This is a genomic window from Flavobacterium procerum, from assembly GCF_042431625.1.
GTDB classification, from domain to species: Bacteria; Bacteroidota; Bacteroidia; order Flavobacteriales; family Flavobacteriaceae; genus Flavobacterium; species Flavobacterium procerum.
In genome coordinates, this window is the sequence record NZ_JBHLYW010000010.1 from 143,970 (window position 1) to 201,640 (window position 57,671).

General features: G+C 34.7%; 41 protein-coding genes (2 of these 41 cut by a window edge). 24 read left to right on the plus strand and 17 right to left on the minus strand.

The features are described from left to right. Positions 1 to 302, minus strand: partial view of a RagB/SusD family nutrient uptake outer membrane protein gene (locus ACFFLS_RS15045; RefSeq protein ID WP_379684674.1) — the 5' portion only. 1,210 nt of this gene lie to the left of the window's left edge; only the first 302 of its 1,512 coding nucleotides appear in the window; it begins with the start codon at positions 300 to 302; the stop codon falls past the left edge of the window. A gap of 13 nt (positions 303 to 315) precedes the next feature. Then, complete coding sequence (locus ACFFLS_RS15050; protein ID WP_379684673.1) at positions 316 to 3,426, minus strand: SusC/RagA family TonB-linked outer membrane protein; 3,111 nt, start codon at positions 3,424 to 3,426, stop codon at positions 316 to 318. Positions 3,427 to 3,771: 345 nt separating this feature from the next. Between ACFFLS_RS15050 and ACFFLS_RS15055 the strand changes: the two genes are divergently transcribed. After that, positions 3,772 to 6,642, plus strand: coding sequence for a helix-turn-helix and ligand-binding sensor domain-containing protein (locus tag ACFFLS_RS15055; protein WP_379684672.1), 2,871 nt, complete (start codon positions 3,772 to 3,774; stop codon positions 6,640 to 6,642). Positions 6,643 to 6,681: 39 nt separating this feature from the next. Here ACFFLS_RS15055 and ACFFLS_RS15060 read toward each other — a convergent pair whose 3' ends face one another. Together ACFFLS_RS15060 and gldJ are read right to left on the minus strand one after the other, a co-directional pair. After that, positions 6,682 to 7,968, minus strand: a complete 1,287-nt coding sequence (locus ACFFLS_RS15060) for a UDP-N-acetylmuramoyl-tripeptide--D-alanyl-D-alanine ligase (RefSeq protein WP_379684671.1) — start codon at positions 7,966 to 7,968, stop codon at positions 6,682 to 6,684. 117 nt (positions 7,969 to 8,085) lie between these two features. Further along, on the minus strand, positions 8,086 to 9,756 hold the full coding sequence (gene gldJ, locus ACFFLS_RS15065; RefSeq protein WP_379686355.1) for a gliding motility lipoprotein GldJ: 1,671 nt from the start codon (positions 9,754 to 9,756) through the stop codon (positions 8,086 to 8,088). Between the two features lie 213 nt (positions 9,757 to 9,969). Between gldJ and porU the strand changes: the two genes are divergently transcribed. The 8 genes from porU (at position 9,970) to ACFFLS_RS15105 (ending at position 22,409) form a co-directional block, all read left to right on the plus strand. Next, positions 9,970 to 13,806 (plus strand): type IX secretion system sortase PorU, encoded by a 3,837-nt coding sequence (gene porU, locus ACFFLS_RS15070; RefSeq protein WP_379684670.1) that lies wholly within the window; start codon positions 9,970 to 9,972, stop codon positions 13,804 to 13,806. Between the two features lie 41 nt (positions 13,807 to 13,847). Continuing rightward, positions 13,848 to 15,053: a type IX secretion system outer membrane channel protein PorV gene (gene porV / locus ACFFLS_RS15075; RefSeq protein ID WP_379684668.1), complete on the plus strand. Its 1,206-nt coding sequence runs from the start codon at positions 13,848 to 13,850 to the stop codon at positions 15,051 to 15,053. Between the two features lie 77 nt (positions 15,054 to 15,130). Beyond that, complete coding sequence (gene cdd, locus ACFFLS_RS15080; protein WP_379684667.1) at positions 15,131 to 15,613, plus strand: cytidine deaminase; 483 nt, start codon at positions 15,131 to 15,133, stop codon at positions 15,611 to 15,613. Positions 15,614 to 15,772: 159 nt separating this feature from the next. Continuing rightward, positions 15,773 to 16,771 (plus strand): pyruvate dehydrogenase (acetyl-transferring) E1 component subunit alpha, encoded by a 999-nt coding sequence (pdhA, locus tag ACFFLS_RS15085; protein WP_379684666.1) that lies wholly within the window; start codon positions 15,773 to 15,775, stop codon positions 16,769 to 16,771. Positions 16,772 to 16,776: 5 nt separating this feature from the next. Beyond that, entirely contained in the window at positions 16,777 to 18,417 is a 1,641-nt protein-coding gene (locus tag ACFFLS_RS15090; protein WP_379684665.1) for a dihydrolipoamide acetyltransferase family protein, read from the plus strand. A 91-nt stretch (positions 18,418 to 18,508) separates the two neighbouring features. Next, positions 18,509 to 20,356 carry a hydrolase/aminopeptidase gene (locus ACFFLS_RS15095; protein ID WP_379684664.1) on the plus strand — a complete coding sequence of 616 codons (1,848 nt, stop codon included), beginning with the start codon at positions 18,509 to 18,511 and terminating at the stop codon, positions 20,354 to 20,356. A 539-nt stretch (positions 20,357 to 20,895) separates the two neighbouring features. Further along, a complete protein-coding gene (locus tag ACFFLS_RS15100; RefSeq protein ID WP_379684663.1) occupies positions 20,896 to 21,447 on the plus strand; it encodes a carboxymuconolactone decarboxylase family protein in 552 nt (183 codons plus the stop codon). 71 nt (positions 21,448 to 21,518) lie between these two features. Then, positions 21,519 to 22,409: a helix-turn-helix domain-containing protein gene (locus ACFFLS_RS15105; protein ID WP_379684662.1), complete on the plus strand. Its 891-nt coding sequence runs from the start codon at positions 21,519 to 21,521 to the stop codon at positions 22,407 to 22,409. Here the strand turns inward: ACFFLS_RS15105 and ACFFLS_RS15110 are convergent. Then, positions 22,406 to 23,650, minus strand: a complete 1,245-nt coding sequence (locus ACFFLS_RS15110; RefSeq protein ID WP_379686353.1) for a glycosyltransferase family 4 protein — start codon at positions 23,648 to 23,650, stop codon at positions 22,406 to 22,408. The genes ACFFLS_RS15105 and ACFFLS_RS15110 overlap by 4 nt on opposite strands. 112 nt (positions 23,651 to 23,762) lie before the next feature. Between ACFFLS_RS15110 and ACFFLS_RS15115 the strand changes: the two genes are divergently transcribed. The 3 genes from ACFFLS_RS15115 to ACFFLS_RS15125 all read left to right on the plus strand — a co-directional run bounded on the left by ACFFLS_RS15115 (position 23,763) and on the right by ACFFLS_RS15125 (position 27,698). Continuing rightward, entirely contained in the window at positions 23,763 to 24,344 is a 582-nt protein-coding gene (locus tag ACFFLS_RS15115) for a MiaE family protein (RefSeq protein WP_379684661.1), read from the plus strand. Between the two features lie 61 nt (positions 24,345 to 24,405). Further along, entirely contained in the window at positions 24,406 to 27,135 is a 2,730-nt protein-coding gene (locus ACFFLS_RS15120; protein WP_379684660.1) for an AsmA family protein, read from the plus strand. A 98-nt stretch (positions 27,136 to 27,233) separates the two neighbouring features. Further along, entirely contained in the window at positions 27,234 to 27,698 is a 465-nt protein-coding gene (locus ACFFLS_RS15125; protein ID WP_379684659.1) for a hypothetical protein, read from the plus strand. Positions 27,699 to 27,701: 3 nt separating this feature from the next. On the opposite strand, the gene ACFFLS_RS15130 is transcribed toward ACFFLS_RS15125, so the two are convergent. The 3 genes from ACFFLS_RS15130 to rplU form a co-directional block, all read right to left on the minus strand. Beyond that, positions 27,702 to 28,997, minus strand: a complete 1,296-nt coding sequence (locus tag ACFFLS_RS15130; protein ID WP_379689504.1) for a hypothetical protein — start codon at positions 28,995 to 28,997, stop codon at positions 27,702 to 27,704. 120 nt (positions 28,998 to 29,117) lie between these two features. Beyond that, entirely contained in the window at positions 29,118 to 29,378 is a 261-nt protein-coding gene (rpmA, locus tag ACFFLS_RS15135) for a 50S ribosomal protein L27 (RefSeq protein ID WP_012023622.1), read from the minus strand. Between the two features lie 24 nt (positions 29,379 to 29,402). Then, positions 29,403 to 29,843 (minus strand): 50S ribosomal protein L21, encoded by a 441-nt coding sequence (rplU, locus tag ACFFLS_RS15140; RefSeq protein WP_379684655.1) that lies wholly within the window; start codon positions 29,841 to 29,843, stop codon positions 29,403 to 29,405. Positions 29,844 to 30,117: 274 nt separating this feature from the next. Here rplU and ACFFLS_RS15145 point away from each other — a divergent pair, with 274 nt between their 5' ends. Further along, entirely contained in the window at positions 30,118 to 31,440 is a 1,323-nt protein-coding gene (locus ACFFLS_RS15145; RefSeq protein WP_379684654.1) for a M16 family metallopeptidase, read from the plus strand. A gap of 12 nt (positions 31,441 to 31,452) precedes the next feature. Then, on the plus strand, positions 31,453 to 33,501 hold the full coding sequence (locus ACFFLS_RS15150) for an insulinase family protein (RefSeq protein WP_379684652.1): 2,049 nt from the start codon (positions 31,453 to 31,455) through the stop codon (positions 33,499 to 33,501). Positions 33,502 to 33,620: 119 nt separating this feature from the next. On the opposite strand, the gene ACFFLS_RS15155 is transcribed toward ACFFLS_RS15150, so the two are convergent. Next, positions 33,621 to 34,487, minus strand: coding sequence for a DMT family transporter (locus tag ACFFLS_RS15155; RefSeq protein WP_379684650.1), 867 nt, complete (start codon positions 34,485 to 34,487; stop codon positions 33,621 to 33,623). A 101-nt stretch (positions 34,488 to 34,588) separates the two neighbouring features. Between ACFFLS_RS15155 and ACFFLS_RS15160 the strand changes: the two genes are divergently transcribed. Then, positions 34,589 to 34,966 (plus strand): heavy-metal-associated domain-containing protein, encoded by a 378-nt coding sequence (locus ACFFLS_RS15160; protein ID WP_379684649.1) that lies wholly within the window; start codon positions 34,589 to 34,591, stop codon positions 34,964 to 34,966. 54 nt (positions 34,967 to 35,020) lie between these two features. Here the strand turns inward: ACFFLS_RS15160 and gldD are convergent, their stop codons facing one another. The 4 genes from gldD to mutY form a co-directional block, all read right to left on the minus strand. After that, positions 35,021 to 35,581 (minus strand): gliding motility lipoprotein GldD, encoded by a 561-nt coding sequence (gldD, locus tag ACFFLS_RS15165; RefSeq protein WP_379684648.1) that lies wholly within the window; start codon positions 35,579 to 35,581, stop codon positions 35,021 to 35,023. A 3-nt stretch (positions 35,582 to 35,584) separates the two neighbouring features. Then, the gene (locus ACFFLS_RS15170; RefSeq protein WP_379684646.1) at positions 35,585 to 36,880 is read right to left on the minus strand and encodes a gliding motility-associated protein GldE; all 1,296 of its coding nucleotides are present in this window, start codon (positions 36,878 to 36,880) and stop codon (positions 35,585 to 35,587) included. Between the two features lie 25 nt (positions 36,881 to 36,905). Beyond that, positions 36,906 to 37,346 (minus strand): single-stranded DNA-binding protein, encoded by a 441-nt coding sequence (locus tag ACFFLS_RS15175; protein WP_379684645.1) that lies wholly within the window; start codon positions 37,344 to 37,346, stop codon positions 36,906 to 36,908. Positions 37,347 to 37,806: 460 nt separating this feature from the next. Further along, a complete protein-coding gene (mutY, locus tag ACFFLS_RS15180; RefSeq protein ID WP_379684644.1) occupies positions 37,807 to 38,847 on the minus strand; it encodes an A/G-specific adenine glycosylase in 1,041 nt (346 codons plus the stop codon). Positions 38,848 to 38,988: 141 nt separating this feature from the next. Between mutY and ACFFLS_RS15185 the strand changes: the two genes are divergently transcribed. The 3 genes from ACFFLS_RS15185 to ACFFLS_RS15195 all read left to right on the plus strand — a co-directional run bounded on the left by ACFFLS_RS15185 (position 38,989) and on the right by ACFFLS_RS15195 (position 42,087). Continuing rightward, entirely contained in the window at positions 38,989 to 39,279 is a 291-nt protein-coding gene (locus ACFFLS_RS15185) for an HU family DNA-binding protein (protein ID WP_007805026.1), read from the plus strand. 413 nt (positions 39,280 to 39,692) lie between these two features. Beyond that, positions 39,693 to 41,237 (plus strand): Rne/Rng family ribonuclease, encoded by a 1,545-nt coding sequence (locus ACFFLS_RS15190; protein ID WP_379684643.1) that lies wholly within the window; start codon positions 39,693 to 39,695, stop codon positions 41,235 to 41,237. Between the two features lie 343 nt (positions 41,238 to 41,580). Continuing rightward, complete coding sequence (locus ACFFLS_RS15195; RefSeq protein ID WP_379684642.1) at positions 41,581 to 42,087, plus strand: hypothetical protein; 507 nt, start codon at positions 41,581 to 41,583, stop codon at positions 42,085 to 42,087. A gap of 2 nt (positions 42,088 to 42,089) precedes the next feature. On the opposite strand, the gene pbpC is transcribed toward ACFFLS_RS15195, so the two are convergent. The 3 genes from pbpC to ACFFLS_RS15210 all read right to left on the minus strand — a co-directional run bounded on the left by pbpC (position 42,090) and on the right by ACFFLS_RS15210 (position 51,758). Next, positions 42,090 to 44,465, minus strand: coding sequence for a penicillin-binding protein 1C (gene pbpC, locus ACFFLS_RS15200; RefSeq protein ID WP_379684641.1), 2,376 nt, complete (start codon positions 44,463 to 44,465; stop codon positions 42,090 to 42,092). Positions 44,466 to 44,661: 196 nt separating this feature from the next. Further along, positions 44,662 to 50,349, minus strand: a complete 5,688-nt coding sequence (locus ACFFLS_RS15205; protein WP_379689506.1) for an alpha-2-macroglobulin family protein — start codon at positions 50,347 to 50,349, stop codon at positions 44,662 to 44,664. Between the two features lie 776 nt (positions 50,350 to 51,125). Continuing rightward, complete coding sequence (locus ACFFLS_RS15210; RefSeq protein ID WP_379684640.1) at positions 51,126 to 51,758, minus strand: hypothetical protein; 633 nt, start codon at positions 51,756 to 51,758, stop codon at positions 51,126 to 51,128. A 465-nt stretch (positions 51,759 to 52,223) separates the two neighbouring features. Between ACFFLS_RS15210 and ACFFLS_RS15215 the strand changes: the two genes are divergently transcribed. Next, positions 52,224 to 53,270 carry a LacI family DNA-binding transcriptional regulator gene (locus tag ACFFLS_RS15215; protein ID WP_379684639.1) on the plus strand — a complete coding sequence of 349 codons (1,047 nt, stop codon included), beginning with the start codon at positions 52,224 to 52,226 and terminating at the stop codon, positions 53,268 to 53,270. 111 nt (positions 53,271 to 53,381) lie between these two features. On the opposite strand, the gene ACFFLS_RS15220 is transcribed toward ACFFLS_RS15215, so the two are convergent. Beyond that, on the minus strand, positions 53,382 to 53,825 hold the full coding sequence (locus ACFFLS_RS15220; RefSeq protein WP_379684638.1) for a nucleoside deaminase: 444 nt from the start codon (positions 53,823 to 53,825) through the stop codon (positions 53,382 to 53,384). A gap of 60 nt (positions 53,826 to 53,885) precedes the next feature. Here ACFFLS_RS15220 and ACFFLS_RS15225 point away from each other — a divergent pair, with 60 nt between their 5' ends. The 5 genes in view from ACFFLS_RS15225 to ACFFLS_RS15245 are tightly spaced (at most 51 nt apart) and all read left to right on the plus strand, a layout consistent with a single transcriptional unit that may run on beyond the window. Next, positions 53,886 to 54,812, plus strand: a complete 927-nt coding sequence (locus ACFFLS_RS15225; RefSeq protein ID WP_379684637.1) for an energy transducer TonB — start codon at positions 53,886 to 53,888, stop codon at positions 54,810 to 54,812. A 10-nt stretch (positions 54,813 to 54,822) separates the two neighbouring features. Beyond that, positions 54,823 to 55,761, plus strand: a complete 939-nt coding sequence (locus ACFFLS_RS15230) for a hypothetical protein (RefSeq protein WP_379684636.1) — start codon at positions 54,823 to 54,825, stop codon at positions 55,759 to 55,761. A 7-nt stretch (positions 55,762 to 55,768) separates the two neighbouring features. Further along, complete coding sequence (locus ACFFLS_RS15235) at positions 55,769 to 56,602, plus strand: energy transducer TonB (RefSeq protein ID WP_379684635.1); 834 nt, start codon at positions 55,769 to 55,771, stop codon at positions 56,600 to 56,602. Further along, the gene (locus ACFFLS_RS15240; protein ID WP_379684634.1) at positions 56,602 to 57,255 is read left to right on the plus strand and encodes a hypothetical protein; all 654 of its coding nucleotides are present in this window, start codon (positions 56,602 to 56,604) and stop codon (positions 57,253 to 57,255) included. Before ACFFLS_RS15235 ends, ACFFLS_RS15240 begins: the two co-directional genes overlap by 1 nt. 51 nt (positions 57,256 to 57,306) lie before the next feature. Then, positions 57,307 to 57,671, plus strand: partial view of a 1-deoxy-D-xylulose-5-phosphate synthase gene (locus tag ACFFLS_RS15245; RefSeq protein ID WP_379684633.1) — the 5' portion only. The gene runs 1,423 nt beyond the window's last position; only the first 365 of its 1,788 coding nucleotides appear in the window; the start codon lies at positions 57,307 to 57,309; its stop codon lies beyond the right edge, outside the window.

The following is a 57,671-nucleotide window of genomic DNA, read 5'->3' on the forward strand; positions in this document are numbered from 1 at the left end:
GAAAGAGAATGAGTAGAAAAATTCTGGATTCCGTTTCCGTCTGTAGCACTTCCTCCGCCAGCATAAAAATCATCTGAACCAGCGTTTAGCATCGCTACTAAATTTTCGAAACCGCCCGTATTTTTTCTCAATGGATCATAAACTCCAATCAAAGCGGCATAACATTGCTGTTCGTTAGAAAAATAAGTACTTGAATCAAATTGCCCTTGCGGATTTATAGTAACAAAATCTTCAGAACAAGATGTTGTTAAGGCTCCCAATGCTAAGGCAAAGCATATATATTTAAATTTTATAGTTTTCATAATTCTTTAATTTTTAAAATTGAACGTTAGCTCCTAACAGAATAGTTCTTGCTTGCGGATAAACACCTTTATCTACACCGAAAACCTGACCTCCAATTTCTGGATCATAACCCGTGTATTTGGTAAAAGTGAATAAGTTTTCTCCAGTTAAGTAAAAACGAACTTTATCTGCACCAATTTTAGATGACAAACCAGTTGGCATTGTATATCCAAGAGTAACAACTTTCAAGCGTAAGTAGTTGCCATTTTCAAGATAGAAATCAGACATATTGCTGAAGTTTTTGTTTGGATCGCTGTTTGTCAATCTAGGATAATCGTTTGAAGTTCCTTCTCCTGTCCAACGCTCTAAAGCTTTTGTCTGATAGTTTGCTGTCAGCATATCAAGTCTTCTTAAACCTTGGAAAATTTTGCTTCCTGCTGCACCTTGAGTAAACGCCATGAAGTCAAAGTTTTTATAATCCAGGTTTATAGTAAAACCAAACGTATATTTAGGGATATTTGTCCCTAAGTATTGTTTATCAGCTTCTGTAATCGTACCGTCTCCATTAGTATCTGTCCAACGGAAATCTCCAGGTTTTGCATTTGGCTGAATTAAACCTCCAGAAGCATTTTTATATGCCGCAACTTCTGCTTCATTTTGAAAAATACCCGCTGTTTTATAACCATAGAATTCATTAAATGAATGTCCTACTTGTGTTCTTGTTACTTGTCCCATAGATTGGAAACTAGCATCTCCAGCAATAAAGTTTGTAGACGAACCTACGTAAGTAACTTCATTTTTTAAGTAGGCAAAATTGGCATTAACTCCTAAATTAAAATCACCAAGTTTTTTCTTGTACCCAAGTTCAACCTCAAATCCACTATTGTCCATATCGGCAATGTTTGCCGCAGGTGCATCAACAACTCCAACGTAACCAGGAATAACAACGTCTCTTAAGATTCCAGTAGTTCTCTTTTTGAAATAATCTAAAGTAAGCGTAAAGTCACTTAAAAGTCTAGCGTCAAGGCCAATAGTTGTCTGAGATGTCTCTTCCCATCCTAAATCAGCATTTGGCAAAGTAGAGTTTCCGTAACCTGTAGTAATTGTTCCTTCATTTCCGACAGAGTAATTGTATCCTCCAACTACTAAACCTCTATATTTGAAATCCCAAATATTATCATTCCCTACAACTCCGTAGCCACCACGTATTTTTAAAGTATTAACTACGTTGTTTTCTTTCCAGAAGCCTTCTTTCGAAACTACCCATCCTAGAGAAAATGAAGGAAAAACTCCAAATTTCTTATTTTCTCCAAATCGTGTCGAACCATCGCGACGAACAATTCCAGTAAATAGATATTTCTCTTTGTAATCGTAGTTGAGACGGAAAAATAAAGATGATAATTTATGTTCTATTTTATCACTTGCTCTACTAACCATATCATCTTGTGGAAGATTAAAATTCCAAGAAGCGTCTTTATAGCTTGTAATTGGCAAACCATAGAATGTAGTACCAATTGTTTTTCCAATATTTTCAACATAAGCACCTTGTCCCGCTAAAGCATTAATTGAGTGATTCCCAAATTTATTAGAATAAGTAAGAATGTTTTCTATATTCCAAGCAAATGCTTTTTCGTTATCCTGACTATAATTGTTTCTATCTACCTTCATATTCGGATTCAGGTAGAAAACAGGAGTAAACATCTCTTTGCCCCAATAAGCTAATTTACCTCCAAGTGTAGTTCTGAATTTTAAATGACTTGTAATATTTGCCTCCAAATAGGCATTTCCAACAAAATCATCAGACCAGTTAAAACCTCCTAATCTAGTTTGCATAAAAGCTAACGGATTTGTCATTTCTTGTTGCACCACAGGAGAAATTCCGTAAGGATTACCGTTGGCATCTCTAACAACATTTGCAAATGTGTAATAACCTTGAGAAGCCAGAACAGGATCTGTTTCTACTAATGGAGTAAGAGGATCTAAATTAATTACCGAGCTTAACACTCCTCCAAACTCATTATTAACATTTCCAAAATCTGTTGATTTTTGGTGTGTGTAGCCAAAAGTTTGTCCAAAAGTAAAGTAGTTCGAAAGTTTGTGTGTAGAATTCAGACGGAAGTTTTTCTTTGAATAATTTGAAATATCAGTCGCAACAATACCTTCCTGATCTTGAATTCCGAAAGAAGCATAAAAGGTAGATTTGTCGTTTCCTCCACTAATACTCAATTCGTGAGTATATCTAAAAGCTGAATCGTTAAAAACTGCATCTTGCCAGTCTGTACCTTTTCCATAAGATCCTGGATTTGCATATTTTATTGAACCTCCATCAGCCAAAGACTTTTCATTCATAATTGCTGCATATTGAGACGCATTCAATAGATCTAATCTTTTTGCTGGACCAGCAATTCCTGCGAAACCATTGTAGTTTACAGAAAGTTTTCCTGATTTTCCTTTTTTAGTCGTAACCAAGATAACCCCAGTTGCAGCACGAGTACCATAAATGGCTGCAGAAGCTGCATCTTTCAGAACCTCGATAGATTCAATGTCAGATTGATTAATAAAACCAATTGCGCCGGCATCAACTGCAATTCCATCAATCACCCATAAAGGATCATTTCCTCCTTCTCTAAAAGTAGTTATACCTCTAATACGAACTTTAGAAGCTGCACCAGGTTGTCCAGAAGTAGCTGCAACAGTAACACCAGCAACTCTACCTTGTAATGATTGCTCAACACGCCCGTTTGGCACTTTTTCAAGATCCGCAGCTTTTACACTTGAAATTGCTCCTGTAACAACTGATTTCTTTTGTGTACCATATCCCACAACTACAACCTCATTTAAAGATTGTGATTCAGGTTTTAATTGAATAGTAATTTTTGTTCTTCCATTTACAGCTTCATTTACTGTAGCATAACCGATAAAAGTAACAGTCAACGTTCCATTAGAAGGTACAGTAATCTGAAATTTACCATCAAAATCAGATGCAGTAGATTTATTTGTACCCTTTAATAAAACTGTAGCGCCCGGAACAGGCATCCCACTTTCATCATTTATCATTCCGCTTACTGTGACATCCTGAGCCACTGCGACAATCGAGAATAACAAAGACGAAATACAAAAAACAAGTAATTTTGTTAATTTCATTTTTCTAAAAATTTTGGTTAATTAATTAGTAATTTGATGCAATAATAATGTTAATTTTTTAGTATCGGCAATTAAAATTCACTACAAAAACACATCAAATTTAATTTTTACATATTACAAAAACACATCATTTTTTTCATAAAAAACTCATTAACAATTAGTTGAAATAAAATTTAACAATGTTATTGAAATGTTAATTGATTAAATAAACACTACAATGTTCTTTTATTGTGTATTTTTATTAAAAAAAGCACAAACTATAACGAAATAGTACCGACAAACAACTCATAAAACACTATGAATAAAAGAATTAAACCTAAAAGCAACCAAATGTTTTAAAATATCATGAATTTGAAAAAATCATATTTTTACATTACTTTTTTTACATTATTCTCAATTACTTTTTTTGGACAAGTAAAAAACACAGGCCTTCCAGATGTAAGAAATTACAAACGAAACGAATACAAAGGAGGAACACAAAACTGGAATATCGGACAAGACAGCAATGGAAATCTCTACTTTGCAAACAACAATGGCTTGTTACAATTTGATGGATCTTCTTGGCGTAAATATCCACTTCCAAATTTGACCTCGGTACGATGCTTAAAAATTGAACAATCGGGAAAGGTTTATGTTGGAGGTTACAACGAATTCGGTTATTTCGAACCTAACGAAAAAGGAATACTTTCTTATACATCTCTTTCAAAATATGTCGACAAGAACAAAATCAAAATCATCGATTTTATTTGGAAAATTCACTCTATAGACAATCAGATTGTTTTTCAGTCTTTTGCGCGAGCTTATATCTTCAAAAATGGAAAATTAACTATCCTAAAAGCGCCAAAACGTTTTCAGTTTTCTTTCACCGTAAACAATAAGCTTTACTTTCAGGATATCGAAAAAGGAATTTTAGAGTACCATAACGGAAAATTGTATGCGCTTCCAAATACAACTTCCCTAAACAATACCGAAATCTGGGGAATGTATGCTTTAGCTCCAAACAAAACCTTAATCATTACACTCGAAAAAGGCTTGTTTATTTATGAAAATAACACGATTAAGCCTTGGAATACTGATGCCAATACTTTTGTCAAAAAAAACAATTCGCTTGGAGGCGTAATCATAAATAACAAATTCATCGTCTTAAATTCAGTTCTAGACGGTATTATCATCTGTGATTTTAACGGAAAAATAATCCAGCATATCAATCGCAAAAAAGGCCTTCAAAACAACACTGTTCTAACTTCTTTTATTGACAATAAAAACAATCTCTGGCTTGGCTTAGACAACGGAATCGCCTATGTAAATGAGAACTCTCCTTTTACATATTTCGGTTTTAGCTACAACCTCAGTACTGTTTATGCTTCTGTCGTTTACCAAGGAAATCTCTATGTCGCTACCAATCAAGGTGTTTTTTACCACGCATGGAACAACAGTTTCAAAGAAGATGTTTTTAAACTTGTCGAAGGAACAACAGCACAGTCTTGGAATGTACAGATAATCGGAAACGAACTAGTTTGTTCTAACAACCGCGGAGCTTTGGTCATAAACGGAGGACATGTAACCCGAATTATAGATTCAAAAGGTTATTTTGGATTTAAGAAAATACCAAATCATCCGGATTATTTTATTGGCTCTAACTATGATGGTTTCGCTATTTTTCAAAAAACAGCAAATGGTCTGGTTTTTAAAAATCAAGTCGCAGGTTTTGACAAATCATCTAACAGTTTTGAACTTGACAATTCTTATTTTTGGCTTAAAAAAGACGAGTCTATTTATAAAATGGCATTAAGTGATGATTTGAGTCATTTTTCATCAATTAAAAAAATCGACCAGCTCACTTCGAAGTTTAGATCAATAGGAAGCCTGCAGAAAATTAGGGGCAGAATTTATTTTCAGACACATAATCATTTTTATAAATATTCTGAAGAACAGGATTTATTTTACGAAGACAAAAACCTGACTTCACTTTTCAAAAGTATTCCTATCATAAATGCGTTAAATGAAGATTCTCAATCGAATCTTTGGTATGCTTATGATGAATCTCTTGGGGTTTTAATGAAACGAAACAACAAATACATCAATATAGTTGCTCCTTTCTCGAGTCTTACCGGAAATCTAGTAAGCAATTATCTATCTGTAAATACTATCGATTCAAAAAACATTTTTATCGGATTAACAGATGGTCTTGCTCATTACGATTCGGCTGTACAAAACAACTTTGTTACAAAACCGAAAGCTTTTATTCGTAGTTTTTCTTTTCCGGGCGATACCATAATTTTAGGCAACAATCAAAAAAAGACTGAAAAAATCAGCATCAGATATGCAGCAAATCATGTGCGATTCACCTTTTCATCACCGACTTATGAAAATCTTGAAAATGTTGAGTTTTCCTATCAGTTAAAACCTTTTGACGATAAATGGAGCAACTGGTCGAACATTTCGATAAAAGAATACACCAACCTTCGAGAGGGAGATTACACAATGAATGTAAAGGTACGAAACAGCTACGGAATTCAATCTGACCCATCAACCTTATCTTTTACAGTTTCTCCCCCTTGGTATCGTCATTTTTTAGCTTTTATATGCTATTTCGTCTTGATAATCATCGCGATATACGTTGTTTCAAATCGCATTAAAATGAAAATCAGAAAAAACAAATATTACGAAACTATCGAACAAAGAAGATTGTATCTGGAAAAAGAATCGAAAATCAGACAGGAACAATATGATTTAGAAAAAGAAATCGAAAAACTAAAAAACGACAAGCTTCAGATCAAAATTCTAGCCAAAGACAAAGAACTGGTTAACAATTCACTTCAAGTCGTGAAAAAGAACAAAATCCTGAATGGAATCATCCATAAACTAAAAGAAATAGACGTCGAAGCTCTTGATGATTCTACTAAATTTCAGGTCAGCAAACTAAATAAAAGCATTGTAAAAGAAGTAAACACCGATAAAAGCTGGAAGGATTTAGAAAAACACATCAAAAATGTGCATTTTGAATTCTTGAAACGCTTAAAAGAAAAATATCCAACTATTTCGCCCCGTGAACTCGATTTATCGACTTATCTTCTTATGAATATGTCTACAAAAGAAATCGCAGAAATCATGAATATTTCAACTGGAGGTGTTGAACTAGCACGTTACAGACTTCGTAAAAAACTTGGTTTAAACAAAAAAGAAAACCTAATCGGATTTTTGATGAGTATCTAAAAAAAGTAAGCCATTCTAAAAATAGAATGGCTTTAGCTTTTAAGAAATATATTCTAATGTACGTTCCAGCGCCATACCACGCGACCCTTTAATCAGGATGGTATTGTCATGAAACTGCTGTGTTTTAATATAATCTGCAAAGGAGTCGAAGGTTTCAAAAAAGAATACTTGTTTGCTTTCGGTTTTATTTTCATAGAAAAATTTCCCAATTAAATAGCAAACCGAATTGGTCTGTTCTTTTAATGAATCTGCGATGATTTTATGTTCAACAGCACTTTCGTCGCCCAGCTCAAACATATCGCCCAGTATCATAATTTTATTTGAACTTCCTAATTGCAAAAAGTTAGTTATTGCAACTGCCATACTGCTTGGATTTGCGTTATAAGCATCAAGAATAATCTCATTTGATCCTTTTTTCATCATTTGAGATCTGTTATTGGCCGGAATATAATTTTCTATGGCACTTTTGATATCTTCTTGTACAACTTCAAAATACAAACCTATTGCGGTGGCTGCATTTATATTATTAGCATTATAAAGGCCAATTAGATGCGATTGTATACTAAAATCATTATAACTGATAGCCACAAATGGATCTGCCTGAATGTTTTGAATATTCAGATCTGCATCGTCATTATTCAACCCAAAAGTAAACGCTTTTATATCTTTTGATTTTTCAACCTGAACAGCATCATCAAGATTTACAAAAACTGTTTTGTCATTTGCTCTCAAAAAATGATACATCTCGCTTTTCCCTGCAATTACACCTTGTACGCCTCCAAAACCTTCAAGATGTGCTTTTCCAAAATTGGTTATGTAGCCAAAATCGGGTTGGGCTATATTGCACAAAAAATCAATCTCTTTTTGATGATTGGCTCCCATTTCTACAATTCCGATTTGGGTTTCTTTGGTAAAAGACAATAAAGTCAAGGGAACTCCAATATGATTGTTTAGATTGCCAACAGTTGCCTTTGTATTGTATTTTTTAGACAATACAGCATTTATAAGCTCTTTTGTTGTAGTCTTTCCATTACTTCCCGTTAGAGCAACAATTGGCAGAGCAAGATAAGAACGATGGAATTTTGCAAGTTCCTGAAGCGTTTCTAGACTGTTTTGAACCAAAACGGTTCTTTCGTCAATAAAATACTTTTCGTTATCTATAACAACAAACAAAGCTCCAAGATCTAAAGCATCTTTTGCAAAAGTATTAGCATCAAAATTCTCGCCTTTTATAGCAAAAAACATAGAATCTTTTTCAATTTTACGTGTATCGATTGAAAGCGATTTACATTGTAAAAACAGGTTATGAATGCCTTGAATATTCATTTTTATCTTTTTTGTTCATTTTATAAAATTAGAAAAAAAACAATAAAAAAATTCCAAATTCCGAACTGAATATTCAGTTTTGGAATTTGGAATTTTATATGTTTAGAATTCTAAATCTTAATTCCTTGGTGATTTTCTTCTTTCAGTTTTAGAACCTACTCTAGACATAGCACATCTAAATCCTAAGTAATCTGTTGCCATATCCTGAGGGAAGTATCTTCTTTGAGCAGGGTCTAACCAATAAGCTCTGTCTCTCCAAGATCCACCTTTGTAAACTCTTACGTTATCATCGATTAATGTAGTACGTTTACTAGAGTTGTCATATTTTCTAACCATTTGACCTAAACTATCAACAGTTACATTGTGCTTAGGAGAGTTATACATTGCTTGGTCAGCTTTTGCACCAGACTCAGAATCTCCAAAGTCAAAATATTTTGAAGATTGTTTATCACCATCTCTATAGTTGATGTTATCACTTGTACTGAAGTTTTGTCTCAAATACGTTTCATTTTCATCAACCGGAACCTGAGCAATTTCTCCTGGTAAGTTAGTCGCAACTTTTTTACCGTTACTTAAAGTTTTATATTGAATATTATCTTTATTGATAATTTCAAGTTTACCATCTTTACCAATTTTATTTTTAGCGTATTGATTTCCTCTGAAATAGTTGAAATCGTTAGCTTCGTTATCAATAATAGGTCTGTAAACATCGGCAACCCATTCTGCTACGTTACCAGCCATATCGTATAATCCGAAGTCGTTTGGAGCATAGCTTTTTACAGCATTAGTAATATCTGCACCATCATCAGACCAACCTGCAATTCCACCGTAGTCACCGTTTCCTTGTTTAAAGTTAGCCAATTGATCACCTCTATTTTTACGTTTTGAAGAACGTGTATAATCTCCAGACCAAGGATATTTCTTTTGTCCTTTATAGATATTGTATTCTCTTTGTCCAACATCAGCTGCAGCTGCATATTCCCATTCTGCTTCAGTAGGAAGTCTGTACTCAGGCAAAATAATACCTGAAGAACGTTGTGCATAAACATTTTTTTGTTCTTCACCATTTTTAAGCCTTCTTCCTGTTGGGCTTTTCTTCAATACTAATTCTTCATTACCACCATAAGTTGTAGATGGAGATGCAAGATAAGCTTCTGTATTAAATAAACTTTCAGCGCTTACGTCTTGTGTTTTAGCACCTTTTTTAACGTATCCGTTTTTCTCTAAAACTGCCTCATTTACACGGTCAGTTCTCCATTTGCTAAATTCAACAGCCTGAATCCAGTTTACACCAACTACTGGATAATTAGCATAAGACGGATGTCTTAAGTAGTTGTTTGTCATCGTTTCGTTGTATCCTAAACGATTTCTCCAAACAAGAGTATCAGGAGATGCTCCTTCGTAAATATTCTTGTAATTTTCTTCTGTTGGAGGGAAAACCTTTTTCAACCATTCTAGGTATTCTAAGTACATACCATTAGTAACTTCGGTTTCATCCATATAGAATGATTGAACGTGCTGTTGAGTCGGAGTGTTATTCCAATCGTGCATAACATCGTCCTGTACTTTACCCATTGTAAATGTACCTCCTTCAACAAAAACCAAACCAGGGCCAGCCTGTTGTTTTTTACCTGCATTTCTAGCAGCAGTTCCATTCTGACTGTCTACATCCCAACCAGTCGCTCGTGAAGCGTGAGAGGAACTCGATTTTTTGCTACAACTAGCCGTGCCCAACATCAATACTACTGACATCATTAACTGCAAGACTACAATTTTGTTTACTTTCATACTCATTCTTAGGTGATAAATTTAGGTGCTGCAATATAATAATTAACATTTAATTAGCAACATCTGTTCTAATAATTTTATTTAGCTGTTTTTTACCAGAAAATAACCTATAGTTACGAACGCAAAAATATACTTTTTATTATTTACTATAACATGAAATAATATATTTTTACTAATCAAAATAATTTTAAATTAATCCCGTTTTTCTGAACTATGAAACAAGCTCTATTTGTGTACCTTTTCCTCTTCCCTATCTTGTCGTTTTCCCAGATAAATGGGAGCTTCACAATAGATTGGAAAGCAAAAAAAGAGATGAGTTTTGGCGATTACAAAACGATTATTCCTTATTTCACAGGCAACGGTTTTCGATACGATTTTACCAAAAAGAGTATCTCCCTCATGCTTAATCTGAGTCAATCGAACGCTGCAAACGGCGGATCAGTGCAAATTTCTAATGTATTATACGAAACTGTTTCGGTTGCAGATTTGGGAGATTTAAACCTTAACAACATCCCCGAAAAACCAAACGAAACGCTAAAAAGCGTTCTGTCTCGAGAAAACAGGCAACTTTTTTTACTACTTTCTCCTATTATAAAAGAAGGAAACAGCTTTAAAAGAATCAAGTCATTTTCATATCAGATTAGTGCTTCTTCAGCAAGAAGCGCTACCGCTTCTACTTTTCAAAAAACAGCTGCGGTTTACAACTCCGTTCTTGCTTCGGGAGATTGGTATCGTTTTTATGTTGAAAAATCGGGAGTGTATAGGATTTCGAGATCTTTTTTACAAAGTCTTGGCTTTGACCCTACCAAAACCGACCCTAGAAGAATCAAAATCTACGGAAACGGCGGACGAATGCTACCGCTGGCCAACAACACTTATTACCCAGAGGACCTTACCGAAAACGCTATTCAAGTTATAGGAGAAAACGACGGCACATTTAACAATGAAGACTACATCCTTTTCTACGCCGAAGGAGCTGAAAACTGGAGTACTGAAAGCCAGACAAACCTTAATTTATACGACACAAAATCGTATTATTACATCACTACAGCTGGTGGTGACGGAAAAAGGATAGGAAACCTCACACAGCCTTCTGCCAATGCTTCTTTAGAGCTGAACACGTTTGATGACTATCAATTTCATGAAATTGACCAAACGAATATCGGGCATTTAGGAAGACAATGGCTAGGAGAATCTTTTGAAATCAATCAAGAACAGGAATTTTCATTTAGTTTTCCGAATATCGAAACATCAGTCCCTGTAAAAATTGAACTTAATGCGGCCTCTGCCGCTTACACTCCTACTTCTTTTTTAGTAAGCGCAAACGGGCAAAACATCGGAACCATCAATTTCAATTCGTTAACTACCAATTCTGAAATAAAATATTACAACGGAAAATTATCTTCTGGGACTACTTTTACAGGATCTGAAACTGTAAAAATAAAATTAACATACAATAATAATGGTGTTCCTGGCTCAAAAGGCTATCTGGATTATATAAATCTTACTGCAAAAAGAAAGCTTCTAGGAACAGGAAAACAATTCAGGTTTCAGTATGATGCCGCAGGCTCCTCTACCGGAATCGCAAATTACACTATCGGAAATGCAACTTCCATTTCGCAAGTTTGGGATGTTACAGACCTATATAATATAATACGTATAGAAAATGCCAATCAAAGTTCTTTTAGTTTTAAGGCAACTTTAGGAGAAGTGCGAAAATATATAGCTATAGACCCTGCCGATTATTATACTCCTTTAAAAGATAATCAACCTAAAATTGCAAATCAGAATCTAAAAGGGACTCTTTTAAGAAACTCTCAAAACAGTTTTCAGGATCTCGATTATGCCATTATCACTCCTAAATCGTTAGCTTCTCAAGCAGAAAGGCTAGCGGCTTTTCATCGCAATTATTCAAACTTAACTGTAAAAGTCATTACACTCGAAAATATTTATCAGGAATTCTCTTCTGGCAAACAGGATATTGCCGCCATTAGGAACTGCATTAGATATCTTTATCAAAATGCCTCTTCTAACGAAAAGAGAATAAAATACATAAATCTTTTTGGAGACGCTTCTTACGACTACAAAGACAGAATCTCAAATAACACCAATATTGTACCAATTTATCATGCTTTAAATAGCACCAGCACTGGAGAATCTTCTTTTGCATCTGATGATTTTTACGGACTGATGGATGCCGACGAAGGAAATGTAACTTCATTTTTTGGAGGAATTGATATTGCCGTAGGACGAATGCTGGTTTCAGACAACTCACAGGCAGCAGAAATGGTTAATAAAGTCTTAGAATATCACGATTCCAAATCATATGGAAACTGGAGAAATAATTTTGTTTTGATAAGCGATGATTCTGATCAGGCATCAGACGCGTCACTGCAGTCAAGACAAAATAATCTGGCAGATGTCATTGCAACCGAAAAACCTTTTTTTAATATCGACAAAATATTTCTTGATTCCTATACTCAAGAAGCTTCTGCCGGAGGATCACGTTACCCAAAAGCCAGAACCGATTTTTTTGATGCTTTTGAGAAAGGCGCTTTAGTATTTAATTATTTAGGACATGGTGGCGAAGACGGTCTTGCAAGTGAAAGGATTTGGGAAAAATCCGATGGACAAAATCTAAACAATCAATACAAATATCCTTTATTCATAACTATAACTTGTGAATTTTCGCGATTTGACGACCCAACGCGACCGACCGCAGGGGAATATACATTTTGGAATCCAAAAGGCGGCGCCATTTCAATGTTAACCACCATTCGATCTATTGGACAATTTAATGCTGAAAACTTCAATGACAATTTAAGCAGAAACCTTTTATCTTACGGCTCAAATCAGTACACCTCTATAGCGGAGGCGCTTCGAATTTCGAAAAATGAAACCCCAAGTTCTGCCAGCAATGTCGTTTTTTATATCGGCGATCCAGCTTTAATGCTTGCCATTCCGAAACCGAGAATCAATCTTACCAAAGTAAATGACATTGACGTTTCTCAAACTATTCCAGATTTTAAATCTTTAGCAAAAATGAAAATCTCAGGTGAGATTACAGATGAAAACAATACGCTTTTGAGCAATTATAACGGAGAACTCGCGGCGGCTATTTTCGATAAGATGATTACAACCTCTACCTTAAACAACGACGGCAACAGTCCCGTTATGCAGTTTAAAACATTAGGCGAAACTATTTTTAGAGGAAACGCTTCTGTAACCAATGGCCAGTTTGAGTTTAGCTTTGTTGTTCCAAGAGACATCAGAATCCCTTTAGACAATGGAAGAATCAGTTTTTATTCCAAGAAAAATGAAACTCTAGAAAATCAGTCCGGTCACAATACCAGTATAAAAATTGGAGGAATTAACGAAAATGCACCTCAGGACAATATAAGTCCGAAAGTTAAGTTATATATGAATGATGAAACTTTTGTGTCTGGAGGAATCACCAATGAATCACCATTTCTTTTGGCTTTCCTTGAAGATGAAAACGGAATAAATACAGCAAGTGGCATCGGACATGATATAGTTGCAATTTTAGATGGAGATGTGAGCAACCCTTATATTTTAAATGATTATTATCAAACAAAACTAGACGATTACACCAACGGAAATTTACGTTTTCCGTTGCGCGATCTGGCACCAGGACTGCATACCATAAGTTTTACAGCCTGGGATGTTTACAATAATCCGGTTACAAGCGAGATTCAGTTTACGGTTGTCGGAGACGAATCTTTAACATTGTCGCATGTTCTTAATTATCCAAATCCTTTTTCGACTTATACAGAATTCTGGTTTTCCCATAACAGACCGTACGAACCGCTGGATGTACAAGTTCAGGTAATGACGATTACCGGAAAAGTAGTCTGGACGAAAAACCAAACAGTTACGACTGAAGGTTTTTTATCGAGAGAAATTACATGGGATGGAAGGGATGATTTTGGCGACAGAATCGGAAAAGGAGTTTATATTTATAAACTTACCGTTAAATCGAATTTAACAAATAAAAAAGCAGAAAAATACGAAAAGCTTGTCATTTTATAATAATCTATATATTTGCATCACCAATACATTAGTCCAAATAAATGAGAAAAATATCACTTTTACTAATTTGCTTCTTTACAGTTTATATTTTAAAAGCCCAAGAATCGCGGCCTATTACAACAGGAGTCCCTTTCCTACTAGTCGCTGCAGATGCTAGAGCTGCTGGTCTCGCCGATCAGGGTGTCGCTACTTCATCAGATGCTTTTTCACAACAGTGGAATCCCGCTAAATATGCATTTGCAGAAGATGCACAAGGCTTGTCTATAAGCTACACTCCTTATTTAACAGATTTAGCAACAGACATTTCACTTGGTCAGCTAACTTATTACAACAAAATCAATGACCGAAGCGCGTTCGCAGGAAGCTTCCGCTATTTTGGTTTTGGAGGAATTGAGCTGAGACAGACAGGCGATCCGAACGAACCCGTAAGAGAAGTAAATCCTAATGAATTTGCCCTAGACGGTTCTTATTCATTAAAACTAAGCGAAACTTTCTCAATGGCTGTTGCCGCAAGATTTATCAATTCAAATTTAAAAGTAGCTTCAGAAGATGTAGATGCAAAAGCAGCTCGTTCTTTTGCTGTAGATGTTGCTGCTTTTTACCAGTCTGAAGAAATTGCTTACAGCGATTTTAACGGAAGATGGAGAGCGGGTGTCAACCTTCAGAATTTAGGCCCTAAAATAAGTTACGACAACGACGACATAAGTTCAAACTTTTTACCAGCCAATTTAAGACTTGGAGGTGGTTTTGAATTCATTTTAGATGATTTCAACAAGGTCAGCGTAAGTGCCGAACTGACCAAGCTTTTGGTTCCAACGCCTCCCGGAATCGGAACTGCGGTAGACGGAAATGGTGACGGAGATTTTGATGACCCAGAAGACATTACTGTACAGCAAGCTACAGATGCAAACTATAAAAAATACAATGATACAGGATGGGTTTCGGGAATTTTTAAATCGTTTGGAGACGCTCCTGGCGGCTTCAAAGAAGAAATGAAAGAAATCACATATAGCGTAGCAGGAGAATATATGTATCAGGACTCTTTTGCAATGAGACTTGGATATTATCATGAAAGCCCTGAAAAAGGAGCAAAACAATTTTTCTCACTAGGAGCAGGATTCAAATACAACATTATTAAGGTAGATGTTTCTTATCTATTCTCTGCTTCTAAAGTTAAAAATCCGTTAGAAAATACGCTTCGTTTCTCTTTAACGTTTAACTTTGGAGACAAATACGAAACTTATTAAAAAATTAATTAATTTAAGAATATACAATCCAAATTTCTGCTTGTCAGGAATTTGGATTTTTTTTCCGATAAAAAGAAATGAAAGAAATAAACATAAACTCCTCATTTACAATATTTGAAAATTTACAAGAACTTCCTCAAGACATACAGGAGTTAATGAATCAGGCAGTTGAGATTAGAAAGAAAGCCTATGCGCCTTACTCAAAATTCAGAGTTGGCGCAGCTATATTGCTGGATAACGGAAAAGTAGTTTTAGGTTCCAATCAAGAAAACGCGGCTTATCCTTCCGGATTATGCGCAGAACGCACTGCAATCTTTTATGCTGGAAGTATGTATCCAGAAGCGAAAATCTTAAAAATGGCCATTACAGCTGCCTCAGACAATAACCAGACACAGGCACCAATTCCGCCATGTGGTTCCTGCAGACAGTCAATTGCAGAATACGAAATAAAGCAGGAAACTTCTATAGAAATCTATTTCATGGGCGAAATTGGCGAAGTTTACAAATCGGCATCCCTCAAAAATTTGCTTCCATTAATGTTTGATAAAAAGTTCTTGTAAAAAAAAGCCAAAAAACAGCTTTTAAATTTTAGTTCTTAAATCTAATGTCTTATTTTTGCATCCCGACCTTTCGGGCGCAAATTTGTGGGAGGAAACTATTTTGCGTTACAGGCACAATAATCGATAACACAAACAACTTTAGCAAAAGAAAGAATTCAGATGAAAGAAGTTACAAAAGAGGTATATTTAAAGTGGTATGAAGACATGCTACTTTGGAGAAAGTTTGAAGACAAACTTGCAGCATTATACATTCAACAAAAAGTTAGAGGTTTTTTACACCTATATAATGGTCAGGAAGCTGTATTAGCGGGAGCACTTCACGCTATGGACCTGACTAAAGACAAAATGATTACTGCTTACAGAAATCACGTACAGCCAATTGGTATGGGAGTTGATCCTAGAAACGTAATGGCCGAACTTTTAGGAAAAGCAACAGGAACTTCTAAAGGTATGGGAGGTTCTATGCACATTTTCTCTAAAGAACACGGTTTTTATGGTGGTCACGGAATCGTAGGTGCTCAAATTCCTGTGGGAGCTGGTATTGCTTTTGCAGACAAATATTTTAACACTGGCGGTGTTACTATGACTTATTTTGGTGATGGTGCTGCAAGACAAGGTTCTCTTCACGAAGCTTTTAATATGGCTATGTTATGGAAACTTCCAGTTGTATTTATCGTTGAAAACAACGGTTATGCAATGGGAACTTCTGTAGAAAGAACTGCAAACCACACTGACATCTGGAAATTAGGTTTAGGTTATGAAATGCCTTGCGGACCTGTTGATGGAATGAACCCTGTAAAAGTTGCTGAAGCTATGCACGAAGCTATCGAAAGAGCGCGTCGTGGTGATGGACCAACTTTCCTTGAAATGAAAACGTACCGTTACAGAGGACATTCTATGTCTGATGCACAATTATACCGTTCTAAAGAAGAGGTTGAAGAATACAAAAAAATTGACCCAATTACGCAAGTTCTTGACGTGATTTTGGATCAAAAATATGCTACTCAAGAAGAAATCGATGTAATTGACCAAAGAGTTAAAGACTTAGTTGAGGAATGTCAGAAATTCGCTGAAGAATCTCCATACCCAGACTTACAACAATTATACGACGTAGTATACGCACAAGAAGACTATCCATTTACACCTCATAAATTATAAGAATTATGGCAATTAAAGTAACTATGCCTCGTTTGAGCGATACAATGACGGAAGGAACGGTAGCAACTTGGCTTAAAAAAGTAGGCGACAAAGTAAGCGAAGGTGATATCTTAGCTGAAATCGAAACAGACAAAGCAACTATGGAGTTCGAATCTTTTAACGAAGGAACTCTTTTACATATCGGAATCCAGGCTGGAGAAACTGCTCCAGTTGATTCATTATTAGCCATCATTGGTAAAGAAGGAGAAGATATCTCTGCTCTTTTAGCTGGTGGTGACGCTCCTGCTGCCGAAGCTCCAAAAGCGGATGCTCCTGCTGCTGAAGCAAAAACTGAAACTGCTGCTCCTGCAAAAGCGGCTGAATTACCAAAAGGAGTTGTAGTGGTGACTATGCCTCGTTTGAGCGATACAATGACAGAAGGTACAGTAGCTAGCTGGTTGAAAAAAGTTGGTGATGCTGTAGCTGAAGGAGATATTTTAGCAGAAATTGAAACAGACAAAGCTACTATGGAGTTTGAGTCTTTCAATGCTGGAACATTATTATACATCGGAATTCAAGAAGGAAACACTGCTCCTGTTGACAGCTTATTGGCTATCATCGGACCTGCAGGAACTGATATTTCTGGAATTGCTGACAACTTTACTGCTGGAGGCGCTGCAACTGCAAGTGCTCCTGCTGCAGAAGAAACAAAAACCGCTCCTGCCGCTGCTCAAGCCACAGAAGCTGTTGCTGAAACTTCAAACGGAGGAAGAATCTTAGCTTCTCCATTAGCTAAAAAAATCGCTTCTGATAAAGGAATTTCACTAAACCAAGTTAAAGGATCTGGAGAAAACGGACGTATCGTAAAAAGCGATATCGAGAACTTTACTCCATCTGCTCAGGCTCAAACTACTTCTTCAGCACCTGCTGCTAAACAAGAAGCATCTGCTCCTGCTGCACCAAAAGTATTCGTTCCTGCTGGTGAGGTTTACACAGAAGAGATCAAAAATTCTCAAATGCGTAAAATCATTGCAAAACGCCTTTCTGAATCTTTATTTACCGCACCTCACTACAACTTAGTGATAGAAGTAAGTATGGACGAAGCAATGCAGGCAAGAGCTGCCATTAACAGCGTTCCAGATACAAAAGTATCTTTCAACGATATGGTAATTAAAGCTTGTGCATTAGCATTGAAAAAACACCCAAAAATCAACTCTCAGTGGAAAGAAGATGCTATCATCATCAACCACCACGTAAACATTGGTGTTGCTGTAGCTGTTGAAGACGGATTAGTAGTTCCTGTATTGAAATTTACTGATGCCATGAGTTTATCTCAAATTGGTGGTTCAGTAAGAGATCTTGCTGGAAGAGCTAAAAACAAAAAATTAGGGCCACAAGAAATGGAAGGAAGTACTTTTACAGTATCTAACCTTGGAATGTTTGGTATTACTGAATTTAATTCAATTATCAACCAACCAAACTCTGCAATCCTTTCTGTAGGTGCAATTGTTGAGAAACCAGTAGTTAAAAACGGTCAAATCGTAGTTGGAAACACAATGATGTTATCATTGGCTTGTGACCACAGAACAATTGACGGTGCAACTGGTGCTCAGTTCTTACAAACATTAAAACAATACATCGAAAGCCCAGTTACAATGTTGGCGTAATCGTTGTTAATTTTATAATTAAATCCCGTTTTGTTTATTCAAAACGGGATTTTTTATTTAATTTTCATCCTCAAATTCAAAACCTCATAAAATGAAGAAACTAATTCTTGTCACTTTATTTCTGACAGCAATTGCCTGCCAGAAAAAAGAACAAACAGAAAAAACAGCAGCTGTTGTCGACGAGCACAGTTACTCTAAACCAGAACTTGCCGTTGCAAAACATCTTGATCTTGATATCAAAGTCGATTTTGATACACAAATTATTTCAGGAAAAGCGTCTTGGACAATTGCCAATAGCAGCAAAGGAAACGAAATCATTTTCGACGAAAACACTTTAGACATTACAAAAGTTACTCTTGGAGACGACGAAAAAGAAACCAAATTTGAACTTGGAAAAGAAGTTGAATTTCACGGAAAACCGCTTCACATTACAATCGAGCCAAATACAACCAAAGTAAACATTTACTACAGCACTACTAAAGATGCTGTAGCCTTACAATGGCTTAAACCAGAGCAGACAGCAGACAAAAAGAAACCATTCTTGTTCTCTCAAGGAGAAAGCGTTTGGTCACGTACTTGGATTCCTTGTCAGGATTCTCCAGGAATTCGTTTTACTTATAATGCAAAAGTTACAGTTCCTAAAGATTTATTAGCAGTTATGAGTGCTGTAAATCCGCAGAAGAAAAATGATACTGGGGTTTATACTTTTAAACAAGAGAAAGCCATTCCATCTTATTTAATGGCAATTGCGGTTGGAGATATTGAATTTCAAGCTATTGATAATAGAACCGGAGTTTATGCAGAACCATCTATGCTGAAAAAATCGGCTTACGAATTTGCTGAACTAGGAAAAATGGTAAATGCAGCTGAAAAATTATACGGTCCTTACCGTTGGGGACGTTATGATGTTTTGGTTTTGCCTCCAAGTTTTCCTTATGGCGGAATGGAGAATCCGAACTTGACTTTCTTAACTCCAGGAGTAATTGCTGGAGACCGTTCGTTAACAAGCTTGTTAGCGCATGAATTAGGACACAGTTGGAGCGGAAATCTAGTTACAAACGCAACTTGGGATGATATTTGGTTAAACGAAGGTTTTACGACTTATGTTGAACATAGAATTGGCGAGGCAATCTTTGGAAAAAAAGAATTTGACATGCAAAATGTTATCACCAACAAAGAATTGACTGATAATGTTGCTGAATACGGAGATACAAATCCAGATACGAGATTAAAAGTTAGTTTAACTGGCAGAAATCCCGACGATGGAATCAGCCAAATTCCTTATGTTAAAGGATATGCGTTTTTAAAAGTTATTGAAAATGCGGTTGGACGTGACAAATTTGATCCGTTCATTAAGAATTATTTTGATTCTCATGCTTTTCAATCTATCACAACTGAAGATTTTGTAAAGTACTTAAATGAAAATCTTATTAAAGGAGACAAAGCTTTAGCTGATAAAATCAAATTAGAAGACTGGATTTACAAACCTGGAATTCCATCGAATATTCTTCCAGTAAGTTCCGCAGAATTTGATGCTATTGATGCAATTCAAAAAAGCTGGAGAGAAACTGGAGTTGTGGGTTTAAGCAAAAAAATCACGACTACTGCCGAAAAACAGCATTTTATAGATCACTTACCTGCTGATATTACAGTTAAGGAAATGGAAGCGATTGATAAAGAATTCAACTTTACAAAAGGCGGGAATTTCATCATTAAACGTCAATGGTTCGTTCAGGCAATTCGTCATCAATACAAAACGGCTTATCCTGCAATTGAGCAATTTTTAATTGGAATAAGCAGAACGGGTTCTGTAATGATGCTTTATAAAGAAATGGTTAAAACTCCCGAAGGAAAAGTTTGGGCAAAACAGGTTTTTCATAAAGCAAAATCGGGTTATCATGCTACTACTATTCAGGCTGTTGAAGGTGTTTTGAAGTAAAATTTTATAAAATATGATTTTGAAAAGCTGTTCCAAGGAACGGCTTTTTTCTTTTTACATATTTATTTTGTTCTGCCCCAGAGGGGCAAAATATTTATAGAAATTCAATGATTCAGACAAAAAAAAAGCTCCAGCGGAGCGAAATATATAAAATTGTACAAAAATACATTTCGCTCCGCTGGAGCTTACCTCCGATAATAAATATGATTTCTATAAACATTTCGCTTCTCCGAAGCTAAACGAAAACATTCTTATGAAACCGAGTGCCCTAGCCCAGATTGCAGTGGAAAGCCCGGAACCGCAAGCCCTTATTTTTCTTGCCAGAAAACAGCGACCAACGGAAGCTCGTTTTATGGCTTAGAAAAATAAGGGCTTGCGGTGAGGACTTGAAACGGAAAGCTGGAATAGCTCCTGAAAAAATAGCAAGGGAAAATTGTCCATCACATAGCGTCAATCCTCCATGTTCTAAAATCTGTAATCGTTGCAACTTTGTAATGTCAAAAGACAACAACAAATAACAACTTTAAAAATTAAATAAAATGACACGATTAACAGCATTAAACCCAGAAGAAGTAACAGGAAAAACTAAAGATTTATTCAACGCTGTGCAAGCAAAATTAGGCATTGTTCCGAACATGATGAGAACAATGGGGAATTCTCCAGCAGTTTTGGAAGGATATTTGAACTTAAGCGGCGCTTTGAGCCACGGAAAATTAAGTGCAAAAACTGGTGAATTGATCGCTTTGGCAGTTTCAGAAAGCAACTCTTGTGATTACTGTTTAGCAGCTCACACTTTTATTGGGGAAAAATTAGTGAAAGCAGATCCAGCAGTTTTAGAAGCTGCAAGAAAAGGAAATTCTGCTGATGCAAAAACAGAAGCGATTTTACAATTCGCTAAAACATTAATCAGTAAAGGTGGTTTAGTAAACGACGAAGATGTAAATAAAGCGAAAAACGCAGGAGTTTCTGATGCTGAAATTGCAGAAACTATCGCTCATGTTGCTTTAAATGTTTTGACAAACTACTTTAACAACGTAGCAAACACAGAAATTGACTTTCCAAAAGTTTCTAACTTAGAATTACAAAACTAATCTAGACAACAAAAAACAAGTTATAAAGATAGTTGTGAATTTATTTCATGACTATCTTTATATTTTCAAAAATGAAACCGAATATGAGCGCTCCAAATGTTTTTACTTTAATAAATCCGCAGAATGGGAATTTGGCTTTTAAAATTCTACCCTTTGATGACAACAGCCATTTTGACCATTTACAGCGAAACAATTATTACTCTTTAATTTGGGTAACGAAAGGAAAAGGTAAAGTAAAATCAGATTTTTCAGAGCATCATTTTGAAGAAAACTCGCTTCTCGCCTTTTCGCCTTATCAGCCTTTTATGCTTTGTGTAAAAGAGCCGATTGAAGGAATCGCGATTCATTTTCATCCTGATTTTTATTGTATTCACATGCATCAAAAAGAGGTTTCTTGTAACGGCGTTTTGTTCAACAATATTTATCAGCCTCCGTATGTTCAGGTCACAGAACAAGCGGAACAGACTTTTAAAATGGTGATTGACCAAATGAAAGCTGAAATTCAAAATGCAGAATTGGCGCAATATGAATTGCTTATTTCGTATTTGAAAATATTCCTAATTACCGCTTCACGATTAAAAACAGAACAACTTGAAGAAATGAAATCGGTTCCAGATGCTAAAGAACCTGTTATTCTTCAAAATCTTAAAGATGCGATTGAACTCAATTTCAAAACCAAACATTCAGCTGGAAATTATGCTGATTTGCTTAATATTTCGCCAAAAGCATTGGCAAAATTGTCTAAGAATTATTTCAACAAAACTTTAACCGATTTAATTTCGGAAAGAATCATTATTGAAGCCAAAAGAGAGCTTTATCTAACCAGCAAAACGGTCAAAGAAATCGCCTATGAATTAGGTTATGACGACGAACATTATTTTAGCCGTTTCTTTAAAACGAATGCCGATGTTTCGCCGCAGATTTATCGTGAAACTGTTGGATTTGGAAAAATGGACGCTTAATTTTTGTTTTTCGCTTCAATCCATTTGGACATATACATCGTACTTTTAAAGGCGTGATGTTGCAACAGATTCCCCATAAAATTATGCAGGCGATGACTTTCAGAATCTATTAAAAGTGAATTTACCAACAAAATCAATTGAACTGAATAATTGCTTTTTTGATAACATTCATTAATAATTGCAATTCCGTTTTTCTGAGCTTGTTTCCATAGTTTTTCATCTTGATACAAGGCTATTGCTTTTTTTGAAAATTCCTCTGGATTGTCTTCAATAAAACCATTCCATGATAAATTATTATGCATGGCTTCAGAACCAATAGTTGTGGTTACACTTGGCGTTCCGCATTGCATGGCTTCTAATAATTTCCCTTTTAGACCCGCTCCAAAACAAATAGGCGCCAAAACAACTCTCGCATTTTTTACCACTTCATTTGCATCTTCTGCTCTTCCCTTAATGAAAAAACCATTTTTGGGTTGATGCAATTGCAACACTTTTTGTGAAGGATAAGCTCCGTAAACTTCTAAAACAGCTTCGGGAAAATCCTTTTTTATAGAAGGCCATATGGCTTCTTTTAAATGCTGAACGGTATTCCAATTCGGTTCATGAAGAAAATTTCCGATGAAAACAAAGTTTTTTCTTTCTTCAAAAGCAGGCAATTTCAGCAGCTCTTCTTCCTTCATTTCATCAACCAAAAACGGAAGATAAAAAAGCAACTCTTCATTAATTTTGAAAACGTCTTTTAGAATATTCATTTCAAATTCTGAAATAATCAGAGATACATCGCAACGTAAAATACTGGCGATTTCTCTTTTTGCTACTTCTTCAGATAATAGATCCAGAAGTTCAAAATTTCTATTTTCTTTAAACGCTTTTTGCCTCGCCGTACGCAAACAATGCAAATCTTCTGTATCTAAAATTCGGATTGCTTTTGGGCAATTTTCTGTAACTCTCCACCCAAACTGCTCTTCTATCATAAAACGATCAAACAAGACAACTTCAGGACCGAGTTCTTTTACAAAATCATCAAAGCTTGAATTATTGAGTTCAATTGCTTTTTTCTCAACTCCAAAAGCAGAAAGATCAACCATAAATTCGCTGTCGAGCGCCGGACTTGCAAAAGTAATTTTGAAGTTATTTTCCTGAAAAATAGAAATCAACTGCATCATTCTTCCTCCTGCCGCAGACGAGTTTGGTTCGGGCCATACAAAGCCTATAATTAAAAGTTTTTTAAGCCGTTCCATTGTAATTGGTTTCATTTTACAAAATAATGCTTTTTTGAACTTTTTTGCACCATTTTTACTGACTTTTGGTTGTAAAAAAAGACTAATTTTGCAGCACATAAATTAAGCCGTCATGTTAGGACTAAAATTAGCCACAGACCCTCGCTGGGTAAATATCGTCGAATCAAATATTGAAGAAATTTTGACCGATCACGCCTGGTGCGAACAAAAAGCCGCTTCGAATGCAATCAGCATCGTAACCTACAATTCTGAAATTGAAGAATTAGTAACCGAAATGCTCGTAATTGCAAGAGAAGAGTTAGAGCATTTTCAAATGGTCCATAACATCATAAAAGAGCGCGGACTTACTTTGGGACGCGAACGAAAAGATCATTATGTGAATGTGCTTTTTAAATTCATGAAAAAAGACGGTAGCAGAAGAGATGCGCTTTGCGATCGATTATTGTTTTCGGCTATGATCGAAGCCAGAAGCTGCGAGCGCTTTAAAGTACTTTCTGAAAATATTAAAGATGAAGAATTGGCTAAATTCTATCGCGACTTAATGATTTCTGAAGCCGGACATTACACCACTTTTTTAGGATTCGCCAGAAAATACCAAGACAATATTGATATTGACAAACGCTGGAAAGAGTGGATTGAATATGAAGGCTCAATTATTACCAATTATGGTAAAAACGAAACCGTTCACGGATAGCTCCTAAATTTTTTATTGCATTACCCCCAAAAATCAATTAAAATACCGCATCTAAGCCTATATGTCTAAAATTACATCAAAACCTTTTTTATTAAAAATTGCTAAATACACAGGAATTACGTTTGCCGTAATTTTAGCATTACTTTTTGTAACTCCTATTCTTTTTGCCGATCAGATTAAAGAAAAAATTAAAAAAACAGCAAACGAAAGTTTAACCGCAGAACTTAATTATTCTGACGTTTCTGTTTCATTTTTTCGTCACTTTCCATCGCTGACTTTAACCCTGACCGACTTACAATTAAATGGTTCTGCACCCTATAAAAATGAAAAATTTATTACAGCAAAAGAGGTTTCTTTTGGTATTGATGTTCTAAGTTTAATTTTTAGTAAATCAGCAAAAATTGATGAAATCTATTTGTCAGATTCTTTTATCAATGTAAAAGTGAACCCAAACGGCGAAGCAAATTACAACGTTTATAAATCTACACCACAGGAGTCCAAACCAGAAGACAGCACCAACACAGCTTTAAAACTTGATCGAATAGAAATCTTAAATAGTAAAATTATTTATGACGATCAATCGACAAAAGTGCATTTTGACGCATTAGGTTTCGATTATTTAGGAAAAGGCGATTTAAATGAAGCTGTATTTGACCTTCATTCAAAAGCAAAAATCGAGAAGCTGAATATTATTTATGATAATGAACCTTACTTAATGAATAAAAAAGTAGATGCTGATCTTATTACTCAGGTCAACATGAACTCGTTATCATTCTTTTTTCAGCAAAACAATTTAAAAATCAATCAGTTGTCAGTTGATTTTGAAGGCAAATTTGACTTCTTAAAAGACGGCTACAACATGGATTTTGTTATTAAATCTGATGATAGCGAGCTGTATGATGTTTTTACAGCGTTCCCTCCAAAATATGTTACTTGGCTTTCTAAAACGGATCTAAAAGGAAATACCAATCTGCTTTTAACCTTAAAAGGAAAATATATCGCATCACAAAACATTGCACCTGATTTAAATTTCGATTTAAAAATAGAAGATGGTTTTATAAATTACGACAATAGCGATTTTCCGATTTCGGACTTAAATGTTGAAATCAAAAGCAAACTTCCTTCCTTAAAACCCAATTCACTAATTGTAAATGCTGCCAATTTATCTTTAAATGTCGGTGAAGATTATTTCAAATCGAAATTTTACCTAGAAGGAATAGATGCACCTAAAGTAGATGCTGAATTTAATGCCAAAATGGATCTTGAAAAACTCAATAAAGGATTAGGAGTTCCTGGCTTAACCTTAAAAGGAAATTTGGTTGGAGATGTTAAGGCTAAGGGGAAATTTGACAGGAAAAACAAGCTGTTTCCAATTGCAAATGGCTCGATAGAATTGAAAAAAGGATTTGTAAAAACCAGTTATTATCCTAATCCTATTACGAATATTGAGTTTAAAACAACAATCGATAACAAAAAAGGAACTTTTGAAGACCTAAAATTAAACCTTAAACCGGCTCAATTTACCTTTGAAGGAAAGCCCGTTTTTGTTCAGGCTCTATTAAACAATTTTGATGATTTACATTACGATGTTACAGCAAAAGGTGAACTTGATGTAAAAAAAATATATAAAGTTTTCTCTCATAAAGGACTGAATTTAGATGGTTTTATAAAAGCAGATTTAGCCTTAAAAGGAAAGCAAAGCGATGCCATAAATGGAAATTACGACAAACTAAACAATAAAGGAACTCTGGAAATTAGAAACATTGGAATTGCATCAGAGTTTCTGCCTCAAAAATTCATCATAAGAGATGGTCTTTTCAAAATTAATCAGGATAAAATCTTATTTAACGACTTCTTGGCATCTTACGGGCAATCTGATTTTAAAATGAATGGTTATCTGCAAAACGCAATTAACTACGCTACAAGAAGAAAAGGAATTTTGAGAGGTTCGTTTACTGTCTCTTCGAAATATCTTAATGTAGACGAATTTATGTTTAACAATACCCCAAACACTCATGCATCAAAGAGCGCAACTAAGCAGTCTGGAGTAATTATAATTCCTGATAATTTTGATTTAGAACTTATTGCGAATGCTCAAAAAGTCTATTTTGACAAATTGAAAATCGAAAATGCAGGAGGCAACCTAAAAATAAACAACAACAAACTTACGATGCAGCAAACTGGTTTTAATTTAATTGGTTGCCATGTTGTCATGAACGGAAGTTATGAGGCTGTTAATACGCAAAATGCTAATTTCGATTACAAAATTAAAGCATCTGATTTTGATATTAAAAGAGCATACAATGAAATTGATGTATTCAGAAAAATGGCAAGTGCTGCAGAAAAGGCACATGGAATTGTTTCTCTTGATTATCAACTGCGAGGCAAATTAAACGGCAACATGAATCCTGTCTATCCTTCTCTCGTCGGCGGGGGAATACTTTCTGTAAAAGATGTAAAAATCAGAGGTTTGAAAATGTTTAATGCCGTAAGCAAACAAACAGGTTCTGAATCAATGAAAAATCCGGATGTTTCTAAAGTTGACATAAAAACTACAGTTAAGAATAACATCATGACTATCGAGCGATTTAAATTCAAATTTGCGGGCTTTAGACCAAGAATTGAAGGAACAACAAGCCTTGATGGAAAACTGAACTTAAAAATGCGTTTAGGCCTTCCTCCTTTTGGCATCTTCGGAATTCCGATAACGGTTACGGGCACAGGAGAAAATCCTAAAGTAAAAGTTGGACATAAAACGGAAGATTTGAATGAAACAAAAGATAAATACTGAGGTTAAATTCCTAATTTTGGAAATTGCTTCGTCTGTTCACTGATGCTTGAGCCCAAATTCCTTTTTTCAAATCAAAAATTCTAAAAGCTATAATAAAAATGGCCTTCAAAAGAATAAAAATTGCTATAATTACAGCAATAATAATTGCGAACTTAGCATTCTTATTGTCTATTTATAACATTTTTTATTACAAAAAAGCCTCTTTTGACACTTCCGAAAAAGCTCAAATAAATACAGATAAGATAATCAAAATAAGTAGCGGGGCAGGAAACTGGGAATGGAATAAAATAAATTATGATTTTTACAAAGAATTCCATTTTGACTTAAACAAAAATGAAATTATTGAATTCTGCAAGATTGTAAATTCTTCAAATGCAAAATACATTGAAAATATTAGAGCTGAAAAATGGATCGAAATAGAAATCGAAGAAAAAGCGCCTAAAACAACAATATATTTGAAACAGAATATCGACAATGAAGTATACTTTGAAATCAATCATAAAACTTTTGAAGGAAAAGAATTAGAGAAATATATCCAAAAGCACGCAAAGAAACAACTTTAAAAATCAGATATTATACAATACTTTAGACACATAGAGAATACACTTTCCTAAACCCCATAATAAAGCAGCAAGCCCTAATAGTTTCCAAGCCCAAGCTTTGCCTCTTTTCCAGCTAGAAAAGAAAGAGAAAATTTCGAAATATTTTAGAATTATAAACAGACAGCTTCCTATCAACGAAAACCAGATTATTTCATTTGAGTTGATCTGACAACTATACAGAAAAACTAAAACGAGAAAAAGAACTGTAATAAACTGCAGATAATAATAGTTCGCTAAATTATACTTATGATTTTCTTTTAAAGACAGAATCAAAAAGACAAAAATCTCCAAACTTATAAATGCTGCAATTACATTATAAAAGACAGCATTCCATTGCAAAACAAGGATAGCTGTTAAAACAAGAGCAATAACAGTACATGCTCCTAGCGAATCAATACTTCTTGCACGATAACCTTCGTTCTTAAAAGGAAACAAAACCGGATAAATATATTTTTCTACTATACGCCAAAAAGGCAATGCATAAACAGAAGCAATTCCTGATATCACAATTTCATAATTATAAAAAACATCGGCAGGAACTTTATACAACACATACCAAAGTGCCAATGTAACCAAAACAGCCGGCAGGCATATTGTTTTTATGGTTTCCCAAGCATCTTTTCCCCAGAAATTACTTTCTATCTCAAAAACATATTTTTTGACCCAATATTCCTTGGTAAACAAAGCCGTCGACTGACTCCATAACAAGAATAATCCTAAATGGATAATTACGGTTCGCATCACAAAATCTTCAATAGAAACCGCATAAAAGACGCAAGCAATTCCTACTGCAAACAGTTCGCAAGTCAACAATAAAGGAGAAAACAAATACCTCAAAATAGGCTCTAGACGTTTCAAAAGAAACCCAATTAGCAAACTCCAATATTTTTTAAAAAGTGCAATAACTGCACAAATGGCTATAAACGCCGACAAATAAAACATCCAGTTGGTCAGCAATTGGGTTTTCATCCAAATTTGAACTTTGGAGTTTTTCTGTGGCTTATAAACTATAGTAGAGTTTTCAAAAATCTGCTGTGCTAATTCGTCTCGAGTTTTAGCATCAAATTCTGGAAACTCATTCTTGTTTTCCTGCCAGAATTGATCTGCTTTACATCCGTTTCTTTTTAAAACTTCAAATTCGTATAAAATATTTCTTTGTTTCTCATTTAACGAACTTAGATGATTTACACTATTTTCTGAAGCAGTGTTTGCATAAGTACCAAGACAGCACAGCAAAAACAATAACAAGATCTTTTTCAAACTTTTTTATTTAAAGAGGCAAAACAAATGTAAGTCTTAAAGTCTTATCAAAATCACTAAAAACAAAAAACCCGATCTTTTCAGAACGGGTTTTTTATAAAAAGTAAATCTTTGTGTTTATTATGCCTCAAATGGGATAATAGAAACATAAGATTTGTTATCTCTTTTCTTTTGGAACTTAACAACTCCAGCTACTCTTGCGTGTAGCGTGTGATCTTTACTGATGTAAACGTTTTCACCTGGATTGTGTTTTGAACCTCTTTGTCTAACGATGATGTTCCCAGCAATAGCAGCTTGTCCACCATAAATCTTAACGCCTAGACGTTTTGATTCTGATTCTCTACCATTCTTCGAACTACCGACACCTTTCTTGTGAGCCATGACGTATGAGTTTAAATATTGTTATTATTCTTTAGTAGCTTCTTTTTTTGCTTTTGGAGCTGCTGCTTTTTTTGCTTTTGGAGCTTCTACTTCTTCAGTAGCTGCTTCTTCTGCTACAACCGCTTTTTTAGCTGCTGCTTTTTTAGTTCCTCCAGCTGCAGTAATACCTTCAATTACAATTTGTGTAAGATATTGTCTGTGACCATTTCTTTTTTTGTATCCTTTTCTTCTTTTCTTTTTGAAAACGATAACTTTATCACCTTTTAAGTGTTGTAACACTTTAGCTTCTACTGAAGCACCTTCTATAGCTGGGGCGCCTAAAGTTACATTTCCGTTATCATCTAACAAAAGAACTTTATCAAAAGTAACTTTTGATCCTTCTTCATTAGCCAAACGGTGAACATAAACCTTTAAGTCTTTGCTTACTTTAAATTGTTGCCCTGCTATCTCTACGATTGCATACATACCAAATTGATTTATTGATTTTTAAGGTTGCAAATATACAACTAATAATTTACTGTGCAATCTATAGCCGTAAAAATATTTTTAAGCTTATAATCACTGCATTTCAAGCATTTTTCTTCTTACAACCAATATATTTTAAAGTAAAAGACTGTTAAATTACAATGAAAATAAAGGTAAAACATCAAATCATAAGTAAAAAAAACTATTTTTGATGTAACTAAAATCGACTCTTGTCTACCTACTGTTTGTAGAATATTAAAAATTATTAATCTTTATGAAAAAATCAATAATGATGTTAAGTGCTGCATTAATGCTTGGCGGCGTGTCTCATGCCCAAAAAGTAGCTTTTGAAGAATACAATTTAGATAACGGATTGCATGTTATTCTTCACAACGATTCATCAGCTCCTGTAGTTGTAACGTCGGTGATGTATCATGTAGGCTCGAAAGACGAACGTCCGGACAGAACAGGTTTTGCGCATTTTTTTGAGCATCTTTTATTTGAAGGAACACAAAACATCAAACGTGGCGAATGGATGAAAATCGTTACTGCAAACGGCGGCGTAAACAATGCCAATACAAGCGACGACAGGACTTATTATTATGAAGTTTTTCCATCGAACAGCCTTGAGCTTGGTTTATGGATGGAATCAGAAAGATTAATGCACCCGATTATCAATAAAATAGGTGTTGAAACGCAGAATGAAGTCGTTAAAGAAGAAAAAAGAATGCGTTACGACAATCAGCCTTACGGAAATATTCTGCCTGAAGTTAAAAAGAATATGTTCAAAAACCATCCGTACCGTTGGACTACTATTGGTTCGATGAAAGATTTGGACGCCGCAACACTTGAAGAATTCCAAGCTTTCAATAAAAAATTCTACACTCCTAACAACGCTGTGTTAGTCGTTGCGGGAGATTTTGACAAAGCCAAAACCAAAGAATGGATTCAGAAATACTTCGGGCCAATTCCGAAAGGCGCAGAAGTAAAAAAACAGACTTTTACAGAAGAACCGATTACTCAGACTATAAAAGCGAGTTATGAAGATCCAAACATTCAGATTCCGATGGTTGTAGCGTCATACAGAACACCGTCAATGAAAACAAGAGATGCGCGTATTTTAGATTTGATTTCATCCTATTTAAGTGACGGAAAAAGCTCTAAATTATACAAAAAAATAGTCGACGACAAAAAGATGGCGCTTCAAATTGGCGCAGTCGGTTTCAGTCAAGAGGATTACGGCATGTATATTTTGTACGGTTTGCCAATGGCTCCTAACACAACAGCCGACATCTTAAAAGAAATGGATGAAGAAATCGTAAAAATCCAAACTGACTTGATTTCTGAAAAAGATTATCAAAAACTACAAAACAAATTCGATAACAATTATGTAAACGCGAATGCAAGTGTAGAAGGAATTGCAGAAAACCTAGCTTCGTATTATTTGCTTTACGGAGACGTAAATTTAATCAATACCGAAATCGAAATGTATCACTCTATTACGAGAGAAGAAATTAGGGACGCAGCCAGAAAATACCTGAACCCAAATCAGCGTTTAGTTTTAGATTATATTCCTTCAGCAAAAGTTCAAAATTAAGAATATCGAATCATGAAAAAATTATATACAGTTTTAATCCTTTCCTTCCTAACTGGAATTATGCAAGCACAAGACAGACCACAACCAAAACCGGGCAATTCGCCAGTTGTTAACATCAAGAAACCTCAGACTTTTGTTCTAGCAAACGGCATGAAGGTCTTGGTTGTTGAAAATCACAAACTGCCTCGTGTAAGCTTTAATCTTACTCTTGACAATGCTCCTTTTACAGAAGGAAACAAAAAAGGTGTGGATGAATTGACCAGCAGCTTAATTGGAAATGGCACAAAAAAAACCACTAAAGAAGCTTTTAACGAAGAAATCGACTTTTACGGAGCCAACATCAATTTTACTGCTCAAGGCGCTTATGCAAGTTCACTTTCTAAATATTCGGGACGCGTTTTAGAACTTTTGGCAGAAGGCTCTTTACAACCCAATTTTACGCAAACTGAATTTGACAAAGAAAAAGCAAAATTATTGGAAGGACTGAAAGCAGACGAAAAAAGCGTTCCAGCAATTGCAAACCGTGTAGTTGATGTTTTGGCTTTTGGAAAAAACCATCCAGCGGGAGAATTTTTATCAGAAGCGACTGTAAACAACGTTACACTAAATGATGTTCAAAACAATTATAATACTTATTTTGTTCCTGAAAATGCATATTTAGTTGTTATCGGCGATGTTAAGTTTAAAGAAATCAAAAGTTCTGTAGAGAAACTTTTCGGTGGATGGAAAAAACAGACCGCACCAAAAAACAATTATCCCGACCCAGCAAATGCAGCAAAACTTCAAATTGATTTTGTAGATATGCCAAATGCTGTTCAGTCCGAAATTTCGCTTGTAAATACTGTAAATTTAAAAATGAGCGATTCTGATTTCTTCCCTGCAGTAATTGCAAATCAGATTTTAGGAGGTGATTTCAACAGTTACCTAAACATGAATTTACGCGAACAGCACGCTTGGACGTACGGAGCTAATTCTAGCATTGGAAGCAGCAAATATGTATCTAAATTTAAAGCTACGTCTGCCGTTAGGAATACAGTAACCGACAGTGCTGTCGTACAATTTATCAAAGAAATCAAAAGAATCAGAACTGAAAAAGTTGATGCTGATGTTCTCAAAAATGTAAAAGCAGGTTATATTGGAAGATTTGTAATGCAGGTAGAAAAACCGCAGGCTGTTGCACGTTATGCCTTAAACATTGAAACAGAAAAACTTCCGGCAGATTTCTACGAAAAATACATTCAAACCATCAACAATGTTTCTGCTGACGACATTTACCGTGTTGCCAACAAATATTTTTTATTGGATAATATGCGTATTGTAATCGTTGGAAAAGGTTCTGATGTGCTTCCTGGCTTAGAAAAACTGCAGATTCCAATCTCTTACTTTGACAAATACGGAAGTCCTGTTGATAAACCGGCTCTTAAAAAAGATGCTCCAAAAGATATTAGCGCTAAAACCGTTTTCGAAAATTACATAAAAGCTATTGGAGGAGAAAAAGCGGTCTCTGCTGCAAAAACATTATTTATGAACGGTAGCACCTCGATTCCGCAAGCTCCTGCTCCATTGACTTTTACATCTAAATTAGACTCAAAAGGAAAAATGATGGTGTCATTATCTATGGGAACAATGACGATAATGAAACAGGTTGTAAATGATAAAGGCGCTTATATTGAACAACAAGGACAAAGAAAAAGCTTAGAAGGAGAAGATCTTAAAGAAATGAAAGCAAATGCCGCTCCTTTTGAAGAATTACAATTGGTAAAACGCACCGATTTAAAAGTAGACAGCATCGAACCAATAAACGGAAGCGACGCCTACACAATAAAAGATGGCAAAACAACTTATTATTACGACATTAAATCAGGTTTGAAAGTTGCGGAATCTAAAGTTCGTGAGCAAGGCGGAAAATCAGTAATACAAATTACTAATTTTAAAGATTACAGAGAAGTAAAAGGAGTAAAAGTTCCTTATAATTTGGTTCAAAACATTGGTTTCGAACTGGATATCAAAATAGCTGAAATTAAAATCAACGAAGGTGTTTCTGATGCGGATTTCTTGTAGTTTTAAGCCGCTAAGGCTCTAAGTCACTAAGTTTCTAAGATATTTTAAGGCTTTGTCAAAGTTTGGACTTTGATAAAGCCTTTTTTCTTGATTAATTTTGTTTAGTTAACAAGACTCCCTCACTTTTTCGCTGACAAGTAAACTCCGATTAGAATAACAAATGCACCTACTGACTGAATCGGCGTCAGCATTTCGTTGTCTAATAATCCCCAGAAAAAGGCCACTATCGGAATCAAATAAGTTACAGACGTTGCAAATACAGGAGATGACATTTGTATCAGCTTAAAAAAGAGAATATTTGCAATTCCGGTTCCTAAAACCCCGAGAATCATGACAAAAAATATAGAATGTCGGGTTTCTTCTAAATTTATTCTCTGACCGATATCAGTTGTACTCAATATAATCAAAGCCGGAAGAAGCAAAACCGTAAAATTTCCCGTAGTAATGCTGACTGAATTTAAATCGTGCAGGTATTTCTTAATCAAATTCACATTGATGGCGTAACTCAACGTTGCTACAACCACCAATAAAACGTAAAGGTAATTTTGACTTCCTCCTGAAGAATCTCCGCTCAGAACCAACAGCAAACATCCAATAAGACCAATAAACACGCCCATGACCTGTCGTTTCTGAAACTGAATTCCGAAAGCTAAAATCCCTAAAACCAAAGTATTTAAAGGTGTTAGCGAATTTAAGATGGCCACTATCGAGCTTTCTACCTGAGTTTCTGCAATTGCAAAAAGATAAGCTGGCATAAAAGTACCGAAAAGCGACGTAAGGGCAACAAATTTCCATTGGCGCCGAGAAATCTTTTTTAGACTATTAAAACCTACAATCAACAGAAAAAGCGCTGCAAAAATAATTCGGAACGAACCGACTTGAATAGCGGTAAGGCCAATCAGTCCTTTTTTTATCAGAATAAAAGAACTTCCCCAAATAAGAGAAAGAATCGACAAGTAAATCCACTTTAGCTGTTTTGTTTCCATAAATCGTATTTTACTACAAATTTGTAATTATTTTGCGAACTGACGGCTCTCTTTTTATTAATTTTGCAGTAACATAATTCGCAATTTAAAATTTATATATAATGAAAATTTCAAAAATCTTAATCGCCGCAACAATTGCTGGTTTAATATTGGTTGGCTGTAAAAAAGAAGCAGACAAAAGCCTTCAGGTTGTAAATGCAGAAAAAAGCGCTCCGAAAGAACACAAACCAATTGCCGCAGAAAATTTACAAACTGCAAGTTTCACAATCGACGGAATGACTTGCGCTGTTGGATGTGCAAAAACAATCGAAGAAGAATTAGCTAATCTTGACGGAGTTGACAAAGCAACGGTTGATTTTGACAAAAAAACAGCAACCGTAAGTTTTGATAAAACAATCCAAAATTCTGAGTCTTTAACAAAAGCGGTTCAAGAAACCGGAGACGGAAAAACATATAAAGTTTCGAATTTTAAATCTTAATTTTTAAATTCAAAAATAAAAAATGGCGTTCAGATTTGAACGCCATTTTTATTCTTATTTCCATTTCAACGTCTCCATCAAACGCTGCATATCGTTTTTGACATAACTTACTGCCGGCATAACCGAATCGAAATTGGGTTTGGCATAAAAATAAACCGATCCAATCAAAAAGTGTTTTGTACTGTCTGTAACGTAAAATTGTGAATTTGTTGCTGCATTTCCGTCGACCTGATAAAACATTCCGTATACCTTTTTTTGCGGATTTAAATACGGTTGTTCCAAGATATCATCTGCTTTGATTACGTGCTCATAAGTCAGTTTTTGAGCATCTCTCAAAAGTTTATCAATATTATTATTTACCGGTTTATATGTCAAATAAATCGTTGCTTTCATTTTAGGATAAGTAATCGCAAAACCGCAGTCTTTTTCTCCTTTAATAACTGCTTCTTCATTCATTTCAAATGAAAACGGGCAATTATTCTCAAAATTCATATATTTTGCTTCAGCATAATCTAAACGCAAAAATCCTGCTGGTTTTGGCACCACATCATCTTTACAACTTACGGTAGTCGCTGCCAAAACAACAGCGGCAGCAAAAATTACTTTTCTAAACATTTTTTATTCTAATGTTACTTTTATTTGTTTTACACGCTTTCTGTCGACAGTTTCCACAGTAAAAACGCAATTTTTAAAATGTATTTTCTGGTCTTTTTTTGGGAAATTTCCTAAAATTTCCAAAATAAATCCAGCAAGCGTTTCTGCTTCGCCTTTGCGAGATTCAAAAAGGTCTTCGTCTACATCTACAATTCGGTAAAAATCTTTCAGATTTATTTTTCCTTCAAAGAGAAAATTCTTTTCATCAATCTGCGAAAAATTCAGATTCTCATCATCAAATTCATCGCTGATATCCCCTACTATTTCTTCAATTACATCTTCGAGCGAAACAAGTCCAGAAGTTCCTCCATATTCATCAACCACGATTGCCAAATGGCTTTTAAGCCCTTGAAAATCCTTTAATAGATTGTCCAGTTTTTTATTCTCCGGAACAAAAAAAGCCTCTCTAATCAAGGATGCCCAGTCAAAATCTTTCTTATCAATATGTGGAAGCAAATCTTTGACAAACAAAATGCCTTCAATCTGGTCAATATTATCTCTGTAAATCGGAATTCTTGAAAATCCTTTTTCGATTATTTTTGGATAAATCTCAGAAAATGATTCGGTTATTTCCAATGCAAAAATATCAATTCTCGGACTCATTACCTGCCTAGTGTCTGTATTTCCAAAAGATACAATCCCCTCTAGAATTTTCTGTTCTTCTGTCGAAGTTCCCTCTGAATCTGTCAATTCTAACGCCTGAGAAAGCTGGTTGATTGAAAAATTATTTTTCTGTTTCCCCAATTTATTCTGCAAATATAAGGTAACGCTTCGCATCGGCAAGCTAATTGGAGAGAGTAATTTATCAAGAAAGGCGATTGGATAGGCTACTCGTTTGGCAAATTTAAGACTGTTTCGGCTTGCATAAACCTTTGGAAGCACTTCTCCAAAAAGCAAAATCAGAAAGGTTACCAAAATTACTTCGAGAATAAATCTAAAAGCTGGCGAACTCACGCCCGAGAAAATATCTTGTCCTATAAAAGCAAATAATATGACTACTCCAATATTGAAAAAATTATTTGCGGCTAGTAATGTTGCCAAGAGTTTTTTGGGTCTATCGAGAAGATTCGATATTATTTTACCTTTAGAAAGATTTTCTGCCAACGTATCATCAATTTCTTTTTGAGATAATGAAAAAAGTGCCACTTCGGCACCAGAAACGATAGCTGACAAAAACAGCAAAATAAAAATTGCGACAAAACCAATTACAAAATTGCTGTCAGGATTAGTAGTAAAAAATAAACTGGGCTCTGGGTCCAAATCAAGAAAAATTAGTTAAACATAGCTAAAACGGAAGATCGTTTATAGGCAAACTTTCGTTTGATGTATCAAAATTAGCATTTTTTGCTGAATCGGCCTCCTGATTTGACTTCTGATTCACGGTTTCTTTTTTGGTCGTAAGAAATGTAAATTCAGTCACCTGAATTTCGGTTGTATATTTTGTTGTTCCGTCTTCGGCCTGCCATTGGCGAGACTTTATACGGCCCTCAACATAAATTTTATCTCCTTTAGAAAGATACTTTTCACAGATTTCGGCAGCTTTATTGCGTACAACCAAATTATGCCACTCTGTTGAAGTAATTTTTTCGTTAGTACTCTTATTAATATAAACTTCATTTGTAGCCAGCTGAAAACGTCCAATGCAATTGCCTCCATCAAAATAATGCATCTTCACATCATCGCCCAAATGGCCAATGAGCATCACTTTATTTAATGTTCCATTCATAGTTTTTTGTGGTATTTCTACCAAAGATACATTTTTTTAGCAAATTAATTCTTGCTTTTCTATAAAATTACAAATTAAGGATACTTAGCTTCAATATTTCATATAATAGTTGACTTTTCTCTTGTGCTAAATTGCCTTTGTTAACTATCTAAATGCTTCTAACTGATAAAAATTGATTATCCTATTAATAATTTGTAAATAAAAGACTACTTTTGCAACTCGTTTCAATACCTTATAATTTAACAAAAATGGCATACAATTCAGACTATAATAAATCTAGTTCCGATTTACATCTAATAGTAAAAATTCTTTCATTTTTTATCCCGATTCTTGGATTTCTGATTTACGCGTTAAAAAAAGAGAAAAGTCCAATAGCCGCAAAATCTGCTTGCGAATTGGCTATTGCTGGTTTCTTTTTTGCCATTTTTTTGCGAATACTTTTCTATGCCTATGTATATCGTTAGGTCTTAATTTCCATATTTTCTATAAAATTATAAATAACAATGGGAAAAGGGAACGTTTTTAGTTTTTCGGCATCAATTCCGTTTTCTATTATATCTTTTATCTTAATTTTCCAGAATTGAATCGTAAGATGCTGATGCGATAATTTATGGACAACAGAATCGTTGCATTTTTCTATACTATTGATTGTATAATGAGAGAAAAATTGTTGCGCATTCTGAGAAACAAAATCAAAATCGGCTATGTTATCGGTTTCAAGAAGCGGAAATTCATACAAATTATGCCAAATTCCCTTAGATGTTCTTTTTTGAATAAAAGTATTTCCTAAAACGTCCTCCAAAACCAAATAATTGAAATACCGATTTGTAATTTTTACCTTTTTCGATTTTACGGGAAGCTGATTGACTTTCTTTTTCTGAAGTCCCGCACAGCTTTCATTAAAAACACAAATAGTGCAGTCGGGATTTTTCGGCACGCATTGGAGCGCTCCAAACTCCATAATCGCCTGATTAAAAACCGCAGGATTATCAGCAGGAATGAGCTCTTTTGCCAAGGCCGTAAATTCTTTTTTAGTAGCTGGCAAAGCAATATCGGTTTCGATATCAAAATAACGAGAAAGCACTCTAAAAACATTTCCGTCAACGACTGGTACCGCTTCATTATAAGAAAAAGAAGCAATCGCCGCTGCAGTATATTCACCAACACCCTTTAGTTTTAGCAGCTCTTTATATGAATCCGGAAAAACACCATTTAAGTCATTTGCAATAAATTGAGCGGTTTTATGAAGATTTCTGGCTCTTGAATAATATCCTAATCCTTGCCAAAGTTTTAAAATCTTTTCTTCTGAAGCATCTGCCAAATTTTTCACCGTAGGAAATTCCTTCGTAAACGAAAAAAAATAAGGCATTCCCTGAGCAACACGTGTCTGTTGGAGCATAATTTCTGAGAGCCAAATATGGTAAGGATTGGTCGTTTTACGCCATGGCAAATCACGCTTATTCTGTAAATACCATTTTATCAATATGTTATGAAAATTCATTGCAAAATACTTATAATACAAAAGTAAATGTTTATGTGATTAAAATTTAACGAATTAGCTTGATTAATTGTTTTTTTAATTCCTATATTTGCAAACTCAAAAAAATAAAACACCATTTATAAAAATAAAATAGGAAAGAAAATGACGAAAGCAGATATCGTAGCGAAAATTTCAGAGAAATTAGGTCTTGAAAAAGGAGACGTTCAAGCAACAGTTGAAACTTTTATGGAAGAAGTTAAAACTTCATTAGAAACTGGAGACAATGTCTACCTAAGAGGTTTCGGTAGTTTTATTGTTAAAACTAGAGCTGAAAAGACTGGAAGAAACATTTCTAAAAACACAACTATCAAAATTCCTGCACACAACATTCCTGCGTTTAAACCTGCAAAAGTTTTTGTAGAAGGAGTTAAAACCAACAACGAAGCAAAATAATATTAATTAACATAAAATCTGACACGATATGCCAAGTGGTAAAAAAAGAAAGAGACATAAGGTAGCTACTCACAAACGTAAGAAAAGAGCGAGAGCTAACCGCCACAAAAAGAAAAAGTAGTTTTAAACTACTTTTTTCTTTTTAAACGTTCATTGAAATTTGGGAAATTTAAAAAATTCCAAAAAATAAAATCCAAAATCCAAAAATTAAGGTCTCAACACCTATTTAGATTGGGATTTGGAATTTGAAAATTGAAATTTAACTTTCCCAGCCGGGTTAATACCTGTTAAAAATATTGTTTAATCCATCCTTACAATTCAGTTATGAGTTATAAGTTATGAGTTATGAGTTGCAAAACTTGAAACTTGAAACCTAAAACCTGAAACTAAAAGTCTGGATAAAAATTTACAGTGTGAATAAAGAATTAATCATTAGATCTAGTTCTGAAGCAGTAGATTTTGCCTTATTAAAAGATGGAAAACTAATTGAATTACATAAAGAAGAAGAAAAAAGCAACTTTCAGGTTGGTGATATTTTTATTGCCAAAATCAGAAAACCCGTTGCTGGACTTAATGCTGCTTTTGTGAATGTAGGTTTCGAAAAAGATGCCTTTTTACATTATCACGATTTGGGTCCAAATCTAGCTTCTCAGCTGAAATTCATAAAACTTGTAAGCGCAGGTAAATTAAAAGATTTCTCCCTAAAAACCTTTCAGTTTGAAAAAGAGATTGACAAAGATGGCATCATTACTGATATTTTAAGTGCCAATCAATCTGTCTTAGTTCAAGTAGTTAAAGAACCTATATCAACCAAAGGCCCAAGAATAAGTGCTGAGCTTTCTCTTGCCGGAAGATTTATCGTTCTAGTTCCTTTCTCTGATCGTGTTTCTATTTCTCAAAAAATAGAAGACAAAAAAGAAAAGGATCGTCTAAAAAAACTTGTTCTATCGATCAAACCTAAAGGATTTGGTGTTATTGTTCGTACAGTAGCCGAAGGCAAAAACGTAGCCGAATTAGAAAAAGATTTGCAGAACCTGCTTGGCAGATGGTCTGCAATGTGTAAAAAATTACCAACTGCTCATCATCCATCAAAAGTATTAGGAGAGCTTAACAGAGCTTCTTCGATATTAAGAGATGTATTCAACGATACCTTCAGCGGTATTCAAATAGATGATGAAGAGTTGTACCATCAAACGAAGGAATATCTGCAAGAAATTGCTCCTTCAAAACAATCGATTGTTAAGTTTTATCAATCAAATGACACTCCGATTTTCGAGAAATACAATATAGAGAGACAAATCAAAACCTCATTTGGCCGAACTGTTTCCATGAGTAAAGGTGCTTATCTTATCATAGAACATACCGAAGCGCTGCACGTTATAGACGTAAACAGCGGAAACCGTTCTAACAAGGCGACCAACCAAGAAGACACAGCCATGGAAGTGAATATGATTGCTGCAGCAGAAATCGCAAGACAATTACGTCTGCGAGATATGGGCGGAATCATAGTTGTTGATTTTATCGATATGTCTAATCCAGAAAACAGGAAAGTCTTGTTCGACTTCTTGCGAGAAGAAATGAGCGACGATAAAGCAAAACATAAAATATTACCGCCAAGTAAATTTGGACTTGTTCAGATTACAAGACAGCGCGTAAGACCAGAAGTTAATATAAAAACCAGAGAAGAAGATCCTGATAAAGTCAATGGCGAAATTGAAGCGCCAATCTTAATAATTGACAAGATTACCTCTGATTTAGAAAGACTTTTAAAAACCCACAATAAAGTTGTGCTTAATACACATCCGTTTGTGGCTGCATACCTCAGCAAAGGTTTTCCATCATTACGTTCAAAATGGTTTTTTGAACATAAAAAATGGGTGAAAATCATACCTCGTGACGCTTACACGTACTTAGAATACCATTTCTACGATAATAAAGGAAATGTTATTTCAGAATAAAATAAAAACCGCCTTTCGTGAGATTGGCGGTTTTTTTGTGGCTTTTTTTTTGCCACTAATTACACGAATGAGCACTAATTAATTTATGATAATTTGTATAATTCGTGGATAAATATTTTTAATCAAGAGCAATTTCCAGCTATCCGCTTGTATCTTTTCCTGGCTAAAGAAGCCAGAAAAAGGATACCGCTTCTATCTGGGCTAGGCAATCATTTTCTTAAGAATATTTCTCTTACTATTTCATACAAAGTGCTTTCTGTCATATAATGACAGAAAAAAAACTTAATAGGGTTATTAAATTATTTATAATTAAATATGTTTATGGAAATTTTAATACTCTATTATGCTTTTTACCAATTTTCACAAATCATATTCAGGAAAATTAGCAGTTTATTTTTTAACGATTGCCCTATTTTCTTTCAATACAAATGCTCAAAACACCAAATCTGATTTTACATTTGAGCCTATTTTTTATGTAAACTATTCAATAGCAAATAAAAGCCTCCTAACTGGAGGACTAGAATTTTGTTTGGACTGCAAAGATGAAAACAAACTCTTTCTCGGCGCGGGATACGGAGTCACAAACAGTTATAACGGAAATTATTATGGACTTCCTGATATACATTTATCCTACAACAAGGAATTGCTATTTATAAAAACAGGAAGCTCTAATAAAAACGCTTATGCAATAGGCGGATTTACTTTTTTAAATCGGTTTGATTTAGGTTTTGGATATTCCTTCCCATACAATAACGAAAAAACACCTGTATATAAAGGCTTTACCACTTCGCTCACTTTACGTCTAACAAAAAATGAAAAAGCGTACCAAAAGTTTAATATGATACAATAAAATTATTCCCTCACAATTTCAATTTTTCGTCTAATTTCATTCCCTGAAGCATCTACAACTGTAATATAATGTATTCCTGTTGTCGGGGTAATAGGCAGTTCATGAAAGGTTTTGGTTGTAGCTTTATAAACATCATCTACATACCAAAACAATTCTTTATCTCTTTCAGAATAAGCCACTTTTAAAATAACAGGCTGAACATTACTATTAAAATCTTTCGTTAGGTAAATTTTACTATTGGCTTTTGGATAAATAAAATCCATTGTTATCGTTTGCGTTCCTTCACAGCCTTCCCTAAATGGTGGCAGTGGCAGATATTCTATATGCTGGCTTTTGTAATACCACGCCATAACCGGAGGCAATACAAACCAATTTTTTGTCACTATATTATCTATACTTTCGCAGCTGCTGTTTACCTGAAACTGTTCTGTTTTATCCAAATGAATCGTTCGGTGATACGGACAAACTTTAGTCGATTTTCCTTTTTTTGGAACCCATTGTTTGATTTTAGGGCAATTGTCTTTTGCCAGATAACCACTTAATCGGCAAACCTCAACTTCTGCCAAATCTTTATAAGGCGTATCAAACCATCTTTGTCTTGGCAGTAAATTAAAAACATCAAATAAAATTGGCGCTGCGCTGGTTACTCCTGTCAAGGTTGGTCTTCCTTCTCCTGTAGCATTTCCTACCCAAATTCCAACCACATATCTTGAATTGGTTCCAATTGCCCAAGCATCTCTATTTCCGAAACTTGTTCCGGTTTTCCACGCAATTTTCAATGAACTATCATAAAATTTCCATGCTTCATCTCCTTCTGGTCTATTAACCTCTTCCATTGCGTTGTAAGTCAGCCAAATTGACCCTGCGCCCAAAATATTCTTTTGATTGGTTTCTGAGCCAAAATCGGGCTTAAAATCGTTTTTATAGTTTAGTTCTGTAAATTCGTTCGTTCTGTATTTCGCCTGATGTTTTGTAAAGTAATTTAATGTCGAAGATAAATTGGCGTATGTTCTGCACAAATCCCACAAATTACTTTCGGCGCCACCCAAAATAAGTGACAAACCATAATGATCGGGTGTTTTGTTAATATTCTTCAATTTAAACTTCTGCAGTTCTTCATAAAATTTATTTACACTAAATTCCTGCAACATCAAAACGGCTGGAATATTCAGCGAGCGCGATAACGCACGATGCGCCGGAACTGCTCCGTCAAATGTCAGATTAAAATTTTGCGGTGTATATCCTGAAATCTGTGTTGGAATGTCTGCTACTAAAGTATTGGGCAACAATTCGCCATCATCGAGCATCGCGCCGTACAAAAGCGGTTTCAAAATACTTCCTGTACTTCTTGGTGCGTCAATAATATCAACATCTTTTTGGTGGTCGCTGTCTGCTGGAGAATTTCCGACATAACTCATCACATTTCTGTTCTGAACATCAATTACCAAAATTGCAAGATTATGCACTTCATTCTGTTTGTATTGATTGTAATAATACCTCGCAATCTGATTGACACGATTTTGTAAAGCATAATCAATTGTAGTTTTTACTCTTGTTCCTTCTTCGTTTTTAGCCACTCTCTGAAGCAAATGCGGAGCGATTTGTGGCAAATCATAAGGTTTTTGGGGAAGAGGTTCTTCAATCGACAATTCGTAAGTCTGCTTGTCTATAATACCTTCCTGATGCAGTTTTAATAAAAGTCGGTTTCGTTTATTGAGTAATTTTATTTGATTTTTTCCCGGATAAATTAAACTTGGGGCATTTGGCAAAACAGCCAAAACTGCATTCTCTGCCCACGATAATTGATTCGATTGAACGCCAAAATAACGCCACGAAGCCATTTCTAATCCTACAACATTTCCTCCAAATGGAGCATGCGCTGCGTACATTTCGAGAATTTCATTTTTAGAATATCCTAATTCTAATCTTGTTGCTAGAATGATTTCGATGATTTTTTCGAAATAGGTTCTGTTTTTTCCTTTTCTAGATAATCGAATAACCTGTTGAGTCAATGTACTTCCTCCTCGAACTACCTTTCCTGCTTTCCTGTTTTGCTTAAAAGCATTAATCATCGCTCCGGGATTAAATCCTGGATGTTTATAGAAATATTCGTCTTCAAAATAAACAATGCAATTTTTGAATTTATCCGGAACGCTGTCCTGAGCCGGAAAACGCCATTGTCCGTCGCGAGCAATTTTGGCTCCGAGTAATTCTCCTTCTTTGCTTTCTATAACTGTTGAGTAAGGTTCTTTGAATAAAGTTCGGGGTATCGAAAAATAGTAAATCAGCAAGAGCAGGAATGCAATTGCTGATTTTATCTTGTTCTTTTTTATCCAGTTTATAATGCGCTGAAAAAACGCTTTAATTTTATTTTTCAATGCTTATTTTTTTAACCGCAAAGGCGCTAAGTTTTTTTGCTCGCAGATTCCGCAGATTGGGCAGATTTCATTTTTATCTGCTTGATCTGCGGGAAACTTTATTTTTTTGCAAAGTTTACAAAGTTTTATAGCCACAGATTACAAGGATTAAAAGGTTTTTTTCCATTCTTCATATACAAATCTGTGGCTAATAAATTTACTTCACAACCTCAACCCAGAATCCTTTTGTTCTAGCTAAGAAAGTATTATCATACATGGCTTCACATTGCAATCCTGGTAAATAGTAATTTCCTAGATACGATGCATTCAGCAATATTCTGAAAACTTTTGTTTCTCTGCTTGCCATACTAAAATAGAAATTCGTTCTGTCATCACGGATATCGATATAATCGGCGATATTGTTTACAGCGTCTCCATAATCTGTGAAACGAGTGTTTACGATTTCGAATCCTGAAGGCAGAATCTGCGATAAAGCGACATTCTGAATTCTTTCCCCTCTTTGGTTTTTAATCGTAACCTCTGCAACAAACTCTGTTCCCTGATTTATTCTGGAAACATTGATTACAGTACCTTTCCTGTCTTTGAAAACAATCGAAGCCGTAACATCACTTTGAACTGCATTTTCTTGTCCAATTGGCAGAATTCCTGTATTCAATACACGAACATAAACTGTATTGGCTTTATTGTTTTTCAATGTGATACTGTTCGTGCCAGAAGCAACAGACAAACTGCGATCTGCGACTGACTTACTTGTATTTATTGCCTCTCCTTTTCCGTTTTTATTAAACTGGATATTGATTCCTTTTGGGCCGTTGCTAACCGCAAATTTCGACATTGCATACAAACAGTAAGCCGTTGTCTGTGTGCTCATCCATTGATTAGCTGACATTTCTTTTGCTAATTTCGAAGCGGTTACAAATGCTTTTTGTTTTTGGTCTAAAAGAAGCATTGTCTCCAAAGCCATCGCTCTATTTCTTTCGTTAGAACCATAATAGTAATAACTGTAACCGTCTGAACTTCCGTCAATACTCGTTTTCAAAAACAAACTTTGACCTGCAGCTTTTTGACCTGCCAAAACATAAGCCGCTGCCAAACGAAGCATACTTTCGTTCGAAATGTCTTTTGTTTCTCTCAATCTATTCATTGCTGATAAATCGGCATTTCCAGCTAAAGCTAAAGTATAAAGACGATATGCCTGAGCTAAATCATTTCCATATTTCGGTTCAAAACGCCATTGTTTCGCTTCTTTCTGTTGATACGACAACCATTTTGATTTGAAGTTTATTGGCAGTACATATCCTTTTTTCTCTGCTTCAATCAAGAAATGTCCAGCGTAAGAAGTTCCCCAATCATCTGCAATTGCATTACCTTGCCAATAAGGCAAACCGCCATTTGATAATTGGAAATTCCCTAATCTTGCAATTCCGGCCGCAATATTTTTCTGAATCAAATCTTTACGCTTAGTGTCTATATCTGCCACATCGCCTAAATACAATTGTGGGAAGACAGATGAAGTTGTCTGCTCTACACAACCATGTGGATACTGAATTAAAAACTGCAGTCTTCCATTCAAATTCATTGATGGCATAGACGAAACTTCCAATCTTGCTTTGTTGCTTCCAGCGATTCCAAATGTTTTCCATGAAATTGTTTTTGAACTATTTGGCGTTAAAACAACATCGGTAAAGGTACTCGTAACTGGATTCGGATTGGTCATGTCGATTTCAACATCATAAGTAGATTTCTCACTTCCTGATGTTGCTACAACCTGAACTTTTGCAATTCCGGTAGCCGAGCCTACAACCAAATTAAAATACGCCATTTTTTCGTCAGGCTGTGCAAAATTTAACCTTTGGACTGCGCTTCCGACTACTTTTAATCCGTTGCTGGTTTTTACCTGAATTGTTACATTTTTGATTTTGTTTTCAGTTGCAAAAATCGTTACTGGAAGCGTCACTTTTTCTGATGGCGAAATTTTTCTTGGCAACGAAGCCAGTACCATCAACGGACTCTTAACCTGAGTTGCTTTTTCTGCACTTCCGTAAGCACTTGTATTAGCGTCGCCAGCCACAACCATTGTTCGAACTGAACCAATATATTTTGGAAGTTTTAATTGATGTGATTTTGTTTCTCCTTTTCCTAATTTGAATGGGCCATAATACAATACAACTGGTTTAAAACGGTTTGCTTTTTTAGCTTTTCCACCACCTAAATCTTGGTCACCACCAATACTGAAAATCTGATTTATTTTTCCGCCATATGCGCCAATTACATCATCATAAACGTCCCAAGTTTTTACACCTAAAGCTTCACGAACATAGAAACTATCCCATGCATTTGGTGTTTTAAAACGAGTTAAATCCAAAAGACCTTCGTCAACAACAGCAATTGTATAAGTCATTTCTTTACCTGATTTCTCCCCTACTTTAACCGTGAAAGGCTGTTCTGGTCTTAATACGTCAGGCATGTTTAATGTTGGAGCTAAAATCGTGTTTTTATCAACCACTTCAATAGGAACAATTCCATACATACGAATCGGCGAATCGTTTTTCGTTGAAGCATGAGGCTGTAGCAACGTAATATTAAAATATACGTTTGGTGCCATTGCTCCTGTTATCGGAACCTCAACTTTCGTTTCTCCGTTTTTAGTTTCTGCCCAAATAGTCTGCACTACTCTTGATCCATTTTCGATTGAGATTAACGCACGTCCGCCTTCGCTTGAAGGGAAAGAAATCTGCGCTTTTTCTCCAACAGCATAATTCTTTTTATCAGTAGAAAAAACTAACATACTAGCTGTTGAAGCATCTCTGTTTCTTGTTTTTCCAGACCAGATTGGCCAGTCGATATTTACTGTTAATGAGGTTGCGTGACCACTTTCTCCGTCTTCAACGCGAATTAAATAACGTCCCCATTCTTCATCACTTAAAGCAAATTGGAAATTTCCTTTTCCGCTTGAATCAGTATTGATAACAAAAGTTTTGTATGAAGTCGTTGCATTCGACGAGTTATAATTTGATAAATTATCGCTTGAAGAATCCCACCACCATCTCCAATCCACTTTGTAAACTCGTACTTCGAGATTACGAACTGATTTTGGTCTGCCGTTTTCATCAACTGTAACGACTTCAAAACGATTGTTTGTTCTGGTTTCAAGCATACTATACCTGTTCAGTTCAGGCGTTTTAATCCCGACGTAGGTTTTATACGGAGAATAAGTCGTTGACATTACATCTGTACTAAAATCGCCTCCTTCTTCGTAAACTTTGGTAATGAATGAAGCGCGAAGCATTCCCGGCGCCTGACCTTGTAGTCTTGGCTGAATATTTACTGAAGCTTTTCCGCTTTCATTCAATTTTCCAGAGAAGACATTAATTTCTTCTGTACCAAACTGACGGGCTAAATCATCAAAACTGTATTTTTCGTATCCTTTAAAAGTGGTTGTTTGCTGGGAGAATTTAGCCTGCATTTCTACATTCAAATTCTTAGCAATCGCACCGTGAAGCCATGTTACTTCCAGATTGTCTGTATTTGGATACGAAGCCGAAAGTGTTTTTCTGCTAAACGTATTTTTGATTTTTAAACGATTTGGTTTAATTGTTTCAATCTTAATGCTCTTATAGAATTTAGCACCACCAACACTTACCATCGCTTCCCAATTTCCTGTCGGCGCATCTTGGTTTGTCGGCACTGTAAAGGCATAATGGTTTAAATCGTTTGTTTTCTGAACAGTCTGATAAACTGTTTTCCCATTCGGATCATTCAATCTGAATTTAATCGGATGTGATTTCGGAAGTTTATTTGCAGCATCATTCAAAATAAACGACAGATACAAATTATCTCCTGGACGCCAAACGCCTCTTTCTCCATAAATAAACCCTTTTAAGCCTTTTTGCAAAGTCTCTCCCGCAACATCAAAATTACTGACAGATAACGATAGTCCGTCATCCAATTTCACATAAGTTGACTGATCGCCCAAAGTCACAATAGCGAAATATGCGAACTTATCCAATTGAAAAGATGCAATACCTTCGCTGCTTGTCGCTTCTGAAGCTATTTTTTGCTGCTGGAAATTATATAAATCTACTCTTGCATTCGAAATCGGTTCTGTTGTAACAATGTTATTTACAGCAAACAAATACGATTTATTCTCGCCTCTTTTGGCAATAACTCCTAAATCTGACGCCAAAATATTAGTCGCAATTCTCGCATTATAATAATACGAACCTGTACAAGGATCCTGACTTTCTCTCCAATCGTAATCATCATAATAGTAATAATCGTCGTAAGAGTTTCCGCTGTAGTTTACATCGTTTTCATCCACTTCTTCCTCTTCTGTTTCGTCATCATTACCATCTGATGTTTCGCATTTATAAAGAGAATATTTCTTTTTATAAACAAATTCAACCCTATAAATCGCTCCTGGTTCAGGTTTTATAATTTTAGATAAATCTAAAGCGTACGTATTCCATTTGGATAAATTTACAAGCGTGCTTTCCCTTAAATTCAGTGTGGTTTTGGCAATTGGTTGTGCTACTTTTTTAAGGTTTTGTCCGCCGTTTAATTCATTGTATTGAAGAAATTGCAAAATGTTATTTTTATAAATCTTGTAGACTTTTACATCCACAGCGCTCAGATTTACGGCTTCGAAATTCAGTTTCAAATTATTTGAACTTGGCAAAATCGTTCCGTTTTTAACAAAGCGGATGCTCGGTTTTATCTGATCAAAAGAGATTTTTTCAGTATAATTGTTTTCGAGTTTTTTGCCGTACTGACTTTCAATTCCCTGAAAAACTTCCAATAACAATTCGCCCGTAATAACTTGTTCTGGTTCTTCGTCTGGTACATATTCGACAGCTTCTTCTGCAACTACAGCCACTGAATCTACAGCTACCGCGGCCGAATCTACAACAACTGCAGCCGAATCTACTGCAACTGCAACAGGTTCTTCTACTGCTACTGGGTTTACCTCTTCTTTTTTAGGAGCATTCTGGTTTGTAAAATATACTTTTAGTAAATTTCCTTGAGTTGAAAACTTAAGATTATTAGTATTTTGAATTGAAACCAATCCCGCAAAATCCTGACCTTTTTCTAAAGGTTCGGAGAAATTAATTAAAACCTGCTGATTGTTTCCGTCTGGAACTTCAACTTTTACGACTTTAAATTCGTTGATGCTTGTAATCGGGAAATCGATTTGTCCTTTTTGTTCGATATCAAAATCATTTCCGTCATAAATAATCTCCAAATTTGAAGCTTCTGACTGACGCTGAATACTGTCAATTATAAAATGAAATTCTTTACCGACAGTCGGACTCTTATCAAACTTAATCTTAAGATCGTTTCCATTATGTTTGGCCTCGACTAATTTTGTCGCTGTCTCCAAATCAATGTTATCTGCCGTTTTTAAAGTGCAGTTCAAATATTGATATTCTTTGCTGTACGACTGAATATCGCCCGTATTAATCGTAAAATCTTGTTTTACCGTTTTAACTGTAAAATTGAATTTAGAAAGTTCCTTTTCCTTTTCTTTCGGAATAGCAGTTAGCTTATCGAGGTTTAAAGTAACCTGATATTCTGTTCCTGCTTTTAGTTTTTTCTCTGGAATAAAAGCTAAGGTATTAGTCGAAAGTGCCACGATTTTCCCTCTTACATTTGGCGAAATATCAAACAAATCGTCATCTAATTCCTGATTGGGTTTCCAGTCGTTTTTGTCAAAAGCCAAAACCACACGAATATCAGAATCTGCAGAAACAATTCCGCCTGTGAAACTGGTAATGTAATCTTTAAATAATGAGAAATCGGAATTGAAATCTGCAGCAGATTTTCTTCCACAGGATTGAAAAATAAAGAACACAAAAAAAACGAGAACTAAACCTTTTGCTTTCACTTTTATCTAGAGTTAATGGTTAATAAACTAGTAATTTAATCTTATTACTATTAATGCCATAACAGCAAAAAACAAATTAAATTATTATAAAAGTAAACTATTTTCAGAATCCTTTAAGAGGAAAATTCTCTAGGAAAGATTATTTAACTTTTGTTGAAGTTTTTTATTATTTGATTTAAAAAAAACAATATATTTCTTACTTTCTAAATTCTGTATTATGGCAAGCACCTCCCAAAAATATTCTTCTGAAAATGAATTCATTATAAAAAACAAAAACGTTATTATATATCTAATAAGAGTGATATCTTTTTTTGTTTTGATCGCTTTTGCCGATTATTACGTTTTTCCCACTTCAAAAACTAATGATGAAATAATACATTATTATGTCCAAACTTCTGGGAAGTCTAAACAAAAAATTTCTTATCATTATTTTACACAAAAAGGATTTACTTTTTCTACGGCAAAAGAGCGCATTAAAGAAAGTGATGTTTTCATCGAAACTTCTTTATTATTTAAATTTACAACAAAAGTAAAGTCCAAGACAAAAGATTATACCGATATGCTTTCTAGTGGCTTAAGTAGCAGTGGAATTCAATTTTACACTTGCCTTATTTTGCTTTTTTCACTAGGAATTAGCGTCAAAATAATGCTTTCAAAAAAAGGTTTTTCTGAAAACACATTTTATAATATTGTTTGTTTTAATTCCTTCATGATATTTATATGTGTCTATATGGCATATTTGTTTTAAAACAGTTTTTTTAGAAAACAGAGAATACTCAAAGCTCTGTTCCAAGTTTTGAGAGAACTTTATCCAGCTCATCAAAATGTTCCGCATTTGCTGACGAATAAAAAAGCTGCTCATTACTCATTACAATAATTACTTCATCGTCATGATTTCCATAGAAGCTGATGCCTTCTGCCCATTGTGCAAAAGAAACTCCTTTGTTTTTATACTTTTCAACAATCACTTTTAAATCCTTATCCTCTATTTCATAAAAACATTCAGCAGTATATTCTAACGCAAAACCAGCCTGAAGAAAAGCCATAGCTTCAAAGAAATCCGTTAAAGTTTCTGTTTCCTGTTTCCAATCTTTTTCATCATAACTCATATACACAGGCGGATTCGGTTTTGACAAATCGTCTTTATGAATTCCCCAGACACAAACTCTTTGATTTTCAGCATAAAAAATCAAATAATCATTATGTTTAAAATATTGAAATTGATCTGGTTTGTTTAAAGAATCCTGTGTATTATTTAGATTTTCGATTTTACCCAATTCGCTATAATAATCAATGAAAGCTTTTGGAAGATCTCCGAAAATGTCTTTTATAATCTGAATTTCATCTTCACTAAAACCGTTAGGTTCAGTAATTCCAAAAAGTTTTTTTATTGTTGAAAAGTCCGTCATAAATTAGCCGAAAGTTTTATTCTGTCAAAAGAGACAACATTAGTTAATATATTTTAAATGGCTATCCATAACTTATAATTAACTAAATTTTGCTACAGATTACACAAAATTACACAAATTAATTTGCGCAAATTTCGGTTAAAATTAAGTTTCCCAAACTTTCAGTCTGCAAACCAGACTATGAACTTCAAATCCATAGATTTGTTTAAAAAAAATCCTTAAAAACTTTTTAATCTATAGCTTTAAAACAAATTTAGTTGGCTTATTGAAAAATCAATCCATTATCTTTTTGATTGCTTTTTTGAATACGACAATATATCAATGTTAAGATTACTGCTTTTCTATGTATTTTGTCAAAGAAGAAATCAGGTTTAAAATTTACCAAAAGTTTTTTAACGGTAATTTTACACTCCTAATTAAAACTAATATTTTTACAATTAACTTTTTACAAGCAATCTAAAGCATATGAAACCCGTTACTATAGAAGATATTGCTAGGCGTTTATCTGTACCAGTTTCGACTGTATCAAAAGCATTTCGTAATGTTAAAAGTATTGACCCCTATTTAAAAGATCAGATTGATCATTTGAGTCAGAAACTGGGTTACAATCCAGATATCCAAACCTTTGATATATCTTCAGAAACTAAAAATATTGGCTTTGTTGTACCTAAAGTAACAACCCCTTTTTTTGCAAAAGTACTTCGAGGAATACGAAAAACCCTTGATCCGTTAGGGTATAAAATTATAATTCTGGAATCTTATAAAAACGCAGAAAGGGAAAGGGAAAACCTTTTTCAGCTGGAAGCTTTTAAGGTCGACGGTATCATTTTGAGTCCCTGTGATGAAAGGTCCAATAATTATATTTGCCAAGTATTGATACAAAGAGGTGTTCCTATCGTTATATTCGACAAGAAGGCAACTATATATGACATTGGCATTCTGAATATTAACGAGTATCTTATCGGGCATCGCAGGTACGAGGAATTGGTACATAATGGATACAGAAAAACAGCATGGCTTATGGGAAAAACTGAATTTAGAGCTATTTCTGAAAATGCCCGTGGATATGACCATATCATGAAAAAACAAGGAATTGATTCATCTCTTATTATAAAAACAGCTAGTTTTGAGACCGACGATGTGAAAACTGCACTAAAAAATTTCCTTGAATCCAATATTGAATTTGACAGTATTTTTGCCTACTCGAATTCACTTGCAATAGATGCTTTACGTTATTTGCAAAGCCAGAATATTCCAATAACTGAAAATGCTATTTCCTACTATTTGGGACCAGAGTCTACGAATTTAGAAAAGCCGCTACCAGGAATGGGTGAAACCACCGCGGAATTATTACTTGATAAAATAAATGATAAATTAGACCCTGAAAAAGCTATTTTCTTTGACAACGAATTTATTGACATGTATCTAGGAAGTGGAAAAAGCTGGACAATTTGTGCTGGTCGTGAAAGTCTCTTTTTTAAGAAAAAAAGACCAAAAAAGAGAAAAAAGTAAACAGTCTTATTATGTTGAAATGAATACTGAATTTCATCTTCAGTAAAAACCGTTAGGTTCAGTAATTCCAAAAAGTTTTTTTATTGTTGAAAAGTCTGTCATGATTTCAGATTATTTTCGTCTTTCGAGAAAAAAACGTTTCATTAAATCGGCAGCTTCATTTGCCATTACGCCAGAAACCACAGTCGTTTTTGGATGCAGTTTTGTTCCCATATTTAAAAAGCCACGTTGTTCGTCTCTTGCGCCAAAAACGATTTTAGAAATCTGGCTCCAATACAAAGCTCCAGCACACATTTGACAGGGCTCGAGCGTTACATAAAGCGTGCAATCTTTTAAATACTTTCCGCCAAGGAAATTGGCTGCAGCTGTTATCGACTGCATTTCGGCATGGGCAGTAACATCATTTAGTAATTCTGTCAAATTATGACTTCGTGCTATAATTTTATCAGCCACGACAATTACAGCTCCAACAGGAATTTCGCCTTTATCAAAAGCTATTTCAGCTTCCTGCAAAGCTTTTTTCATAAAATATTCGTCGGTGAAAGGATTTATCATAACTACAAAAGTAAAACTTTACACATTATTTTTATTACATTTAATTTTTGAAATTCGAGCATGGATAAAAAATACAAAATAACTATACCGGAACCTTGTCAGGAAGACTGGAATCAGATGACGCCAAACGAAAACGGCCGTTTCTGCATGAACTGTTCTAAAACGGTTGTTGATTTTACGTCTATGCTTCCAGAAGAAATTCAGCATTATTTTATTCAAAATCAAAACGAAAAGTTCTGTGGACATTTTAGAAAATCCCAGTTAGATACTATCACAATTCAAATTCCAAGTCGTATTCTATATACTCAGGCACATTATCATAAAATGTTTTTACTGGCGTTATTCATAACAATGGGAACGACTTTGTTTAGTTGTGCTGATAATGAAGGAAACAAAGTGAAAATTGATAAAATTGAAGTGGTAGAAGACAATTCTCTAAAAAATCTTGACAAATCTAACAGTGAAGATAGTCTATCAAAAAAAGCAGCTCTTCCTCTATTCAGTAGATTAGAAGATATAAACGAAATACCTGGAACAGCTAATGGATCTAGCTATAGTTATTATTCTGAAACCCTCACTGGAGTCCCAGCCTATGAAAGTATAGAGATATCTCCAGATTATCCGGGCGGGTTTGAGAAATTTGGTACGTTTATTAAAAATGAATTTCAGATTCCCAAAAAGGTTAGACGAGTTACTGGAGAAATTGAGGTTTCTTTTGTGGTGAATAAAGTCGGAACTTTAGAACAAATTAAGGTTTTTGATAATATTGGCCACCAAACAGGAGAAGAAATTATTCGGGTTTTGCAAAATTCAAAAAAATGGATGCCAAAGATAATTGATGGAAAACCAATACCTGATACTATTAGAATGAATATTGTTTTAGGAAAAGACAGTTTGAATACTGAAAGAAAAGACAGAAAGTTTTCAAAAATAGTTTCAATTAATCGGGTAACCGAAAAGAATAACAGTATAAGTCAGATAAATTAAATGCCAAATAATGGGGCAAAAGTATAAAATAGCAATTCCTGAACCGTGCCATGAAAACTGGGACAAAATGACGCCAAACGAAAACGGCCGTTTCTGCATGAACTGTTCTAAAACGGTTGTTGATTTTACGTCTATGCTTCCAGAAGAAATTCAGCATTATTTTATTCAAAATCAAAACGAAAAGATTTGCGGGAGATTTAGAAAGTCTCAACTTGAGATTATACAAATACAGATTCCAAGTCAAGTTTTATACTCCCAGACAAATTATCATAAAATATTTTTATTAGCATTGTTTATTGCAATGGGAACCACTTTATTCAGCTGTCAAGATAAGGACGGAAATAAGAAAAAAATTGATACTGTAGAAGTTGTTGAGGATTCTGTAAAAACAAAGATTATTGATAAAAACTCATCATTAAAAGATACTCTATACAAAGAACCTTCTCAACACAAAAAGTCTAAAACGAATATTAACCTTACAATAGGATGCCTTGTTGAAGAACCTAAAGTAATACAAGTGACAGAGCCAATTTATAATAACGAATCCTACATATTAGGTGGCGCAGGCTTACTTACTATATTGCCCAGTTATCCAGGTGGAATTCAAAAGTTTTATGATATGATACAAAATAGATTTGAACTCCCTAGAAAAGCCCAAAAAAGTGAGGGTATTATTCAGGCCTCGTTTTCTGTTGAAAAAGATGGATCAATGGGAGGTCTCAAAATAATCAACGATATTGGCAATGCAACTGGCGATGAACTTTTAAGGGTTTTAAAAACCACTCCCAAATGGAGTCCAGGTCAGGAAGAGGGAAAAACAACAATAAACTATTACAATATATTGGTTACAATACAAAAAGACAGCCTGAACGAGAAAAGAAGAAAAAGGAAATTCTCAAAGATAACAGCAGTCAAAATTCAGGAAATAAATCAAGACGAAGTTCAATAGATTTCAAATGGAAAGCAAATACAAAATAACGATACCGAAACCGTGTAAGAAAGACTGGAACCAGATGACACCGACTGGGGATGGTCGTTTCTGTATGAACTGTTCTAAAACCGTTATTGATTTTTCTGTTATGCTTCCTGAAGAAATTCAGCATTTTTTCATTCAAAATCAGAATGAAAGAATTTGTGGCAGGTTTAAAGATTCGCAATTACAGACAATCCAGATTCAAATTCCAAGTCAGGTTTTGTATATGCAAACAAAGTATCATAAAATGTTTTTGCTTGCGCTTTTCATTGCAATGGGAACTACTCTGTTTAGCTGTGCAGATAAAGATGGAAACAAAAATAAGATTGATAAAATAGAAATTGTTGATAACATAGGGCAAATTCAAGATGATGAAGAAGTCGTTTCTTCCTGCTATGGCCATCAGATAGAATCTAAAAAACCTAAAAAAGAACGCGACGAGAGGATTACCATGGGGATTGTGCTATCACCTCCTCGTTTTGATGAAAGAGGATCTTTCAAATACGACATTATATACAATCAAAATGACTTGGATGTTCTTCCTGTTCCTGAAAATGGCATGAAAAAATTCTACGATTTTTTCAATAAAAATTATGTTGCTCCCGATAAAACAGAAAAGTATCGTGGAAAAATATTTATTTTATTTGTTGTCGAAGAAGATGGAAGTTTGAGTAATTTTAACCCGATTAAGGATACCCCGAAAGAAATTGGAGAAGAAGCAATCAGAATTTTAGAAGCAGCTCCAACTTGGATTCCGGGAAAACTTAAAAATCGTGCTGTACGGTCATCTTACACTTTACCGATCACAATTCAATAATGAAAAAAAAACATAAAATAAATGCTCCTACAAAGTATTACAAATCGTTTTTACTAATACTGTACACAGGTTTTATAACAGTTGTATTTAGCTGTCAAAATAAGGAAGATAAAAAACAAGATGCCAAAAGTATTGAAGTTGCAGTAGATTCTACAACAAAGAAATCAACTGTTTTAGAGAAGACTGCAAATAATAAAAAATCAGACCAAACAATATCAGCAACTAATAAAGCTGAACAAATTGAATTTAGAAAATCCACTCCGATAGTTTCTGAAAAAACTGCCAAAGAAAAAGTTGTCAAGGAAAAAACCTCAAAACCGGAGAAAGTAGAAAAAGAGGATGCTCCAAAAACCACAAAACCGCCTTCAAATTTAAATGCTGAATTTCCGGGTGGCATCGATCAATTTCATACTTTCTTCATGAAAGAATATAAAAAACCGGAAGGCGTCTATTATTGGAAACTCAATTTTACTCTAGCTTTTGCAGTAGAAAAAAATGGTACAGTTTCGTTTCTTGAATGTTCTCCAGCCGTTGAAGAGCCTTTGGAAAAAGAGATCGTCAGGGTTTTGAATTTATGTCCGAAATGGCAACCCGGCGAATCAAACGGAAAAAAAATCAGAATGCAATATTCTGTACCTATTTTATTGAAATAAGACGCAAGAAGAAATTAAATTTAAAACCGTAAATTTGCTTTTTTCCTTACAATGAAAAGCGATTTACTTTCGAACATATACAATCCAGCCGATTTACGTCTTTTAAAAGAAGAGCAGTTAACTCAACTGGCTCAGGAACTACGCAGATTTATTATTGATGTAGTTTCTGTAAAAGAAGGCCATTTGGGTGCAAGTCTAGGTGTAATCGAATTGACTATTGCTTTGCATTACGTTTTTAATACTCCTGATGATTTATTGGTTTGGGATGTTGGACACCAAGCTTACGGACATAAAATCTTGACCGAAAGAAGAGAAAATTTTCATACTAACAGACAGCTTAATGGAATTTCTGGTTTTCCAAAAAGAGACGAAAGCATTTACGATACTTTTGGCGTTGGGCATTCTTCTACTTCTAT

Bases quoted from the DNA above. Each gene is read 5' to 3' on its own strand.
- ACFFLS_RS15115 (WP_379684661.1), top strand. From the start codon at position 23,763: ATGTTAGGACTAAAATTAGCCACAGACCCTCGCTGGGTAAATATCGTC.
- cdd (WP_379684667.1), top strand. From the start codon at position 15,131: ATGAAAGAAATAAACATAAACTCCTCATTTACAATATTTGAAAATTTA.
- ACFFLS_RS15210 (WP_379684640.1), bottom strand. From the start codon at position 51,758: ATGACGGACTTTTCAACAATAAAAAAACTTTTTGGAATTACTGAACCT.
- ACFFLS_RS15175 (WP_379684645.1), bottom strand. From the start codon at position 37,346: ATGAATGGAACATTAAATAAAGTGATGCTCATTGGCCATTTGGGCGAT.
- mutY (WP_379684644.1), bottom strand. From the start codon at position 38,847: ATGAATTTTCATAACATATTGATAAAATGGTATTTACAGAATAAGCGT.
- ACFFLS_RS15145 (WP_379684654.1), top strand. From the start codon at position 30,118: ATGAAAAAATCAATAATGATGTTAAGTGCTGCATTAATGCTTGGCGGC.
- ACFFLS_RS15055 (WP_379684672.1), top strand. From the start codon at position 3,772: ATGAATTTGAAAAAATCATATTTTTACATTACTTTTTTTACATTATTC.
- ACFFLS_RS15160 (WP_379684649.1), top strand. From the start codon at position 34,589: ATGAAAATTTCAAAAATCTTAATCGCCGCAACAATTGCTGGTTTAATA.
- gldJ (WP_379686355.1), bottom strand. From the start codon at position 9,756: ATGAAAGTAAACAAAATTGTAGTCTTGCAGTTAATGATGTCAGTAGTA.
- ACFFLS_RS15095 (WP_379684664.1), top strand. From the start codon at position 18,509: ATGAAGAAACTAATTCTTGTCACTTTATTTCTGACAGCAATTGCCTGC.
- rplU (WP_379684655.1), bottom strand. From the start codon at position 29,843: ATGTATGCAATCGTAGAGATAGCAGGGCAACAATTTAAAGTAAGCAAA.
- ACFFLS_RS15230 (WP_379684636.1), top strand. From the start codon at position 54,823: ATGGGGCAAAAGTATAAAATAGCAATTCCTGAACCGTGCCATGAAAAC.
- ACFFLS_RS15125 (WP_379684659.1), top strand. From the start codon at position 27,234: ATGGCCTTCAAAAGAATAAAAATTGCTATAATTACAGCAATAATAATT.
- ACFFLS_RS15050 (WP_379684673.1), bottom strand. From the start codon at position 3,426: ATGAAATTAACAAAATTACTTGTTTTTTGTATTTCGTCTTTGTTATTC.
- porV (WP_379684668.1), top strand. From the start codon at position 13,848: ATGAGAAAAATATCACTTTTACTAATTTGCTTCTTTACAGTTTATATT.
- rpmA (WP_012023622.1), bottom strand. From the start codon at position 29,378: ATGGCTCACAAGAAAGGTGTCGGTAGTTCGAAGAATGGTAGAGAATCA.
- ACFFLS_RS15090 (WP_379684665.1), top strand. From the start codon at position 16,777: ATGGCAATTAAAGTAACTATGCCTCGTTTGAGCGATACAATGACGGAA.
- ACFFLS_RS15215 (WP_379684639.1), top strand. From the start codon at position 52,224: ATGAAACCCGTTACTATAGAAGATATTGCTAGGCGTTTATCTGTACCA.
- ACFFLS_RS15155 (WP_379684650.1), bottom strand. From the start codon at position 34,487: ATGGAAACAAAACAGCTAAAGTGGATTTACTTGTCGATTCTTTCTCTT.
- pdhA (WP_379684666.1), top strand. From the start codon at position 15,773: ATGAAAGAAGTTACAAAAGAGGTATATTTAAAGTGGTATGAAGACATG.
- gldD (WP_379684648.1), bottom strand. From the start codon at position 35,581: ATGTTTAGAAAAGTAATTTTTGCTGCCGCTGTTGTTTTGGCAGCGACT.
- ACFFLS_RS15195 (WP_379684642.1), top strand. From the start codon at position 41,581: ATGCTTTTTACCAATTTTCACAAATCATATTCAGGAAAATTAGCAGTT.
- ACFFLS_RS15240 (WP_379684634.1), top strand. From the start codon at position 56,602: ATGAAAAAAAAACATAAAATAAATGCTCCTACAAAGTATTACAAATCG.
- ACFFLS_RS15060 (WP_379684671.1), bottom strand. From the start codon at position 7,968: ATGAATATTCAAGGCATTCATAACCTGTTTTTACAATGTAAATCGCTT.
- ACFFLS_RS15220 (WP_379684638.1), bottom strand. From the start codon at position 53,825: ATGATAAATCCTTTCACCGACGAATATTTTATGAAAAAAGCTTTGCAG.
- ACFFLS_RS15100 (WP_379684663.1), top strand. From the start codon at position 20,896: ATGACACGATTAACAGCATTAAACCCAGAAGAAGTAACAGGAAAAACT.
- ACFFLS_RS15235 (WP_379684635.1), top strand. From the start codon at position 55,769: ATGGAAAGCAAATACAAAATAACGATACCGAAACCGTGTAAGAAAGAC.
- ACFFLS_RS15185 (WP_007805026.1), top strand. From the start codon at position 38,989: ATGACGAAAGCAGATATCGTAGCGAAAATTTCAGAGAAATTAGGTCTT.
- ACFFLS_RS15120 (WP_379684660.1), top strand. From the start codon at position 24,406: ATGTCTAAAATTACATCAAAACCTTTTTTATTAAAAATTGCTAAATAC.
- ACFFLS_RS15150 (WP_379684652.1), top strand. From the start codon at position 31,453: ATGAAAAAATTATATACAGTTTTAATCCTTTCCTTCCTAACTGGAATT.
- ACFFLS_RS15225 (WP_379684637.1), top strand. From the start codon at position 53,886: ATGGATAAAAAATACAAAATAACTATACCGGAACCTTGTCAGGAAGAC.
- ACFFLS_RS15110 (WP_379686353.1), bottom strand. From the start codon at position 23,650: ATGGAACGGCTTAAAAAACTTTTAATTATAGGCTTTGTATGGCCCGAA.
- ACFFLS_RS15105 (WP_379684662.1), top strand. From the start codon at position 21,519: ATGAAACCGAATATGAGCGCTCCAAATGTTTTTACTTTAATAAATCCG.
- porU (WP_379684670.1), top strand. From the start codon at position 9,970: ATGAAACAAGCTCTATTTGTGTACCTTTTCCTCTTCCCTATCTTGTCG.